The following is a 57,671-nucleotide window of genomic DNA, read 5'->3' as shown; positions in this document are numbered from 1 at the left end:
ACAAGAGAAATCCAGGATTGTAGTATGGTGAGTTTTAATGAACTACTTGAAACAGAGTTGGTTAGTTTCCCTTCAGTAAGTACACCTTACGATTTGGCATATGTTATTTTTACCTCTGGAACTACAGGTAATCCTAAAGGAATTATGGTTGAAAATCGTAGTGTTGTAAATTTAATATTTGGGTTAAAAAATGAAATATATGATAAATATAGTTCTTCTATGCGAATCGGGTTAGTTTCACCTTTTGAGTTTGACGCTTCAGTACAAAACATGTTTGGTGCGCTTCTATTAGGAAATAGTTTATTTATAGTACCTGAGGAAGCAAGAACTGATGGGCAGAAGCTAATTAATTTTTATCAAGAAAAGCAAATAAATATCGCGGATGGAACGCCGATGCATCTTCGATTATTAACTAATTTTATAGATGAAGAAATAGAATATTCATTTAAACATTTTATTATTGCTGGAGAGGAATTACCACCGAAATTAGCACGGAAATTCCTTGGTTTATTTAATGAAAACTGCCGACCAAATTTAACAAATGCTTATGGACCTACAGAGACAACTGTAGATTCTACATGTTATCATGTTCAGCACGCTGAGTTAGAATTTATGAATCAATTACCAATAGGAAGGCCTCTAGCTAATCAAAAAGTTTATATTATGGGTGATAATCAACAATTACAACCCGTTGGAATTCCTGGGGAATTGTGTATTTCAGGAGAAGGATTAGCAAGAGGTTATTTAAATCAACCTAAGTTAACTATGGAGAAATTTGTTCTTATACAAATCAACAAAGAGGGTTCTTCTATTATAGATGACAAGGTATATCGTACTGGAGATTTGGCTCGCTGGTTACCAGATGGAAATCTTGAATATTTAGGCCGTATGGATGATCAAGTCAAAATTCGTGGATTACGAATTGAATTGGGAGAAATAGAAAAGCAACTATTACGATATCCTGAAATTGGTGAAGCTATTGTAATTACACGTAAAAAAGAGGGAGAAGATGCTCCGGTTTTATGTGCATATGTTGTTATGAATTCTTCAGCTAAAGTAGAAGAGGTACGCCAATTCCTTAGAGAGTATTTACCTTTTTATATGATTCCTGCATACATCATCCCGATTGAGCAGTTTCCAATCTCATCAAACGGTAAAATAGATCGGAAAGCTCTTCCAGATCCAATTTGGGAGCAATCCACAGCTTTATTTATTGAACCACGTAATGAAATTGAACAAATGCTCTCTGAGATATGGAAAGTAGTACTTGGAATAGAGAAAATAGGTGTGAATGATAACTTTTTCGAATTAGGAGGTAATTCATTACAAATTACTTCTGTTGTTTCACACATATATAAACGTTTAGATGTAGATGTACCTATACGTGAAATGTTTCAAAGGCCTACAATTATGCTATTAGCGGAGTATATAGAGAAATATGAAGGGAAGAAAAATTATTCTCAAATTGAGATTGTACCTGATAGAGAATTTTATCAAGCTTCTTCTTCACAAAAAAGATTATATATATTAAACCGCTTTGCTGGAATAGGAACTGCCTACAATATACCAGGTGCAATGTTAATTGAAGGTGAGTTTGATTTTATAAAGGCAGAACAATGTGTCAAAGAATTAGTGGAACGTCATGAATCATTAAGAACTTCATTCCAATTTATTAAAGGTGAACCAGTTCAATTTATTCATGATAGTTTAGATATTAGAATTGAACATTTATATAAATCTGATAGATCAACAATTGAAGAGTTAATACAGGAATTTGTTCGTCCTTTTCAGCTAGATAGGGCTCCACTTATGCGCGTCGGTTTAATGAAATTAGAATTCAATCAATATCTGCTACTATTTGATCTTCATCACATAATAGCAGATGGAGTATCTTTAGCGAAGTTAGAAAAAGAGTTTATAGATTTATATTCAGGCAAAGCCTTAGAGCCTATTAAAATACAATACAAAGATTATGCCAATTGGCAAACCAATCGTTTACACGATGAAGGGCTGAAAGAAATTGAAGAGTATTGGGTAGATAAGTTTAAAGGTGAGTTACCAATTGTTATGTTCCCAACCGATAAGCCACGTGGGCTAAATCAAACTTTTGAAGGTGATAGATTAGTATTCCATCTAACACCTGAACTTTCTAATAAATTAAAATCCTTTGCGGATGAAAGAGAAGCTACTTTATATATGGTACTTCTTTCGTCACTAAATATAGTATTGCATGTGTATACACAACAGGAAGATATTATAGTAGGTTCTCCAATTGCAGGAAGAATTCATCATGATCTTGAGCCTATCATAGGTATGTTTGTAAATACACTACCTATGAGAAATCATCCTAAAGCCGAAAAGACAATAATTCAATTCTTAAATGAAGTAAAAGAAAATGCGCTAGAAGCATTTCAATATCAAGAATACCCATTTGATGAGTTAGTAAATAAGTTAGACATGGCTTATCATACTAACCGGAATCCTGTATTTGATGTCATGTTAGTGATGCAGAATATCGGAAGAACATCAGAAAAAATAAAAGATATTACATTTAAATCTTACGAAATTAAGCACCAAGCTTCAAAGGTAGATATGAGTATAGAAGTATTTCCGGAAGAAGAGGGTCTACGATTAGAATTGGAATACGCGACAGGACTATATTATCCGCAAACTATAGAGCGGTTTATGATGCATTTTATAAATACGCTAGAGTGGATGGTAGCTAATCCTGAAGCGAAAATTGAAGACGTTAATGTTTTAAGTAAAAGTGAATCCACAAGGATGTTAAATGAACTTAATAATACAAAAATAGATTTTACTCAGGGTAAATTAGTTCATCAATTTTTTGAGGATCAGGTTGAAAATAAACCAGAAGAAATCGCAGTTATTTCAAATGATGTATCGTACAGTTATTCATATATCAATAATCGAGCAAATCAGCTTGCTCGTTTTCTTAGACAAAAAGGGGTAGATCAGGAAACTAGAATTGGTATCGTTGTGGAAAGATCCGTAGAAATGATTATAGCTATATTTGCTGCGCTAAAATCTGGAGCTGCATATGTACCAATTGATCCTGAATATCCAAAGCGTCGAATGGAACATATTTTAGAGGATTGTAATCCTCAATTTGTACTTACAGAATCTAAATACGTAGGTGAAATTCCATTTGTAGGAGAGATTATTGATTTAAAGCAAGAAAATTTGTACGTTGGTGATACAAGCAACCTGGAGGTTACTGGAAAACCAAATAACTTAGCTTATATTTTATACACCTCCGGTTCTACAGGTAGACCAAAAGGAGTCATGATTGAACATTGTAGTATTGTGAATTTCTTATTTTCAATGTCTCATTTATATCCTATGGATGAATCAGATACGTATTTACTGAAGACACCTTATATATTTGATGTATCTGTTCTAGAGTTATTTGGGTGGACCATAGTAGGTAGTAAATTAGTAATAATGGAAAATGGGGAACATCGAAACCCAAGAGCAATTTTAAGAACTATAGATAAATATGATGTGAAATTATTAAATTTTGTACCGTCTATGTTTAGAGCTTTCGTAAATACACTTAATAATGAAAATAGCCAGGTTTTAAATAAAGTAAAGTATATATTACTTGCGGGTGAAGCTTTGACACATGAGGTGGTTAATAAGTTTAAAAAGCATCGACTATCGACTCAAATAGAAAATATGTATGGTCCTACTGAGGCGACAGTTATCGCAAGTACGTTTTCACTTCAAGAAAGTGAAAACTATAATACTATTCCTATTGGAAAGCCTATTCCGAATGTAAGGCTTTATATACTTAATCAAAAACAGAGACTTCAGCCTATTGGTGCGGTAGGAGAGCTGTATATTGCGGGAGAAGGGCTTGCAAGGGGATATGTAAATCAAATGAGATTAACTGAAGAGAAGTTTTTACCAGACCCATTTGTAAAAGGGGAGAAAATGTACAGGACAGGAGATCTTTCACGCTGGTTACCTGATGGGAATATAGAATTCCTCGGTAGAAATGATGAACAATTAAAAATTAGAGGATATCGAATTGAGCCAGGTGAAATTTTAGATGCTTTATCTTCACACCATGCAATTAAAGAAGCTGTGATAGTAGACATTCAAGATGAAGATGGGCAGAAAAAGCTTGTAGCTTATTTCGTAGCAAAATCACTTGTATCCATTTCTGATTTGAAATTGCATCTTGCGAAATTAGTTCCGAGTTATATGATGCCTACTTTCTTTGTTGAAGTTGAAAACATACCATTAACACCAAGTGGAAAGGTTGATCGACATTCCTTACCTTCACCTAGATCTTTACCTAAGAATGAGGAGGAGAGTAGGATGTCTCCTAGTAATGAGTTAGAATCTCGTTTGGTTGAAATATGGAAAAGTATATTGAAGATTGAAGCTGTCGGTGTAGAGGATGATTTCTTTGACTTAGGAGGAAATTCTCTACTAGCTATTGAGCTTGATCTTGCTTTAGAAAACGAGAATCTTAATACGGATGACTTAGTCGCATATACAAAGCGAAATATTAAACAACTAGCGGCTTATATAGCAGAAAAGAAAAATAATTAGTATTACTTTATATTGTAAAAGCGACTTTTAAGAGTTTAAATTTACACTTGCTATACTGTGGGATTACAGGAGATTTCCCTCTTAGCTTTCTGGAATGTTAGTGTTTATTCTGGTGATTATGAGCTAGGGAATTCTCCTCCCTATTTTAAAATGATTAAAATAAAAAGGTGATTCGAGAAATAAGATTCTTCATATTAAATGCGTTAATAATAATTGATAGCTTTTTAAAGAAGATATACATATCTCTGTCAACTTAGTATAGAGAAATAACCAAATTACAATAGTTTTTCCTGTTGGTAAAAATATAGAGGTGAGTAAATGGGAAATTATACTTCTTCAATCTTATATGATGTTGAGCCTTGTAAAAGTTCTGAACAGAATTGTATTGATGATGTAATTGCTACGTTAGCTAATTGGTTTAAGCGTAAACATTATTTAATGTACGCTAGATTATGGGATTTTGGTTTTTCTCCTGTCGATAATGGAAATTTAGGGGATGGTTTATATACAGAGTCTGGTTATTTTGTAAGTGATTTAGAAAAATATCATGGTATAAAAAGTACTATATTTGATACAGATTCATCCGATGAAGGATTTGAAATTATATTAGAACAATTATACTCGGGATTTCCTGTGGTGGTAACCATGAATGCATACTGGCTTCCTTGGGATGAGAATTATCTAAAAAATCATATTGTTCATTCATTTATTGTTGTAGGATATGAGCCCGAAGAAGATGCTTTAATTATTACCGATCCATATTTTATGGTTAAAAATGCAAAACTTTCAACAGAACTTTTTCATAAGGGTTATCAAAAAGTAAGTACTTTAAAAGTTACTGAAGATGAGATCACAGACATTCAATCGATTACAACTGATTTGTCAAATTGGATAAAACATATAAAAGATGAAAAACATATTTTTTTACAAATGCACCTTTTTGCTACGCAACTAATAAGTAGGTTTGATTTGAATAAAGAGACAGATGGATATTTAGACTTTAATGATGTTCCGTTATTCTCACATTTGGGTCAAGTTGTAGATGGCCGAGTAAAGTTTTCCAAAATGCTTTCGTTTCTTGGTGAGCATTATCACTCGGACTTCCAAACTATCGCTGAATCTATGAAGACAGCAGCTGCCAATTGGGGAGTAATTCGTGGATCATTGATAAAAATGCACTTAACAAAATCAGTAACTAAAGAAGGAATAGTAAATATTTCAGATAAAATTCACCATGCTGCAGAATACGAGCAAAATTTAGCTGAACAAATAATGACATTTCTTATTTCTGTTATAGAAGGTAATACAAAGAATGTAATTATAGATTCTTCTCCATCGATGGAGACTACTAATTATGTAAAACCACTCGATGATATGGAGAGAAAGCTAGTTGATATATGGAAAGAAGTTATAGGTAATCCTTGTATTGGTGTGGAAGATAATTTTTTCGCACTTGGTGGTCATTCCCTTCATGCTACTGTAATCAACGCTAAAATATGGAAAGAATTTAATGTGCAATTATCATTAGCAAATCTTTTTGAGTATCCAACAATAAGAACTTTAAGTCATTTTATTAAAAATTCAAAAGAAAATAGGTTGCAAGAGATAGAAATAGTACCGGAATCTGAGGTATACCCGGTTTCATCGACTCAAAAAAGAATGATGTTATTACAAGAGATGGATGGGGTACAGATGACATACAATGTACCAAGTTGTTTTATTCTTAAAGGAACGGTGGACCGGAAAAGGATAGAATTAGTCTTTGAAAAGCTTATTAAACGCCATGAAATACTCAGAACACAGTTTGAGTGGCAGGGGGATCAATTAGTACAGAGAGTATTAGAACAAGTAACATTCGAGCTAGAAATGATAAAGGGAGATTATAAAGAATGGTTACAACCATTCAATCTTTCTAAGATTCCGTTAATGCGGGCTGGACTAAAGGAGTTAAAAGATAATAGTTATTTACTTGTAATTGACCTTCATCACATCATAACAGATGGTGTGTCTTTAAGTATCTTTATGCATGATTTTAAGACCCTATATGCTGGGGAAACATTGCCGGAAAATCGTTTGCAATATAAAGATTATGCTGTGTGGGAACAAAAATTATTATCTTCTAAAGAATTTGATATCCATAAGAAATACTGGGAGGAATTATTCTCAGGGGAAATACCAGTTCTTGAATTACCATACGATCGAGGTCGACCACCAGTAAAGAGTTTTGAGGGCGAACAATACAATTTCCAAGTAAACAAGGAAATTACTCAAAAAATAAAAAAAATAGCACTAGAAATTGATACGACACCTTTTATGTTACTAATGGCTACTTTCACTATTTTTCTGTACAAGCATGGGGAACAAAAGGATGTCATTATAGGATCACCAGTTGCAGGTAGGCCGCATGCTGATTTATTACCTCTTATGGGGCTGTTTGTAAATACAATTGCATTACGTTATCAAATAAATCCCGATCAATCTTTTATTAATCACTTGAAAAAAGTGAAAAACGATACGTTAGAAGCTTTCGAACATCAGGTGTATCCATTTGATCAATTAGTGGAAAAATTAGATCTTTCTAGAGACTTAAGCCGAAGTGCTTTATTTGATGTCATGTTTGTATTACAAAATTCGGATGAAAAACAAACAGTTGTGGATGGATTAGAAATTAGCACGGAAACAAACACAGATACACTAACAAGTAAGTTTGATTTAACTCTTATTGCTGAAGAAAATAAAGATATATATGAATTCACTTTTGAATATGCTACATCTTTATTTGATAAATCAACAATAGTAGAATTTGGACGGCGATTTAACCTTCTATTAGAAGAAATAACAACTCACCCTAATGTTAGTCTAAAAGATATTCAAATGTTAACAAGTGAGGAAAAAGAACTTGTTTTATCTGCGACTCAGGAGAAAGAAAAAATAAAAATAGAGACCGATTTTAATTGGGATATTGGTTAATTGATTTCCCAGGTCTCAGAAGGAGTAATTACATGGATAATCATGAAAAAATACGTCAATACATTAAAAAAAATCTTATTATTTTTAATGCAGAGGAAACTATTGTTGCTAATGATGACAACATATTTGAAAAAGGTTATGTAAATTCGCTCTTTGCTATGCAAATGTTAAATTTCATAGAAACGGAGTTTGATATAGTAGTAGATAATGATGAACTTGATATTATTAACTTTTCTACTATTAATAATATGGTTGATCTAATTAACAAAAAGAAGAATGGAAATTTCACGGTATGAGTAATGCAGAAGGGATTCTGGGAGTAGTTGATGAGTTTGCGGAAAAGAGGCTTCGGCCTCGAGCAAGTGAGTTTGAAAGTAATGAAGAGCTTCCCTATGATGTGATACAAGAACTCTCAAGTTATGGTGTATTGGGTGCAACGATACCAAAAGAATATGGGGGACTTTCTCTTGATTCTTTAGATTATGGTCGTCTTACTGAAATCATTGGTAAAGCTTGTAATTCGGTTCGTGAATTACTTACAGTTCATGTATCTTTAGTAGGGGAATCAATTAAAAGGTGGGGGACTCAAGAGCAAAAGAGAAAGTGGTTACCTGAGATGGCAAAGGGGAACCTATTATTTTCATTTGCCCTAACTGAGCCAGAGGTTGGTTCTGATGCAAAAGCTGTTGGAACTTCCTATAAACAAGTTAATGATCATTTTATTCTTAATGGGCACAAAAAATGGATTTCTTTTGCTGACATTGCGGATTGTTTTTTAGTTTTTGCGTCTAGTGAGGGAAAAGTTAGCGCCTTTATTGTTGAACGGTCAATGACGGGTGTTTCTACAAATAAAATGAGTAAACTGTTAGCAAGTAATTCCTCGCATATAGCTGAGATTCATTTGCAAGATGTAAAGGTACCAGCTGAAAATTTGTTAGGACCAATTGGGGGTGGATGGAGTTATGTAGTTAACACAGCTCTTGATCATGGTAGATATAGTATTGCCTGGGCGGGAGTAGCTATTGCTCAAGAAGCACTAGAAGCAATGGTAGCTTATTCAAGAAGAAGAAAACAAGGAAATAAATATATATGTGAATATGAAGTAATTCAAACAATTTTAGCAGAAGCAAGTGTAAATATAAAAGCAGCTCGTTCGTTATGCCAAGAGGCTGGGAAAAAGCGTCAGGATAGACATACTGATGCTGTAATTGAAACAACCATTGCAAAATATTTTGCCTCAAAGATGGCTATGAAGGTAGCCACAGACGCTGTACAAGTGTTTGGTGGAAACGGATTTTCAAGAGAATATCCTGTTGAGCGTTTATTTAGGGAAGCAAAGGTTTTAGAAATTATTGAAGGTACTTCGCAGGTACTTCAGCCAATTATTGCGCAGCATGCACTTCACACTTGTTCTCAAAAGGGAGGACTTTTAAGAATATGATTTATGAATTGGTAAAAGAAAAGGATGAATTCAAACAAATATCTCCACTTCTCGTTGATTATAAGAACCATCCAATACTTAACGGTATAGCTCATGGTTACAATAAGGGACATATTTATGTGGATAATCCTAATAACCCTAGATGTGCACTTGTATGGGCAGAACAAGAAATTTTTTATTTATTAGGTGATCCTACAAGTAATTTTGTTTCAAGTCTACCAACTTTTATTAAAGAAGTAATTGCACCTGAGGCTGAGCAGATAGGGGATGACTTTTTTCAGGTTGAATTATTACCCGAATCAAAATGGAAACAGGTTGTCGAGGAACAATTGCAAATGTTTATTCCTAAACCTTACACTCGAGTAACATTTACTTTTGATCCGGAGTCTTATAATAAGTTATCTAAACCTAATATGCCTGATGAGGTAACGGTGGAACGTATTACAATCGACATGCTATCAGATAAAAAGTTCGCAATGGTACGGGATGATATTGTTGATTTTTGGGAGTCAACTCAGGATTTCATCCAAAATGGATTTGGTTATGTAGTAATGGTACATGAACAAGTTGTAACTAGTTGCTTATCGGTTTTTGCAACAGATACTGATGTGGAAATTGGAATTAATACTTATGATTTATTCCAGAGAGGTAAAGGGTATGCTTGGTTGGCTGCAAGAGCATTTTTGGATGACTGTTTAAAACAAGGAAGAACACCACATTGGAAGACGGAGGATTTTCGTATTCCATCTATTAAACTAGCGGGAAAAGTTGGATTCACAAATCTTCAAACCTATACAGCTTATGTGTTTCCTTATAACGAATTAGATAATTTCATTTTTACCGCGTACCATCAATTAAGATACTATTCAAATTTTAATAAAGCTAGTGAGTTTGTACAAAAAGCTCGTACTATAGGAGATTTAAATGCATGGCATCACTTTTTACTTTCATGTGGTTATTCATTAATTGATAGAATCGATCTTTCGTTAAAGCATATGAATCTTGCACTAGATCTAGGATGGAATGATGTATCAGATATTCGCTATGTAGTTGATTTAGTGAATTTAAGAAAAACTGAAGAGGGACGAGCTTTATTAGATAGAGTTGAAGATAGCTTAAGATGAAAATAAGGGAGATAAAAAGATGAATATTGTATTTATGTTTCCTGGCGTAGGATCCCATTATTCTGGAATGGGTAAGTACCTTTATGAAAACTTCCCTGTAGCACGTGAGATATTTGAAGAAGCAAGTGACACTCTAAAAATAGACATGGCTTCTCTTTGTATGGAGAAGATATACAAAGCTGACCTTGAAAAGTTACAAAATTCACAGACAGCTTTAGTAACAACTAGCATGGCAGCTTTTCGAGTTTTTGAACAAGAAATAGGCAATAAACCAGAGGCAATGATTGGATATTCTTTGGGAGAATATACAGCTCTATGTGCTTCTGGAGCAATTGCATTTTCAGATACCTTAAAATTAGTACAAGAACGTAGTACGATTTTGAGTAGCTATGCATTGACTATAGATGGAACTATGGCATGGGTTAACAATCTTGCTCCAGAAATTGTTGAAGGTATTTGTTCAGAATTGTTAACCAAGGGACAGGAAGTATATATATCGGCTTATGACACTCCAAATAAAACATCAATTTCTGGTACAAACTCTGCGGTTCAGTTAGCTTGTGAAATGGTAGTAGAGCATGGGGGAATTGCAATCCCCCTTAAATTAAGTGGGCCATTTCATTCTCCTATGATGCAACCTGCTGCTGAAAAATATAAGAGTGTACTAGAAAATATAGATATGAAACAGCCATTAGTACCTGTCATAGCGAATCATGATAGTTCAATGTATAAAGGTGTAGAAAATATTAGAGAAAACCTTTACTTACAATTAATAAAGCCTGTGAAATGGTTGGACATGATTCACTATCTAATGAATCAAGGGTCGATGAAAGCTATTGAAATGGGACCAAAGGAAGTCTTGAAGTATCTTCTGCAAGCTATTAACCCTGCTATATCGACATGTAATTATGAAAGGGAGAAAGATATCCTAAATACAAAAAATTCTTTTACATTACAAGAATCTGATTATGAAGAAGTAATATCAGGGTGTTTAACTGTAGTTGTAAGTACAAAAAATTATAATACAGATTTAAGTGAGTATCAGAAAAAGGTAGTACGCCCATTTCAAAAGGTCCAAAGTCAATTCGAAGAAAAAATTAATTCGGGGTATTCAGTGGAGAAAAGTGATGTAGAAGAAGCAATCCAAATGATGAAAACAGCACTTACTGAAAAACAGATTAAAGAGAGAGAACAAAAACGTTACCTGCAAAGAGTTCTTCAATGTAAAAGTTTTTAGATATAAATTATAAATATATTAAGGGAGCGATGATGGATAAATGTTCAAGAAAATTGGTATTGTAGGTGCTGGAACAATGGGGATCGGCATGGCAGTAGATTTAGTGCTGCATGGTCTAGAAACGGTATTAATTGATGTTACAGAAGAGCAGTTAGAAAAAGCGGAAGAGAAAATATTAGAGACAGTTCGCTTTGCTCCCCTGATTAATAAAGCATTTCCTAGAATGCATAAGGAAGAAGTACTTTCGTTAATAAGTAGCTCGACTAATCTTGATGAAGTGGCTGAATGTGATTATATAGTAGAGAATGTTCCAGAAAACTGGCAAATTAAAGAGCCGATCTATAGAAGATTAGATGAGATATGTAAAAAGGATACAATTTTCGGAGTCAATACGTCTTGTATCTCAATAACAAAAGTAGGAGGAGTAACAAAGCGTCCAGATAAAATAATAGGAATGCATTTTATGAATCCGGTATATATGAAACCATCTATAGAAGTTATTAGAGGGCATTTAACTTCAGATGAAACGGTCGAGAAAGCTCAATCTTTCCTCAAACAATTAGATAAAGATGCAATTGTTGTTAATGATCAGACTGGTTTTGTTTCTAACCGTATCTCCCACTTATTCATGAATGAATCAGCTTGGGTTGTAATGGATGGTGTAGCAACACCTAAACAGGTAGACGATATATTTAAAAAATGCTTCGGACACACAATGGGTCCATTAGAAACAGCAGATTTAATTGGGTTAGATACAGTATTACATTCATTAAATGTACTTTATGAGGAATATCAAGATCCAAAGTTTAGATGTTGCCCATTACTTAAAAAGATGGTAGATGCAGGTGAATGTGGTAGAAAGAGTGGTAAAGGTTTTTACGCTTATTAAAATTAAAAATTACAAATAGGGGTGTATAAAATGCAAGATAAAAATTTAGAACAAATTATTCATATGTATATTCAAGATCATGTAGGTATTGAATTTAATGATGATACTGAGATTTTTGAAGAAGGACTAGTTAATTCTTTATTTGCAATCCAATTGATGACTTTTCTTGAAAAAGAATTTGCCATAAAGGTAACTATGGATGACTTAGATATGGATAACTATAAGTCTGTAAATTCTATTGGTAATTTTATAAGAAATAAGCAAATGGTTCGGTAATGGACATGAAACAATACTTAGAGCCATCTCAATATAAAATGTATCAGAATTTTTTGGATTTTGTTTGTGAAAATATAGAACCTCACGCTAATAGTTGGGAGATTGAACAGGGCATTCCATCAGACATAATAAAGACTTGTGCTAAAAATGGTTATTTAGGTGGAACACTTCCAGCGGAGTATGGTGGATTAGAATGGGATTATGTAACGTATGGGTTATTTACTGAAGCAATAGCAAGAGGTAGTGTCTCTCTTTCGGGATTATTTAATGTCCATACGATGGTAACAGAAACGATTTTAAAATGGGGAACAGAAAATCAAAAAAATCAGTGGTTACCATTACTTGCATCTGGTAATCAAATAGCTGCATTAGCTCTTACTGAACCTGGAGCAGGATCAGATTTAAATATGATTAAAACGAACTTCGATCAACACGGGGATAAATTAATACTTAATGGAGTGAAGAAGTGGATCACTTTTGGTGCAGCTGCTGATGTGTTTTTGGTATTTGGAAAACTAAATGGTGAACAACCAATTGCCTGTTTAGTACCAAAAGATAGTGCGGGTGTAAATGTTACTCATATAAGAGACATGCTTGGATTTAAAGCTGCATATTTGGCAGAAATTGAATTCAATAATGTAGAAATACCTTTAGAAAATATCATTGGTAGACCAGGGTTTGCTTTTACTTACCTTGCACCGTATGCTTTAGAATTTGGGCGTATTTCAATTGCCTTTGCTGCTCTTGGTGTATTACGTACTTGTTTAGAAATCTGTGGGAATCATGTATTACATAGAAGCGCATTTGGTAACTCTCTAATTGATCATGGCATGATTTCACATATGGTTACGGATATGGGAGTAGATTTAGAAGCTTCTATACTCCTTAGTTTAGAAGCTTGTAAGGCCAAAAATGAACATCGAGCTGATGCTACTGAAAAGATTATGATTGCAAAATATTTTGCATCGCGCTCAGGTACAAGGCATTCAACGAATGCTGTACAGATTATGGGAGCACTTGGTTGTAATGATAATTATTCAATATCAAGGTGCTTTAGAGATTCTAAAACAATGGAGATCGTTGAGGGGAGTAATCAGATTCATCAGCTATTACTTGGTAAGGGATTTGCTAAAAAAGCGAAACGTGCCATTGAAAAAATACCTGTAACTAAAGGAGTGATACAACCCGGATGAGTACATGTATACAAAAGCTGTTTGAAGAACAAGTAGTCCGTACGCCAGATGAGGTTGCTGTTATCTTTAAAAAAGAAACATTAACCTATAAGGAATTAAATGAAAAAAGTAACCAATTAGCTCGTCTTTTACGTGAAGGTGGAGTTGGTCCAGATACAGTTGTAGGTATTATGGTAGAGCGATCTATCGAAATGGTTGTCGGAATTTTCGGGATATTGAAAGCAGGCGGAGCATATCTTCCGCTTTCCCCGAATCATCCATCATCACGATTACAATTCATTATAGAAGATAGCGGTGCTAAATTAATACTTACGCAAAAGCAAATCCTACATCGTTTTCAAGATAGTTTGAAAGCTGATATGTTGGCTTTAGATTCGATTTCCTATGAAGGAAAGGGTGAAAATCTAGAGTGTATTAACAAACCCTCTGATCTTGTGTACGTAATATACACTTCCGGTTCAACAGGGAAACCTAAGGGTGTTATGATTGAGCATTCGGCCTTAATAAATCGAATTGAGTGGATGCAAGAGGCTTATCCAATTAGTTCAAAGGATACTATATTACAAAAGACCCCTTATACATTTGATGTATCCGTATGGGAGATGTTCTGGTGGGCCATAGTTGGAGCCAAAGTATGTATTCTTGCGCCGGGAATGGAGAAGTTTCCACAGGCTATTATTGAGACAACTGAAAGTAATGACGTGACAATTATGCATTTTGTACCATCTATGTTAAGTGCATTTTTACACTATCTTGATGTGACATGTGAAACTAACCGAATAAAATCGTTGAAACAAGTATTTGTAAGTGGTGAGGCACTACTGTCTCAACATGTAAACCGTTTTAACAAGTTGCTAAATTTCTCTAATGGTACACTTCTTACTAATCTGTACGGACCTACTGAAGCAACCATTGATGTGACTGCTTATGATTGTCCGACACATGAGATTACAGAAGGGAGCGTTCCAATAGGGCGACCAATTAAGAATATTGATATGTTTGTTGTTGATAAATATGGTAATAAACTTCCGGAAGGTCATATAGGAGAATTATGTATCGCAGGTATAGGATTAGCACGTGGATATGTAAATAGGCCCCAATTAACGGCAGAAAAGTTTGTACAATATTCCCTTGATACCCGTATATATAAAACCGGTGACTTAGCTTTAATAAGATCGGATGGGAATATTGAGTTTCATGGAAGAATTGATTTTCAAGTTAAAGTTAATGGGCTTCGTATTGAGTTAGGGGAAATAGAATCGTGTTTAATGTCTTGTGAAGGAGTTTTACAATGTGCGGTAATTGTAAGACAAGAATCAGAGATGGTAGTTAAGTTAATAGCTTTCTATGAGTCAGAAAATGATATTGAGTTAGAGAGGGTAAAAAAATATCTTCGCTTATTTTTACCAGATTATATGATACCTAACAGTTTTGTACGTGTAAATGAAATGCCATTAACGGATAGCGGAAAGATAGATAGAAAAGCACTTGCCTTATTAGGTTCCGATAAATATTCACACCATACCACACTTGTAGGAGGTTCTGTTAATGAGGAAAGCAGTAAAGATTCATAAAGAAGATATTGAAGATGTAATCGCCCTTACACCAGTGCAGGAAGGTATTCTTTATCATTATTTGAAAGAACCCAAAGGAAAGCTATATCATGAAGAACTTCGACTTTGCTTAACTGGAAAAATTAATATTCCAAAATTTGAAGAGGCGTGGAATTATGTAACGCGGGAAAATGAAATGCTGCGTACAATTTTTCGATGGGAAAAAGTTAAACAACCTGTACAACTTATACTAAAAGAGCATACTCCGAACATTATATATAGTGATGGTAAAGTCTCTAATGATACAGAAAGCTTTGATTTACAAACAGTTCCCTTTTCTATTGAACTATGCCACTTGAACGAAGGCGAATATGAAATGGTTTTACGTCATCATCATATTTTGTTTGATGGTTGGAGTAATAGTATTATTTTACAAGAGTTTATTAAGGTATATCGAGAGTTAATAAAGGGAGATGTACCATCATCTATAAATAAAAAGAAATTTAAAGAATATATACTATGGCAACAAAAACAAGATAAATCAAAACAAAAGCTTTTTTGGGAACAATATTTAAATGAATTAACTGAACAAATAAATTTATCCAATAAAAATTCTAATCAACTAAAAAAAGCAAAAACATATGTAAAAGAGATAGATAAAGAGCTAAGTGATAGATTTCGAAGTTTTGCAAGTAATCAAGGTGTAACATTGGCTACATTATTCTATACAGCCTGGGGTCTATTATTACAAAGGTACAAAAATTCAGAGGACGTAATATTCGGTACAACAGTATCCGGGCGTTCAATTCCAATGCACGGTCTGAGTGAAATGGTAGGTTTATTTATAAATACACCACCACTTCGTGTAAGTGCTGATGGGAGAATGACTGTTTCAGATCTTTTACAAAGAATTCAAAGTGATGTCCAAAGAAGAACTGAATATGAAACGACTCCAATTGTTGATTTAAACGTGTCATTCGACACTATTATGGTAGTTGAGAATTATCCTCTTGATATAGAAAAGCTGAAAGAAATTGATGAAAGTGTAAGAATTTCAGGTTATGAAGTAAATGAAATGACCAACTATGATTTAACCGTCTCAATAGAGTGTTTCGATTCTATTAAACTTGCAATGATGTGGCCTGAAGATGTATTTGATGAATCTATTATTATCAGTATAACTAACCATTTTATACAGCTATTAGATTCAATGCTTTTAGATGAAGGACAACCAATACAAACTCTTAAAATGTTAGATGAGGCAGAAGAAAAGTTTTTGCTTCAAGGTGGTCAAAATCAAAGTGCTACATTCCCACACACAACACTTCATCAATTAATTGAGATGCAAGCTGAAAAGCATCCCGAGAGAGTAGCACTTACATTTGAGAATAGTGAGATGACTTATGGAGAGTTGAATGAGCGTGCGGATAAAGTGGCATTTGCTCTTTTAAAAGAAGGTGTAACTTTAGATTCTCCAGTAGTTGTAATGTTGGATTACTCATTTAATATGATTATCTCTCTACTTGGTATTTTAAAAGCAGGTGGGGCTTATGTTCCAATTGATCCTGATTATCCTCAGGAACGAATTGATTTTATTCTTCAAGATAGTGGTTCAAATGTAATAATAACCTCAAATTTATTTGAGGATAAAGTTAAATTTGATAGCACAATGCTTTTTATTGAAGAACTTAATGAGACACCGATGCAAGATTTCGAGAGAGTAGATGTTGCCCCAAATAATTTAGCATATGTCATTTATACTTCTGGAACAACAGGACGTCCTAAAGGGGTTATGATTGAACATAGTAATGTAATACAACTTGTCATGCATCAACCAAATAGTTTTAAATTCTCTAGTAATGATGTGTGGTTACTATTTCATTCTTTCTGTTTTGATATGTCAGTTTGGGAGATATTTGGATCACTTACTTATGGTGGACGTCTTGTCCTGGCAACAAAAGAAACAATCCGTGATACGTATAAACTTGCTCAGTTGATTGCAGATGAGGGAGTAACGGTATTGAATCAAACTCCATCTGCATTCTATGTTTTTCAACAAGTAGTTGAAGAGATGCCTAAACTCGCTTTTAAAATTAGGTTAATTACATTTGGAGGGGAAATGCTGAAGCCAGGTTTACTGCAAAGTTGGTTTAAGCGTTCACCTAATACGGTCATAGTAAATATGTATGGAATAACTGAGACGACAGTACATGTTACTTATAAGGAAATTGGAGAAAAAGAAATGCACAGTAATCTTAGTGCTATAGGCGTGCCTCTTCCTACGTATTCGTGCTATGTATTTGACAAACATATGAATCCTACACCTAAGGGAATGCAAGGGGAACTTTATGTTGGAGGATATGGAGTTGCGCGGGGATATCTAAATCGTCCTGAACTAAACAGTGAACGTTTTATACAGAATCCTTATAATCCAAGTGAAAGATTATATAGATCAGGAGATTTAGTTCGTATTCTTGAAAATGGCGAGATGGAGTATATAGGTCGTAGTGATCATCAAGTGAAGATACGTGGTTATCGAATCGAAACAGGAGAAATAGAACATCATTTACAACAGCATGCGGATGTGAAGGAAGCGGTAGTTTTATCTATTGCTTTTGGAGAGGAGCAAGAACTGTGTGCTTATATACTAACTGATCAAGATATATCTCAAAATGAATTACGTTATTATCTTACTGACAAAATACCTTCGTATATGATACCTATGTATTTTGTGCTTTTAAGTGAAATGCCATTAACTACGAATGGAAAAGTTAATCGTAGTGCTTTACCTAAGCCTACTAAGTTAGTACAACCAAATGATTTGCTAGATGAGCTTGAAACAACAGTAGCTGATGTTTGGAAGGAAGTTTTGGGGGTAGAAAAAGTAGGATTGTATGATAATTTCTTTGATGTTGGAGGGAACTCCTTAAAAATGGTTCGATTGTTCTCTCGTTTACGAAGCAAGTTTGAAAAAGAACTTACAATGCCTATGTTATTCCGATACCCAACGGTTCATGATCAAGCTTCCTACTTTAGAAGTGATAATGATATGGACTGCCAACCTGAAGAAGTTAAGAAAGAAAATCTTTTATCTATGAATAAAAATGATGTAGCAGTGGTTGGTATGGCGGTTCGTATGCCAGGCGCTTCTAATCTTAAACAATTCTGGTCAAATTTAGAACAAGGGATAGAATCCATTCGAACATTTACAGATGAAGAGCTTAGTGAGATGGGCATACCAAAAGAAGTGATTCAAAAGCCTAATTATATAAAATCTAAAGGGTATTTAGAAGATGTAGATGCATTTGATAATGAATTTTTTGATTACAGTCTAAAAGAAGCTGAAATGATGGATCCACAACTGCGTATACTTCATGAATGCGCATGGGAAGCACTAGAACAAGCAGGTGAGGTTAATTCTTCTCATATGAATACAGGAGTTTATGTTGGAGGATCACCAAATTTCCACTGGCTTCGTTCTATTGCTAGTGAATCTTCTAATACATTAGAAGATTTCCAAGCAATGTTGTTAAACGAAAAAGATTTCTTTGCTACTCGATTGGCTTATAAATTAAATCTAAAAGGACCAGCGATTACAGTACAAACTGCTTGTTCTACCTCCTTAGTTGCTATTCAAAATGCATGGGCAGATCTTATCGATGGACGATGCGATATAGCCTTGGCCGGGGGAGTAAGTATAACTTATCCAACAAAAACAGGATATTTATATGAAGATGGTATGATTTTCTCACCAGATGGTCATTGTCGTGCTTTTGATAAGGATGCGCAAGGAACAGTGGGTGGAAATGGTGCTGGTATTGTAGTACTGAAAAGGTTAGAGGACGCTCTTCGAGATGGAAATTTAATACATGGAGTTATTAAAGGAGCTGCAGTAAACAATGATGGGTCCAATAAGGCTGGATTTACAGCGCCAGGGGTTGATGGACAAGCTGCTGTTATAAAATCGGCTCATAAAATAGCTGGTGTTAAGCCTGAAGAAATCTCATATATAGAAACTCATGGTACTGGTACGCAACTAGGTGATCCTATAGAAGTAGAAGCATTGAAGTTAGCTTTTGGTAAGCAAGAACCAGGTAGAGTTTTAATTGGATCAGTGAAGACGAACATTGGACATTTAGATGCTGCAGCAGGAGTTGGAGGATTTATAAAGACGGTCTTAGCTTTGAAAAACAAGAAAATTCCGCCGAGCCTTCATTATAATAACCCAAACCCTAGCATTGATTTTGGGAAAAATCCGTTTCGTGTAAATACGGAACTTATCCCATGGAAAGAAGAGGTAAGAAGAGCGGGTGTTAGTTCGTTTGGGATGGGTGGAACTAATGCACATATAGTGTTAGAGTCTGTTCCTGACAATGCTAAGAATTTTGAAAAACAATCTTGGAACTTATTAACTGTTTCAGCAAAAAAAGAGGAATCTTTAGATAAAGCTACTAACGATCTATTATTGTATTTGAAGGAGAATCCAGAGATATCACTATCTGATACAGCTTATACATTACAAAAAGGTCGTCGTGAATTTCCATATAGAACTGCTGTAGTTGCTAATGGAATAGAGGATGCCATAGAAAAACTTGTTGATACAGGACTAGAGAAAACAAACGCAATGGAGAGTAGACCTTTAGCCTTTCTTTTTTCAGGGCAAGGATCACAGTATATCAATATGGGTAGAGATTTATATGAAAATGAACCTGTATTTCGTGAACACGTTGATCAAGGTTTAGCCTTACTCTCAAATTGGCTAGATATAGACATGAAAAATATTTTGTATCCTACAAAGGAGACAGAGGATAAAGCAACTGAACAGTTAAATAGAACTTCAATGACGCAACCTCTACTATTCACTATTGAATATGCATTAGCCAAGCTTCTAATGAATTGGGGAGTTTATCCAAGGGTAATGTTTGGCCATAGTATTGGTGAGTTTGTAGCAGCTTGTTTAGCAGAAGTGATGTCTTATGAAGATGCATTACATTTAGTAATGATTAGAGGGAAGTTAATGAATAGCGTACCAGAAGGCGCTATGCTAAGTGTAAATTTATCTGTTGAAGAATTACAAACCTATATAACAGATGATGTAGATATAGCAGCTGTAAATTCCTCTCAACATTCAGTAATTTCTGGTACTGTACTTTCAATCAATAAAATTGAGGAATTACTTTTAAATCATGGAGTAAAGACAACGCGTCTATTTACTTCGCATGCTTTCCATTCTCGAATGATGGATGAAGTTCTAGATTCATTTGAGCAAGCTGTAGGAAATATAAAATTATCAAGTCCTAAAATACCTTATATATCTAATGTTACAGGTGAAATGATTACAGCAAATCAAGCCACATCACCTTCTTATTGGGCACAGCATCTACGAAGTACTGTTCAATTTTCAAAGGGATTATCTGAAATTTTTCATTTAAAAAATGTAATTTGCCTTGAGATTGGCCCAGGTAATGCATTATCAACTTTTGTATTAAAACATTTAAATAGAAGTAAAGATCAATTGGCTTTAAACATGTTACGTCATCCTCTGGATAAATCAAATGACTTCGAGCTTTTATGCAAGCAAATGGGACGGTTATGGATGCAAGGTGGAACTATAAATTGGAATACTTTTAATAACAGTGAGAATAAAAGGTTATTAGATTTACCAACGTATCCTTTCATGAAAAAACGATTTAAAGCTGATCCATTTTTTAATACTCAATCTCAGAGTTTAACTCAGGAAACAAGAGGCCATAATAAACAGACTAATATTAAAGACTGGTTTTATTTGCCTTCTTGGGAACGCAAAACATTAAAATCTATACAAATAAAGAAAGAACAAAAATATAAATGGCTTATTTTCAATGATCATCTAAATCGATTCAATCGACTAATAGAAAAATTAAAAAGAGAAGGTCATGATGTAATTGAAGTTAAAACAGGTGGTATTTTCTCTGAAAAATCCGACGGTTTATATACGATATGTCCATCTCAAAAAATGCATTATGAAATGCTATTTTCAGAATTAGAACAAAAAGATTTATTACCAAATAAGATTATACATGCTTGGAGCTTTAATCCAGTTAATGAGGTTATTCTCGATCAAGAGAGAATTGAACGATCAATGGATGAAGGATATTATTCGTTACTTTATATTGCACAAGCAATTGGGAAAATTAATTATGAGGGAGCATTACAGTTAAATATCTTTACTGACCGTATGTTCGAAGTTACAGGTACAGAGCTGAATTTAAAACCAGAGCAAGCTACAATTCTAGGCTTTTCAAAAATATGCAATCTTGAGTTTCAAAATATAAAATGTCGTACCATTGATATGGATACAGATTCTCAACAAATGTTTGAAGAAGCGGGTTTAATGGAGAGTTTTGTGGATTCTACTGATATAGTTGTAGCTTATCGAGGACGTCATCGATGGGCGCAAACGATTATTCAAAGTCCTTTTGAGGAAGAAGATGTAGAAATTGATAGATTACGAGAGAGTGGCGTCTATCTAATTACTGGTGGACTTGGTGGAATTGGATTTGAAATTGCAAAAGATTTAGCTAATAGAGTACCAAATGTCAAACTTATATTGATTGGCCGCTCAGAGTTCCCACCTCGTAATCAATGGGAACAGTACCTAGAAAATAAAGACGAGCGTGTAAGCCGAGTTATTTCTGATTTGTTGACAATGGAGTCTCAAGGTGCAGAATACATGATCCTAAGTGCTGATGTTTCCAATCAAGATGATATGAAACAGGCAATTGAAAAGGCTAAATCTCGTTTTGGTTCTATTAATGGCGTAATTCATGCAGCAGGTGTTGCTGATTATCTAGGTATTATGATGAATCGGGAAAAAGAATCTAATAATAAAATTTTAGCTCCGAAAATTAAAGGTACACTAGTGCTCGATGCTTTATTAAAAGATGAACCAATTGATTTCTTCGTATTATGTTCATCAATTGGTAATGTGGCGTATCATATGAAATTTGGTCAGAGTGGTTATAATGCAGCGAATGAATTTTTAGATGCATTTGCGTTTTATAAGCGGGCTCATGATGGAGTGTTCACTGTAGCTATTAACTGGCCAGATTGGCAAGAGGTGGGTATGTCACTTAAGTCTGCTGAAATATGGGCAAAGCAATTTAATATGGATATGGAAAGTGTATTACATGATGGTGTAACTGTAGAAGAGGGCTTAAAGGTATTCCGTAGTATTATCAATAGAAATCAACAACAAGTTGTGGTTTCTCCAATAGATTTACATTGGAAACTTTTAAATGGTGCCAACTATTATAATGAACTATTGGAAAAAGGAAGTAAGAATAGATTAAAGCAGAATCGTTCAGATGTTTCCACAACGTATAGACCACCAACTAATGAAATTGAACAACAATTATACGAATTATTAAAAGATATGTTTGGAATTGAAGAAATAGGAATTTACGATAATTTCTTCGATCTAGGAATGAGTTCTTTAGATCTTGTTCGTATTAATGTGAAATTAAAAGAAGCTTTTAAACGAGACTTACCTATAGTTGTTCTTTATGAGCATACGTCAATTAAATCTCTTGCTAAATATTTAAGTAATCAAGAAGTAAATAACAATTTAACAAATAAAAAAGAGTTATTGAAAGCGAAATCGGTTATGAAAAATACATTATCTGCTTTAAAAAGTAGAAAGTAGTAAAGGGAGGGGAACAACATGATTAATAAAGAAGTAGTTCCGTCAAAAGTTGAGTTTTGCTGGGGATTACCTGTTATTCCAACGCCACAAACAAAAGAACTTCTAGAGGAATATGTTAATCAAGCTAAAAGAGCCGAGAAGAATAACTTTGACTCGGTATTGGTTTCGATTGCACCAACATCTGTTGATCCAATGATAGCAGCGTCTATGATTGGAATGAATACGGAGTTTGTAAAGATTTTGGTTGCGCAAAATACAAACCAGATGCTTCCTACTGTAACAGCAAAAGCATTGAATACTTTAAATAGTTTAATTGGCAATCGTGCAGATATTAACATTGTAACTGGTAGTGCCTCGCTTGTCCTTGCGCGTGATGGATTACCAGAACCGCACCATGTTCGATATGCTAGGACAAAAGAATATATTGAGCTGTTACAACAATTAAGACGAGGAGTAACTAGCTATAAAGGTGAGTTTTATCAAGTAGAAAATAGTGATATTTATCCAAAGGAAGATCTCTCTCGAAGTGCCCGCTACTTTGTAGCGGGGTCCTCCGAGGAGGCAATGAGAATAGCTGCAGAGTATGGTGATGCTTATATACTTTATGCAACAGACCGCAAAAGTCTTAGAGAACACTATCAAACAGTTAATAATTACGCTAAGCAATATGGGCGCGAGAAAATTCCAGGTGCTATTTTAGTAGACATCATTGCTCGTGAGACTTCAGAAGAAGCATATGAAGAGGCATATGAATTACTTGAGAGAACACCAGCAGCCTTAAAGAGGATGACTAAGCTATTTTTAGATAATGCAGATTCTGTTGGACTTCGCCGATACAAAGATTTAATTACAAAAGATAGCATGTGGATAGATGATCATCTTTGGGGAGGTCTAAGTTTAGTTAACCCATCTAATTCAATTTCTATAGTTGGTAGCTATGAGGAAGTCATCTCGACGTTAACTGATTTTTGGGAAATAGGGGCAAATTATTTTCTTATTACTTCTCAGATTAGTGAGCATGAAATTGAACGTATTGGTCAAAATGTTGTGCAACCATTTAAAAAGAAAATTGAAAAGTTAATCCAAGTTAACTAAAAGAGGGCTAAAAATATGAAGTTAAACATATGGTTGAAGTTTATCATTTTAACGACTTTAATAGTACTCCCTTATCGACAGGTGGAAGCACAGGAAACGGTACAGTTTAATGAGAAGAAAATACAGAAGCATATAGAAGAACAAATATCTCAAGCGGGTATTCCTGGACTTTCAGTAGTAATTGTAAAAGGAAACGAAACGATTTATAAGAAGAATTATGGCTATGCCGATACAGACAAAAAACGTCAAGTTACGAATGAGACGCTTTTCGAGCTAGGTTCTACTTCAAAAGCTTTTACGGCATTAGCTGTATTGCAGCTAGAAAAAGAAGGGAAAATTAAACTTAGTGATTCTTTAACTAAATATGTTTCATGGTTTGAAATGGAGTATAAAGGCAAACCTTATGAAATTACACTTTATGACTTATTACACCATACTAGTGGAATACCGGAAAAGGCCATTGGATATATTCCTATAACCAATGGCAAAGATTCTATTGAGAAAACGATTAGAAATGTTATGCCAATAGGACTAAACCGAGAGCCGGGTAGCAGTTTTGAATATTCTACGGTTAACTACGATCTATTAGGCTTAGTAATCGAGAAGGCAACTAATCAATCATTTGAAAGATATGTTCAAGATCATGTGCTATCAAAGTTGGATTTATTGAGTACATACGCTGGACGTGAGATGGCCCCATTAGATAACATGGCCCAAGGTTACAAGCGTAATTTCTTACAATCATTACCCTATGACGCTCCTAATTATAGGGGGAATACACCGGCTGGATATTTTATTTCAAATATAAATGATATGGAAAAATGGTTAAAATTACAGCTTGGGGTTGAAAAGCCTAGGATGTTTCCGGAGGAATTGATTAACGATTCTCATAAAGCGAATAGAAAGGTTGCCCCAGATAACAATGGAGCTTCATATGCAGCTGGATGGGAGGTCTATCAAAGTGGTGGAGGGGAAATTTCACATGGTGGAAGTAACCCAAATTATTCATCGTATATTGGTTTCCGTGATGAGGAACAGATAGGGGTCGTAGTATTAGCAAATCTGAATAGTAATTACACTTACTATATTGGTAGCAGTCTTTTAAATATGATGATAGATAAAGAAGTTAAACCGTTACTCTATGATGAATATAAGAAAACAGATCAAATAGGAACAGCCTTATTTGTGATCTCATCTTTGTGTTTACTAACGTTATTGGTCATGTTATTTCATTTAATCAGAGAGATTATTTTTAGAAAAAGAAAATTTATATTACCAACGGGAAAAACATGGTTACATATGGTATTAGTTGTTGCGATATATGGGCTAATGATTTATGCACTCTATCAACTACCAAATCTCTTGTTTGGAGGGCTTCCGTGGGCATTTATAAAAGTTTGGGCTCCTTCAACTGTTGTACTTGCAATATATGCAATTGCGGGGGTGGGTTTGGCCTATGTTATCCATACATTCTTAAATCTGTGTTTTCCAAGACAAAAGGGAAAGTCGCTTTTGACATTAATTGTTTTGGGGCTAATATCAGGATTTGGTAATGCCTTTCTCATTTTTGTGATTAATGAAACGTTTGTTAGATCGAATAATTTGGAAAATGGCTTGTTGTTTTACTTTGTACTTGGAATCGTTATGTATGTCTTTTCACAACGTATTATTAGAACTAGCATTGTATCGTATACAAACGAGCTAGTTTATGAAAAAAGGATGGAATTAACAGATAAGTTGTTACAGACTCCTTATTACAAATTGGAGTTGATTGAGAAGGGCCGAATAGAGGCGACATTAAATAACGATACGGAAGTTATCTCTCGTTCTCTCAATCTATTAGTTACTGCTGGAACAAGTTTATTAACGTTACTGTTTTGTTTTCTCTATCTTGGTGTAATGAATATGTATGCCTTTTTACTATCCTTGTGTATCATCTTTATTACTGCAGGGGTATATTCTCTGATCGGACGGCAAGCAGATAAAGTTTGGAATGAAACAAGAGATATTCAGAATGTATATTTTCGTTTGATTGGTGATCTAAGGCATGGTTTCAAAGAGCTTAGGCTTCATACTGGAAAACGAAACGATTTTCGAGAAGTTATGAATGAAAGCTGTAATAACTATCGTGTTAAACGAACGATAGGAGATATTAAATTTGCAAATGTGTTTGTTCTGGGAGAACTATTATTCATTTTTGTTATTGGTATTGTAGTTTTCGTATTTCCAGAAATTTTTGTTAATATGCCGAAAGAGACGATAAGTAACTATGTAATTGTTTTTCTGTATATGACAGGTCCAGTTAATGAAATACTGGGCGGTATCCCTCAGCTCGTAAATGTACGTATTTCTTGGCAACGTATTCAACAAATGGTGAAAAGTGTAGATCATATAAAGGCAAATGAGCAAATCGCGACAACAAAAGAGTACTTAGATGTGCCAATTTGTTTGCAGCTACAAAATGTAAGTTATAAGTATAAGAATAAAGATGGAGATTTTACTGGTTTTGGTATTGGTCCAATAGACATGGAGTTTAATTCTGGAGAACTAGTCTTTATTGCTGGTGGTAATGGGAGTGGAAAATCTACTTTATCAAAACTGATTACTGGGTTATATGAACCTAATGAAGGTAACGTTTTATTAAATGGAAAAGAAATAGCTCCAGAGGAATTGAATCAATACTATTCAGCTATCCTTAGTGATTTTCATGTTTTTGATAGGCTATATGGGATTAATACAGAAGGAATGAAAGCAGAAATCGATCATTATTTAGAACTTCTCCAACTGAGTGACAAGGTTGGCATTGAGAATGGGCGTTTTACTACTACGCAACTATCAACTGGACAAAAGAAAAGGTTGGCATTGCTGGTTACGTATTTGGAAGATCGACCTATACTTTTATTTGATGAATGGGCAGCGGATCAAGATCCTGGTTATAGACGCTTCTTTTATGAAGAATTGTTACCTCAAATGCGAGCGAAGGGTAAATGTATTATTGCTATTACTCACGACGATCAATATTTTCATTTAGCAGATAAGCTTATAGTGATGGAGATGGGAACTGTGAAAATGAATAAAACAAAGGAGGCATTATCATGAGTAAGGAAATTAAATGTGTTGTTTGGGACTTAGATTGTACAATTTGGGATGGTGTTTTATTAGAGAGTGGTACAGTTACTTTAAAACCTGGAATTTATGAAATTATATGTGAATTAGATCGACGTGGAATACTGCAATCAGTTGCTAGTAAAAATAACTACGAAGATGCAATAGCTAAATTACGGGAATTTGGAATAGAAGAGTATTTTTTATATCCAGAGATTCATTGGAACTCTAAATCTAGTTCCATTGAGAAAATTAGAAAAAATTTAAACATAGGTATTGATACTTTTGCGTTCATTGATGACCAACCTTTTGAATTAGAAGAAGTACAGAGTGTTCATAATGATATTCTGTGTATACATGTAAATGAATATAAGTCGTTATTAGACTTGCCACGACTACAACCAAAAAGAATTACAGAAGATTCACGCCGTCGAAGACTGATGTATTTAGAAAATCTTAAGAGAACGAAGGATGAAGAAGAATATGAAGGCCCAAAAGAAGAATTTTTAGCTTCACTTGGGATGAATTTTGTGATTAGTGAGGCTCGTGAGGAAGATTTGCAGCGTGCAGAGGAGTTAACAGTACGTACGAATCAATTAAATTCGACTGGTATTACCTATGATTATGATGAATTAAACTATTATCGTAATCATCCAGATTATTTATTATTAGTTTGTGAGTTATCAGATAAATATGGCTCCTATGGGAAGATTGGTTTAACACTTGTAAAAAGGACGGAGGAAGCCGACTGCCTAAAACTTCTTCTCATGTCTTGTCGTGTAATGTCCCGTGGCGTTGGTACTATACTCCTCACATATCTAATGGAAAGAACAAAACAGGCAGGTAAACGCTTTTTGGCTGAGTTTCGACAGACTGACCGTAACCGTATGATGTTTGTTACGTATCGATTAGCTGGATTTAAGGAAACTAGCAACGAAAATGGAATATTAATTTTAGAACATAATCTTGAGAATATAAATCCTTATCCTCACTATATTAATATACAATTTCCGGAAACACCAACGGATGTGGATAGAGGGGAAGTGGAAATATGCAACAAACAATTGTAAAGCATTCTCTTACGCATCCACAAAAAAGAGTTTGGTATAATGAACAAATTTATCCAAACACATCTATGTATAACATCGGAGGGATGGTTCTTATTAATGGGGAAATTAATTTTACAATTTTAGAAAAAGCAATTCAATTATTCATTAAGAAAAATGATGGTTTACGTCTACGGATTTTTCAACAACATAGAGAACCCCACCAATATATATCACCATTTGAACCTACACCAATACGTTTAATTGATTTTTCAAATCATCATAATCCAAGTTTAGAAGCTAGAAAATGGGCCCAGGATGAATTTCAAAAACAAATTCCACTTGAAGGAGGCCCTCTGTTTGAATTTGTGCTCTTGAAAATAAGTGATGTAGAAAGCTCCTATTTTGTTAAGTTTCATCATATTATAGCTGATGGTTGGACAATCCAACTTATGACGAGTCAAATTATCGATTTTTACTCTAAGTTAAAGAATGATGAGCATATAAATGATTCGGTTGAATCTACTTATCTGTCTTATTTACAAGCAGAGGAGAAATATCTGGAATCCCCTCGATACGTAAAAAATAAGAATTATTGGAATGAGAAATTTATGAATCTGCCAGATTTCTTTTTATCAAAAACATCTCATTCTCTAGAAGGGAAACGAAAGATATTTTTAATTGAAAAAGAAAAATCGGTTGCACTACAGTCTTTTATACAAAAACATAGAATATCTATGAATACATTATTTTCAACCTTTATGCTTATTTATATTCATAAAATGTATGATCAATCAGACATAATTATTGGATCTCCTGTACTAAATCGTTCCGGCGTACTAGAAAAGAAAATAGTGGGTATGTTTACTAGCACAATGCCGTTACGGTTAAATGTGGATGAAGATGAGAGTGTTCTATCTTTCATTAAAAGAGTAAATCATGAAATAAAACAATGTCTATTTCACCAGCGTTATCCTTATAACTTATTGGTAAAAGACTTGCAATTGACTAGTAAAGGATACGATGGTTTATTTCAATATAGTGTGAATTACTATAATACAAAACTTAAAAATACTATCGATGGATTTTCTTTAGAAAACGTGGAGTTTTATAGTGGCTACCAAGCCTATTCATTGCAGTTAGTTATTAAGGAATGGGCAGATGAAGGTTTAGAAATTCAATATGATTATAAAGTCGCGGATTTTGAAGAAGATCAAATCAATTGTATGCATGAGAGGTTTTTAGCTTTAATAGAACAAGTTTTACGTAATGAAGATCAATCAATAAAAGAATTATCTTTGTTATCGGATGATGAACAAAAGTTTATGTTAGAGAAATTTAACAATACAGCTGTTGTGTATCCGAAAGAAAAAACTATTCAAGAATTATTTGAAGAACAAGTAAAACAGACACCAGAAAAAATAGCAATCCAACATGCTGATAGATCAATGACTTATCTTGAATTAAATAAGAAATCTAATCAATTAGCAAGAAAGTTACGAGAAAAAGGAGTCGAAAATGGTCAAGTCGTGGGTATACTAGCTAAACATTCACTTGAGATAGTAATTGCAATTTGGGGAGTTATTAAGGCTGGAGGTGCATATTTGCCTATAGATCCTTCCTACCCAGAGGACCGAATTCGTTATATTTTAAATGATAGCGGCACAACATTACTTTTAACTGACTATACAAATGAGGGTAATTTAGAATATTTAGGTGAGAAAATTAATATATGTGATCAGAAACTTTATGAAGGAGATAATGCCAATCTAACCCTAGTAACTGCACCAAATGATCCAATATATATAATTTATACCTCTGGAACCACGGGGAATCCTAAAGGAACTGTAATTACTCAACGTGGATTGGTTAACTATATTTCCTGGGCTAAAAAGAACTATATTAGTAGTGAAAATGATGTTTTTGCATTATATTCATCCGTTTCTTTTGATTTAACAGTAACTTCAATATTCACTCCTTTAATAAGTGGTTTATTGTTAGTAATATATCATGATAATGAAGATGAGTTTATTTTGTCAAAAATCCTAAAGGAAAATGTAGTAACAGTGTTGAAAGTTACGCCTTCACATTTAGCATTGTTAAATAACTATTCACCCCCAAGAGTTTCATCTCTTCGCAGATTGATTGTGGGTGGAGAGGATTTGAAAACCTCAGTAGCCGAAAAGATATATGATCTTTTTAGCGGTAAAGTTGAAATAATTAATGAATATGGACCAACTGAAACTGTGGTTGGATGTATGATTCATCGTTATGATCCAGATCTAGATCGAAGAGCATCCGTACCAATTGGTACACCAGCTGATAATGTTCAAATATATTTATTGGATAAGAATCTTCAGCCGGTTCCTATTGGTGTAAAAGGAGAAATTTATATATCGGGTGATGGGGTAGCTAAAGGTTATTTAAATCGTTCGGATTTAACAGCGCAACGTTTTTTATCCAATCCATTTATTTCGAGTGAGAAGATGTATCGAAGTGGTGACTTAGCTGTTATGTTGCCAAATGGATTAATCGAGTATCAAGGGCGGATGGATTCTCAAGTGAAAGTTAAAGGATATCGTATTGAAATAGGGGAAGTTGAGAATGCACTTTTACAACACAAGTCGGTTAAAGATGTAGTAGTGGTGAATTGGCAAGGTGAGGATAATTCAAACCATCTAGTTGCTTACATTGTTTTGAAAGACAGTGTTCAAAATATAGAAATACGCAGCTTTATTTCGCATATGCTACCAAGTTATATGATTCCTTCATTTTTTATCTATATGGATCAGCTACCGCTTACTATTAATGGAAAGGTGGATCGTCAAGCGTTGCCAGATCCGATGTTAAATAACGGTTCTAACCATACTCTTTTAGAAGAAGTAGATGAAGATGTTACTGGAATGGTTAGTGAAGTTCTCAAGGAAATATTACAGACTGATAGAATCGAATTGCATAGTAATTTTTATCATTTAGGTGGAGATTCTATTAAAGCGATCCAAGTGAGCGCTAGATTACAAGAACTGGGATGGAAAGTTAGAGTTAAAGATGTACTAAATTATCCAGTTGTAAGTGAATTGGCAGCAATGTTAGTTAAACAAAAAGATGTTACAGTCTCACAAACATTGGTAACAGGAAAGGTAGAGCCTACTCCTATTATGCGTTGGTTCCTTGATCAACAGTTTAAAAACCCGCATCATTGGAATCAATCGGTATTACTGTCTTTGAAGAAGCCGGTTAAAGAAGAATATGTTAATGAGATGTTAAATACGATCATGCATCATCATGATTTGTTACGGCTAAGGTATGAGGATAAGCAGGATTACTTCTATTATGACGAAGATATGTCGATTGTTGATTCTAAGGTTACCATGTTTGATTTGTCTGGAATTCCAATTGAAATGGCTTTGAATCAGGTTCATATAAAAGGCGAAGAGTTAAAAGGAAGTTTAAATTTGAATGTAGGACCATTATTTAAAGGGGCCTTATTCCAGCTTTCAAATGATCAACAGTTGTTGTTATTAACTGCACACCATCTTATTGTTGATGCTGTGTCCTGGCGTATTTTAATTGAAGATGCAAACCGATGTTTGAATAGCTTGTATTTAGGAGAAGTTCCATCGCTACCATTAAAAACTAATTCTTTCCAAGATTGGTCTGAAGCTTTAAATAGTCGAGGAGTTAATTTAGTACGTGCTGAATTAGATTATTGGGAATCCATAGATAACACGCTAGATAATAATTTTCAAATTAATAGAGAAAAAGAAAATAGTACTGTTGAAAGTTGTACTACTCTTACCTTTACATTGAATGCAGATGATACAAGAAAACTATTAACTACTGCAAATGTACCTTACAATACACAGCCAATGGAGTTGTTACTTGCTGTGTTGACAGAAAATTTAGGTAAATATACAAACCAAGATCAAATTAAATTTGAGCTAGAAGGTCATGGTCGAGAGGAATTATTTGAGCATCTTGATATTTCACGTACAGTAGGGTGGTTTACGACGATGTATCCTATTGTATTACAAGTTTCGCATAATATTGCTAATCAAATAAAGAGTGTTAAAGAAGAAGTTCGTAAAAGACCTAATAAGGGAATTGGATATGGAATTCTTAAAGAGAGGTTTCCTTCTTGCAAAGATTTAACTCAAAATACAATTCGTTTTAACTATTTAGGAGAGATAGATAATTCTCTCGGGGATGGATGGTTTACTATTGTTGATTATCAAAGTGGCAGTGAACAATCAAAAGATAATCATATTACTGCATTATTAGATATTGTGGCCATGGTTAAGAATAAAAACTTAGAAATTCATGTGACATTTAGTACAAGTCATTTTCAAAAGAATTTTGTAGAAAATTTATTTTCAGATTATCTAGAACGACTACAGATATATATCCAATCCTGTTGTCAAATGCAAACAAAAGAATTTACTTCATCAGATTTTGAAACCTTAAACCTTAGTGATGAAGAAATTGATAATTTGTTTGACTAAACAACTATTTGATGAAAATTTTATTTAATAAAGGAGAAGTCACTTGAGAAAATTAATGAAAGATTTATCGCCAGGATTGAATAGTAACAAATATTTGGTTTGTGTTCCTTATGCTGGGGGCTATTCGAATTCTTTTTTACCTTTAAAGAATTATTTGCCGAAAGATATAAAACTTATTTCATTTGATCCCCCAGGCCATGGTCCCAATCTTTCTCCACTAGTTGATAACATAGATGATCTTGTTAATTTATATTTAATGGAGATGCAACCAATTTTAGAGGGAGAGGTTACATTATTTGGCCATAGCATGGGAGGAATTATAGTTCACCGTATGGCTCAAATTTTAGAAAGTAAGGGCATAAATCCTAAAAATGTTATTATCTCTGCTATGAATCCACCGGAAATAAGAAGAAAAACAAATCATCTAGACGATAAAGACTTTATAGATTATATAAAGTCTTTGGGAGGATTACCGGATGAAGTATTACAACATCAGGAGCTTTTAAATTATATCCTTCCAGTTATTCGATCAGACTTTCGTGCCATTGAGAATTATATAAATGATGACACAACATTGTTGAAAGCACCTCTATACATTATTAGTGGAACAACAGACTCTAATTATACAGTAAAAGGGGCTAAGAAGTGGGTAGAATGGGGCAATGAGGTTCATTTTCTAACAGTTAATGGTGGTCATATGTTTTTACTACATCAAGCTGACATCGTGGGCGAGTTAATTATGAAAATACTAGATAGGGTAAAATCTGTGAAGTAAAAAAATTAAGAGATGTATCTGAGTAAGAGAAAAGTGCATTTCTATGCTTTATGTTGAAACTTCTATCGTTAAGTAGCAATCCAATTGGTCGTCATTGGGAGAGTTTTATTACCGAGGAAGAAAACTCCCAATGACGAGTATGATTGTGCCCCTCATGATAAAACGGATCGGTCTATAAGGGACATAACCAATAAATATGTAGTATTTAGTATCAATATCATAGAGAATGGTGGGAAGAAAAAATGCTTGATAAATTTACCCAGCAAGTTTTATTATCTAGTGAAAAATTTAAAAAGGAAAAAGAATATTGGTTAGACAAGTTATCAGGTGATGTTGAGTTAAGTAGATTTCCTTGTGAGTGTTTGTCTTTAAATAATATTCTGGTTTCTAAAGAAAGTTATTATTGTCAATTCCCATCGGATATTGTGAAGAGAGCTGTAGCAATTAGCAATAATTCTGATATGTTACTGTACACTATTTTATTATCAGGTGTGAAATATCTCTTAAGTAGATATACCGATAAGGATGATGTAGTAATTGGAATGCCAGCTTTTAAGCAAGGTCAAGAAGAGACGGTTTTTCAAAACAACTTTTTATTATTACGTACTCAAATAAATCAAGAAGATACTTTCAAAGAAATAATATATAAAATTAAAGAAACAATTTTAGAGTCAAATGAATATTGTCATTTTCCTTTTAATAAACTTACTCAATTATTAAGTCTAGATGGAGAGAGTAATAATCATCCCTTATTAAATACAATAGTAATGTTAGATGATATTCATTGTTATGAGAGTACAGATAAAATAAACTCTGATATGGTTATTAGGTTTATGAAAAATGAAGAACAGTTAAAGGTTCAAGTGGATTACAATTCTACTTTATATAGTGAAGGATTAGTTGGTAGAATAGTTAATCATTTATATAATATTTTAGATATATTAATGAAAGATCCAAATAAATCTGCAATGGATCTAGATGTAATGTCTAAAACAGAAAAGAATCAAATATTATATGATTTCAATCATACGACTAGAGTTCATAAAACATTACTTTGTGAGACTGTAACAGCTCCTCAATTGTTTGAAGAGCAGGTAAAACAGAATCCTAATCAAATAGCGATTGTATGTAATGAAAAAGAAATTACATATAACCAATTAAATATAAAAGCTAATCAGTTGGCGAGAAGGTTATTAGACCAGGGAGTTAAAAGAGAATCCATTGTTGGTGTGATGATGGAACGCTCTATTGAGATGATTGTAGGCATATTAGGTATCTTAAAAGCGGGTGGGGCGTATTTACCGATTGATACCGATTTACCAAAACAAAGAGTGGAATACATGCTGACAGACAGTGGGTGTTCACATGTACTAACATATCAAAACTCTATTATAAAGGGAGTAGCATTCCAAGGTAGTGTAATAAATCTAATGGATATTCCTTTTGAAGAAGAACAAGTAGAAGATTTGCAGTTAACGATGGAACCTCACAACTTGGCATATGTTATTTATACATCAGGTTCTACAGGCCAGCCCAAAGGGGTAATGATTGAACATCGTTCCTTAACGAATTTTGTGTGCGCAATGTATGAGGGCTTCTCTCAAGATATAGGGATAACTGATAACGTTCTATTCTCTAGTAGCATCTCTTTTGATGTTACCATATTTGAAATATTTGTCCCATTGGTATATGGCGCAAGAATGACTATTTATCAAGGTGAGAAGTTTGATGTACCAAAACTTGTACAAGTCATTCTTGAGGAACAGGTCACGTTAGCATATATTCCACCTACTTTATTAAATGAAATATATGATTATTTTGTAAGGGCGAATCAGAAGATATTATTAAATAAACTTTTCGTGGGAGTAGAACCAATTAAAACAAAATTACTCGCAAAATACGATCATCTATTTGAGGGGAACCTCCAAATATTAAATTTATACGGACCTACTGAGGCTACAGTCTGTTGTACATCCTATCGATATGAGAGTGATAAAGAAATTACAACACAAAACGTACCGATAGGTTCGCCATTGTTAAATACTAAAATTTATATATTGGATTCATTTCACAGGATACAACCTATAGGTGTTCCAGGAGAAATATATATTTCTGGCATAGGGTTAGCTAGAGGATACATCAATCGAAAAGAATTAACAGCAGATAAATTTATTGATCATCCATTTGAACCTGGTGAGAAATTATATAAAACAGGAGATATAGCGAGATGGCTACCTGATGGTAACATTGAATACTTGGGACGAGTTGATCATCAAGTGAAAATAAGGGGATATCGAATAGAGCTAGGTGAGATAGAAGCAAGTTTGTTAAAATATGAGACAATCAAAACCGCCGTAGTAATACAGCGAGAAGATGAAAGTGGAGAAAAGTATTTATGTGCGTATGTAGTTACCGGAAAAGATATTCCTATTTCAGAGGTAAGAGCATATTTAGCAACAAAGTTACCATATTATATGATACCTCAACAGATCATACCCATTCAAAACATACCGTTAACACAAAACGGAAAAATAGATAGAAAAAAATTACCTCAACCTATTTATAATTTAAAATCTAGTCATATAGAGCCGACAAATTCTACAGAAAGAAAATTAGTTGAGATTTGGAAAGATGTTTTAGGAATTCAAAGGGTAGGAATACAGGATAACTTTTTTGAGATAGGTGGTCATTCATTAAAGGCTGCTAGGCTAATTTCTATCGTTAATAAAGAATTTAATGTGCAATTATCTATTAAATCCCTATTTAAGTTTCCTGTTTTGGTTGATTTTTCAAAATGTATATTGGAAATGGAAAAAAGTAATTATATTTCCATAGAACCTATAAAACAACAAGAGTATTATTTAGCTTCTACGTCACAAAAGAGAATGTTTATAGTAGATCAATTCGAAGATGGTACAAATACAACTTATAATATGCCCACAATACTTAAAGTAGAAGGGGATATTTGTAAAGATAAGTTTGAAAATATATTTCAATCTTTAATGCAAAGACATGAAATATTAAGAACTTCTTTTCAAATTTTAGATGGGGAATTAGTGCAGAAAATTGAGCCTAATGTAGAATTCAATATTGAATACGTTCATGTAAATGAAAAAGATGCGGATTATTTAATACATGAGTTTATAAGTCCATTTGATTTATCAAAACCTCCATTATTAAGGGTGTTGCTTTTAAGGATAGCAGAAGAAAGACATATCCTTGTAGTAGATATGCATCATATAATCTCTGATGGTTTATCAATGGGGATATTAATAAAAGAGTTTGTAGAATTGTATAAAGGAAATGAACTTCCAAAATTGAGAGTGCAGTACAAAGACTATGTGATGTGGCAAAATGGAACTTACTATAAGAATCTAATTAGTGAACAAAAGAATTATTGGTTAACAACTTTAAAAGGAGAACTCCCGGTTTTAAATTTTCCAACCGATTTTCAAAGACCGACTATACAAAGCTTTAAAGGTAAGGTTTGCTCCTTTAATTTGGGAACAGATTTAACTTTTAAAGTAAATAAGCTAGCAACTGAAACTGGTACCACGCCATATATGATTTTATTAGCCATTTATAACATACTTTTATCTAGATACACAGGTCAAGAAGATATTATTGTAGGTTCGCCAATTGCTGGAAGGTCTCATTCTGATACTAATCATATGATTGGTATGTTTATTAATACTTTGGTAATGAGAAATTATCTAGAAAATGACGATGAATTTATTGAGTTTTTGAGTAGATTAAAACTCAATACATTAGAAGCTTATGAAAATCAAGACTATCCTTTTGAAGAACTATTAGAAGGTTTAGACTTGCATAGGGATACAAGTAGAAATCCATTATTTGATACCATGTTTGTTTTTCAAAACATGGATATGAATCCAATATCTATTGGTGAATTAGAATTTACACCGTATCCGTTTAAGCAGTCAGTTTCAAAATTTGATTTGTCATTAGTAGCAACGGAAATAGATAATAACATTCATTTAAAAGTAGAATATAGTACTAAGTTATTTAAAGCGGAGACAATAGAAAGGTTAATGGTACATTTTACAAATATAGTTGAGGAAGTAACTATTAACCCTAGAGTACGATTGCGTAATATTAATATGTTATCTGTAGAAGAAGAACATTGTATTATGAATGAATTTAACAAAAAAGAGAATTCAAATTCTAATCATTTATTAGTGCATAAAATGTTTGAAGAACAAGTAAAACAGAACCCTAATCAAATAGCCGTTGTATGTAATGAAAAAGGAATTACATATAATGAATTAAATATAAAAGCTAATCAGTTGGCGAGAAGGTTATTAGACCAAGGAGTTAAAAGAGAATCCATTGTTGGAGTGATGATGGAACGCTCCATCGAGATGGTTATAGGTATATTAGGTGTCTTAAAAGCAGGTGGGGCGTATTTACCAATTGATACCGACTTACCAAAACGAAGAGTGGAATATATGCTGACAGACAGTGGGTGTTCATATGTATTAGTACATCAAAACTCTATTATAAAGGGGATAGAATTTCAAGGTAATGTAATAGATCTAATGGATATGTCTTTTGAAGAAGAACCAGGAGAAGACATGCAAATGATGATAGAACCTCACAACTTAGCGTATGTTATTTATACATCAGGTTCTACAGGACAACCTAAAGGAGTAATGATTGAACATCGATCCTTGACTAATTTTTTGTGTGCAATGTATGAAGATTTCTCTCAAGATATAGGGATAACTGATAATGTTCTATTCTCTAGTAGTATCTCTTTTGATGTTACCATATTTGAAATATTTGTCCCATTGGTATATGGCGCAAGAATGACTATTTATCAAGGTGAGAAGTTTGATGTATCAAAACTTGTACAAGTCATTCTTGAAGAACAGGTTACATTATCATATATTCCACCTACTTTATTAAATGAAATATATGATTATTTTGTTAGAGATAACCAGAAGATAGTGTTAAATAAGCTACTTGTGGGAGTAGAACCCATTAAAACAGAATTACTCGCAAAATACGATCATCTATTTAGGGGGAACCTCCAAATATTAAATGGATACGGACCTACAGAGGCTACAGTTTGTTGTACAACTTATCAATATGAGAGTGATAAAGAAATTACAACACAAAACGTACCGATAGGCTCGCCATTGTTAAATACTAAAATTTATATATTGGATTCATTTCACAGGATACAACCTATAGGTGTTCCAGGAGAAATATGTATTTCTGGCATAGGGTTAGCTAGAGGATACATCAATCGAAAAGAATTAACAGTAGATAAATTTATTGATCATCCATTTGAACCAGGTGAGAAACTATATAAAACAGGAGATATAGCGAGGTGGCTACCTGATGGTAACATTGAATACTTGGGCCGAGTGGATCATCAAGTAAAAATAAGGGGATATCGAATAGAACTAGGTGAGATAGAAGCGAGTTTGTTAAAATATGAGACAATCAAAACGGCCGTAGTAATAGATCAAGAAGATGAAGCTGGAGAAAAGTATTTATGTGCATACGTAGTTACCGAAAAAGATATTAGTATTCCAGAGGTAAGAGCATATTTGGCAACAAAGTTACCACATTATATGATACCTCAACAACTCATACCAATTCACAATATACCATTAACACAAAATGGGAAAATAGATAGAAGCAAGTTACCGAAGCTAAATCCACTGGACAATAGTAATTATGTACCACCAAGAAATGAAATAGATAGTAATTTAATTGATATTTGGAGTAGTATATTAGGCGTAAATAATATTGGTATAAATGATAATTTCTTTGAATTAGGTGGTCATTCTCTTAAGGGACTAAAGTTATTCGAAAATATCAAGAGAATGTTTAATGTGCAACTGCCATTAAGTTTATTATTTCAAAAGGCTACTATTGAACAATTAAGTGATGTAATAGGTAGGAATAAAGGAATAGACAGTGAGTGTTTAATTCCAATTCAAAGTGGAACAAACAAGGATAGTCAATGGTTCATTGTTCATGGGCAAGGCGGGGGTATATTAAACTATTATGATTTGGCTAGAGAATTAGGGGAGGATAAGACTGTATATGGGTTACAATCTATAGGATATGATGATAGTAGATTTCCAAACTTATCTGTAGAGGAAATGGCGGTAAGATATATAGAAGAGATTAAACAAGTAAAAAGGGAAGGGCCATATACCTTATTAGGATGGTCTTTTGGAGGAATAGTTGCATTTGAAATGGCTAGAAAATTAGAAGAACTAGGTGATAAAGTTAGTTTTCTAGGTTTACTTGATGTTCATCCTATTGAACAAGGTAAGGAGATTCTTAGTTTAAATATTAAGAATGCATTTGAAGAATTGGGAAAATTCAATGATCAGTTAGAGATTGAGAAAATTAGTTTTGAGCAAATGAGTGAAGAACAACTAATAGAATCTTTACTGAAAAAATTTACATTGAATGAAAATAGTTGTCAGCAAAAATTTGAAGATCCAATGATGAATAAGTTAAAAGTAATGATAGCTAATAGATATGCATACCTAAAATATAATTGTAAACAAAAAATAAAAGCAGATATCTTTCTATTTAATGCATCTATTAATGACATTCACCCACTAGTAGATTATAACAGATGGAATGAATATACATCAGGGGAAGTATACGCTTTGCAAGTGCCAGGTTCCCATCTGAGTATGTTAGAGAAACCGCATATTCATGAATTGGTAAAGAGTATAAAAAAGAGTTTTAAACAAATGCTCTTATTAGCACATGTAAATAAGTGAAATGTTTTTTTTAAAATTGTACACTATTAATTTTCTAAAAGTCTCATAAATTCGTGTATAACATATTATGAGGCTTTTTTCTTTGAGCCTATTCAATAATAAACATAAAGAGGTTAGAAAATGAATGGGAATTATTCATTGTGAGTTTTTTGTATCTATATAAGGGATTAGGTGGTAAGGATATAATGAATATATATAAGGTACGTGTGCCAGGAAATATAGAACATGATATTATGCAGAAGCTTATACGTTTGGTCTCGAAAGAAAAGCAGATGAAAATACAGAAATATAAAAGAAAGTCCGATCAATATAGCGCCTTAATTGGAGACATTTTAATAAGATATTTAATTACTACAAACTTCTCTAAAGAAAATAAAGATATTAAATATGAATACAATGAGTACGGAAAGCCTTATGTTGATGAGTTAAATAATTTTCATTTTAATATATCACATTCCGAAAGTTGGGTTGTTGGAGCTATTCATGAGGAAGAAGTAGGAATAGATGTAGAAAAAGTTCGGCCCATAGATACTGCAATGATTAAAAATATATTTACTGAGGAAGAATTTAATTATTTAAATTCATTAAATGTAGAACAACAATTAGATGTGTTTTATGAATTATGGACTATAAAAGAAAGCTTTGTTAAATGGATAGGGAAAGGACTAACTATACCTTTAAACTCTTTTGTTATTAATAAAAATACAATATTTTATGGTGACATGCTATCTAATGAGGTTTATTATAAAAAGTTTACTATTGGTAAAGATTATAAGCTTTCTTGTTGTGCTTCTTTAGATAGTTTTCCAGAATTAATAATTGAAATTGATTTTGTTGATTTGTGTTATTATTTTATCGAAAATAAAGACTTCTACTTAGTTTAAAATGGCTCGTGTTCCCATAGTTGAATGAACTTTTTAGAAAATAAAATCAGAAAATTATATAAAATGTTTGTGGGAATTTTGGGATATTATAGAAAAGCGTCATTTTAATTTTAAAATGACGCTTTTCATTTGCTTATGTCGATTCACGAATAATTAAGGTTGCTGGATATTCGATAATTTTACGCTTAATAGATTCCTTTTCATTTATATATAGTAGTATCTCACTAACAGTTCGTTTACTTAGCTCAACGATTGGAATATCAATTGTACTAATTGTTGGAGTTGTAACTGTGCAAATTAATTGATTATCATAACCGCAAACGGCAAGGTCAGTAGGGATAGTATATCCTTTTAAAGAAGCACCTTTAATTACTCCAGCAGCAACTTGATCATTTCCAGTAAAGAGCGCAGTGGGTCTATTTTTTAATTTATCTAACCTCTCAAAGATTCGAATTCCATCTTTAATAGTAATTGCATCTCCAAATAACCAACTTTTTTTGTATGATAATTGTTGTTCTTTTAATGCATGCAGATATCCTTGTTTGCGTTTTAATTGTGCTTGACTTTTAAGGGAATCAAAACAAAAGCCAATCTTTTTATGTCCTTTATTTATTAAATGTTTTACAGCTTTGTATCCGGCTTCGAATTCATCATAGCAAATTATCGGGATAGGTGCATTTTCCTCATATTCATTACAAAGTAATATTGGGCCATATGCTAAATAATGCTCTATATTTTCCCAATCATTTTCTAAGGATGCGAGAATAACACCATCTACCGCTTTATTCTTTAGTAATGAAAGCAATTCAAGCTCAATTTTTTTTTCATAAAAAGTCTGATAAATCAGTAATTTATAATTGTATTTTAGAAGTTCTTTAGAAATTTCTCTAGCTAATTTTCCGAAAAAAGGATGATCTATATTTGGGATCGATAGAGCGATGGTTTGTGTCTTGTTCACCCTAAGATTTCTGGCGATAGAACTGGGAGTATAGTTTAATTCTTTCATTATTTGTATTATTTTCTCACGTTTTTCTGGATTTACATAAGGATGATTATTTAAAACTCTTGAAACTGTAGCATTTGAAACATTGCATAATTTAGCTATTTCATTAATTGTTACCATAAAGAATCCCTCCGAAAAAAAGTGTTGACATGTAATCGATAACATAAAATATAGTCTACTCATGATTTTCAAAATAATTTCTTAGAGGTGATTTAACGTGAAAACCCTTACTACAATTTCTGGCCATAGCAAAGACAATTTAGCTTTATTAAAGTGCCTGCAGGGAGAAACGAAAGAGAAAGAATTTGAAATTAGTAATGTATTACCGAATCACAAAATGAAAGAGAAATTATTTAGAGAAAATAAATTGAAAATAGATATTGATATAGAAAAAGATATTTTCAATTATAGCAGAAAAAATATACAGAAAATAGAATTTATGCCAGTTAATCGGTTGATTTCTCAAAGTGAAATTGACGGAATAATAGGAACTTTAAAAGAGGTTTTACCGACAGGTCAATTCACAAGTGGACCATTTTCTAAAAAATTAGAAGAAGTAATTGGGGACTATTTAAACAAGAAGTATGTAATTGCAACAAGTAGTGGAACAGACGCACTTATGGTGTCTTTGTTATCTATTGGTATTCAGCCAGGCGATGAAGTAATTATGCCAGCTAATAGTTTTGCTGCTACTGAAAATGCAGTATTAGCAATTGGAGCAAAACCGGTATTTGTAGATATTGATCACAAGAGTTATTGTATTGATCCACTTAAAATAGAAGAAGCAATAACCCAAAAAACAAAATGCATTTTACCTGTTCATTTGTATGGTAAACAATGTGATATGAAAAGAATTCGTGAAATTGCAGATGTTTATCAGTTAAGAATTATTGAAGATGCATGTCAGGCTATTGGTTCCTCAAACCTTGGAGAATATGGAGATATTATTATTCTGAGTTTTAATCCATATAAAAACTTTGGTGTATGTGGTAAGGCGGGTGCAATAGTTACTAATAATGAAAATCTTGCAATTCGTTGCAATCAATATAGTTATCATGGATTTGAAGTTGATAAAAAAAATAAAAAAGTATTAGATTTTGGCTTTAATTCTAAAATTGATAACCTTCAAGCAGCTATTGGTTTAGAGAGAATTAAGTTCCTATCGTATAACAATTTAAAGAGAGTATTTTTGGCTAAACGATATATACGCAATTTAAAAGAATTAGAGGATAGGGAATTAATAAAGCTACCTAGGATGACAGAAGATAATGTTTGGCATCTTTTTCCGATTAGAATTATAAATGGAAGAAGAGATGAGGTGAAAAATAAATTGTACCAGTTGTATAACATTGAAACAGATATTTATTATCCAGTATTATCTCATAAACATAATACTAAGCTGGTAAAGAAAAATTATATGCAGGATACTTTATTAAACACAGAGCAAGTTCATAAGGAAATATTACATTTACCTTTACATCCAAATATGTTGTTAGAGGAACAAAATTTTGTTTTGGAGGGATTAATTAATGTCAATAAGTAATGAAGTTTTAAAGTCTTTAGTTTTTGAAAGGTTACCACAGGTTAAAAATCCTAAATATATAGTGTTCTGTGATTTTGACGAAACTTATTACCCTCATAATATGGATAATTCTAGAAGAAGCGATATGAAATTATTAGAAAAATACTTGTATGAACACGCAAGTAAAGGAGATTTGGTCATTGGTTGGGTAACTGGAAGTAGTTTAGAATCAATTGTTGAGAAAATGAAAAAAGGTGGTATTAAATATTTCCCTCATTTTGTGGCGAGTGGATTAGGTACGGAAATAACGTACTTTGATAGTAATGGGACTACTACGGATGATCAAGTTTGGGAAGAGAGAATAGTAGAGGGAGGTTTTGATTCTGCGAAAATTAAAAGAATTATCGAATTGCTTGAAACAAAATATGAAATTTTTTTAAGACCTCAGACACAATTAGGAAGTTCTAAGTACAAATTTAATTTTTATTATGAAGAGCAAAATGAAGCTATTGATTCAAACAATTTAGAACAGATAGAAGAAATCGGGAAGTTATACAAAGTGGGGGTAAATATTAACAAATGTAATCCATTAGCTGGTGATCCAGAAAATTGCTATGATGTAGATTTTATTCCACTTGGAACAGGTAAAGATGAAATTGTGAAATTTATGTTAGATAAGTACAAACTAGATAAAGCAAATGCAATTGCTTTTGGAGATAGTGGAAATGATTTAAGGATGTTACAAGCTGTAAGACATGGTTACTTAGTAGAAAATGCAACGGAAGAGGCTAAACACACACACGCAATGCTAGCTCAAGGTGAATACTCAATTGGAATTTTAAATACTCTAAAGCACATTATTAATTAAAGGGGATGTTCATATAATGAATATTGGAATTATAGGTGCAGGTAGTATTGCAAAAGCTCATTCTAGGGCATTATCAACAATTGATAATTGTAAATTAGTTGGAGTATATGATGTTAATTACGAGAATGCTCGAGAGTTAGTAGAAGATTATGATGGGGAAGTTTTTAATAGTTATGAAGAGTTACTTGAAGTTGTTGATGGGATAATAATATCTTCCCCTAATTTTTGTCATAAGTCTCAAGCTGTTCAAGCGTTATTAAAAAACAAACATGTTTTAGTTGAAAAACCAATGGCAATTTCTTGTGAAGAAGCAAAATATATGATGAAAATAGCAAAGGATACTAATGTAGTTGCTGCAATGGGGTTTAACTATCGTTACTTGTCCTATATTAAGGCTTTGAAGAGCTTAATTCAAAATGGGGAATTAGGAGAGGTAGTAGTAATAAGGCTACATTTTAAAAAGAATAGCGCTTTTCGAAGAACTTTGTTTACTTGGCGGGATGACAATCAAAGTAATAAAACTAGTGGGGCATTGGGGGATTTAGGCATTCATTTAATAGATTTACTTTGGTTTTTATTTGAAAGTGATTTTAGAGAGGATACTGTTCGAACTAAAATTAAAACAAATGTTAAAGAAAAAGAAAAACAAAAAGTATTTGTAGATGATTATGCAGAGGTTTATGGTCAATTAACCAATAAAGTATTTGTTAATATTACAACGTCTAAAAGTTCATTCCCTGAAGATTGTGGCTTTAGTATTGAGGTAATAGGTACTAAAAAAGAATACAAGTATTCTTCTAAAGAACCTAATAAATATATAACTTTTGATGGGTTGGAAAAACAAGAAATCTTTTTACCTTTACCGTTATTAGTTGATCCGGAAAACGAGATTTTTGAATGGGCGGATTCTTTTAGAAAGGAAATTATAAGCTGGGTTAATGCAGCAGCAGGTGGTTCTAAAAAATCGCTTGCAACATTTGAAGATGGATTACGTTCACAAATTATATTAGATTTATTCTTCAATAAAAACAAACGTAACAAAGAATTATCTGTAACAACTATTTAGTTTTATTGTGAAAAGAGGGATTTATAATTTGTAACATAAATCCCTTTTTCTTTTGAATTGGAGCTGATAAAAGGTGCGGTTAATATTTTATTTTGGGTGCTTGTTCTATTTTATTGTAGGAGTAATACATGTTTGTATGGGCAGTTTAATTCCTTCGTTACTACAATATTATGAAAGAACACCTGATCAACTAGGGATATTAATATTTTTTCAATTTACTGGATTTTTATTTGGTGTTCTTAGTTCGCCTGTTTTAGTAAAAAAGTATCATTATTTTAAAACTCTAACATTTGGGATATTAGCAATGTTAGTAGTTTTAGGAGGTTTTATATTTGTTAAAGAATGGGCATATTTAGCGGTAATTGCATTTGGATTGGGTTATGGAGCGGGTTTGTTAGAAACTACTATGGGTTCCTTTGTTATTTCAGCAGAAAAGAATAGTGCTGCTAAATTCAGCATTCTTGAAGTATGGTTTGGGGTTGGAGCACTGGGGTTTCCTTTATTAGTCAATTATTTTATAAAATTTTATACATGGTATTTCATTTTATATGGAATCTTGCTATTTCTTATTTTCACACTATTAGTTTGGTACTTGTTTGGAAGTGCTAAATTTAATAATCTTTCTCCTCGAAAGAATGAAAAGGAAGTATCACTATCCCCATTAACTGTTAGTTTTAAAAATGGAAAAGTAAAAATTATATTATTTATATCACTTTTTGCATTCTTATATGCAGGTATAGAAACCAATCTTGCAAATTTTTTATCTACAATTATGATTCTTACTAATAATGAATTAATTAGTTCAATAAGTATATCTTGTTTCTGGCTAGCAATAGTTATCGGAAGGATTTTTATAGGTAAGCTTGTTCATAAGTTTAATTATTGGATATATATTTCATCTAGTTGCTTCACATTAGTAATTCTCTTATTTCTATTCCCCTTTGTTCGTGGTACAGGTATGTATTTATCTGTAATCTTCATTATTGGTTTAGTCATAGCTGGCATTTTTCCGATAACACTTATTTTAGCTTCCCGTATTATGGAAAATAATATTGATGAAGTGACTAGTTTATTTATTGCATCGGCAAGTTTGGGAGGAGCTCTAGTTTCCTTTCTAATTAGTTGGAGCTTATCATTAAATACTATAAATATTACCTTTGGGATATTTTCATTTTTTGCTTTTATTCTTGGTTGCATTATTTTAAAGATGAGGAAAATCTCCAATTATAGTAATAAAGATGTTAAAAAAATAGAAAGCATGAAATCTTTATAGAAAATATTTTTATGTATAGAATGTGTAAAAAAGAAAATTATAGTATAAATTTACAGAAAATTGATAAAAGAATTGAGAAAGCTGAAAATTCAGTATTTTGAGTATATTTTTAGTGTTATAGTGTGTAATATATTCAGCAGAGCTATATCATAAAAAATAGGAATATAGACTAACAATAGAATTATATGTAAGTATTTATGAGTAAAAAAAGAATTCGAGTTCATATAGGCTATATATCAACTGCTATATATTAGTTTAAAAACAAATGTAGAAAAGTGTGGTAATGGATCCACATGAATTATTTTTGCAATCTATTATTTTTTACCTTAGCTGTTTAATATTTTTGATTTACACATATGTGTAAATACATTTTTGTTACATGCACTTATTCAAAAGGGAGGTAATATAATAATGGCTATTCGAAAACATTTAATTACTCTTGAGGATCTTACTGATAGTGATATTAACCAAATTGTAACTCGTGGGGTAGAGTTTGCCACAGGTAAATCGCAACCTAATCAAATATTAGCGGGAAATATAATTGGGGTTTACTTCCGTAAAACATCGACTAGAACTCGATCGGCATTTTCTATTGCAGCATTAAAGATGGGTGCACAAATTGTAACGTATGGTCCAAATGATTTGCAAGAAAATACAGGGGAGTCTATAGAAGACACTACTCAAGTACTTTCGCGAATGCTGGATGGACTAGTAGCAAGAACTGCAGATAGTCAAAAGGAAATGGAAAAACTGGCATCTCAAAGTCGTATGGCAGTCATTAATGCAATGAGTGCGGAAGAACATCCAACACAAGCGCTAACAGACCTAACAACAATGAAACAAAAATTTGGTGAAATAGCTGGATTACGGGTTTTATATATGGGAGAAGGTAATAACAGTGCAGCAGCTCTAGCTCTTTCTTTATCTCGTTTTCCAGGTACGGAGTTATATCTTTTTACACCTGCTGGTTATGGAGTGTCTCCAAGTGTGCTTGAAAAATCAAAAGAATATGCACGATTTTCTGGTGCTAAAGTTATAGAATGTCATGATATAAAAATGTTACCTAGTGAAGTGGATGTTGTATATACAACAAGGTGGCAAACAACAGGCACAAGCAAAATAGATCCTTTATGGAAAGATGCATTTAATCCATTTGCAGTGACAGAGAAAATTTTGACTTTATATCCGGAAGCTACTTTTATGCATGACCTTCCAGCACACCGAGGTGAAGAAGTAGCAGCAACAGTTATTGATGGACCGAAAAGTATTGTATTTACCCAGGCCGAAAATAAGTTAAATAGTGCTATGGCAGTACTTGAATGGTGCTTAGCTTATCGATACTAAAGAATCTAGCATTTATTGTCTTTCAGGTATAAGTTCTATTAGAGGTACATTCGAAAGAACATTTAAAGTAAATCTGAATATAAGTTATTTAAAGATGATTTATATTCGAATTTACAAATGTTTATCTTTAATTATTTTTTTTAGATTTTAACCAAGAAAGGAAGCAAATTATGCTCAAGAAATTAGAGAGTTTAGAAAGGGTAATTGGCAACACACCTATGATTAAATTAGAGCATGAAAAGATTAATCTGTATGCAAAACTAGAATATTACAATTTGATGAATAGTGTTAAAGTACGTACTGCTTACCACATTTTAAAATCAGCAATAAATCGCGGTGAAGTGACTGAAAATTCTACAATTATCGAATCTTCATCTGGTAACTTTGCGGTTGCTCTTTCTACTCTTTGTAGGTATATTGGTCTGAAATTCATACCAGTTATTGATCCAAATATTAATGATAGTTATGAGAATTTTTTGAGAGCAACTTCCTATCAAGTAGCTAATGTGGATGAACGAGATGAAACAGGTGGCTATTTATTAACGCGTTTAAATAAGGTGAAAGAACTTTTAAATACTATTCCTAATGCCTACTGGACAAATCAATATAATAATGCCGATAACTTTGAAGCTCATTATCAAGGAATTGGTGGAGAAATATCTAATGATTTTAAACAGTTAGATTATGCCTTCATTGGAGTGAGTACTGGAGGAACTATCGCTGGGGTATCTACACGATTAAAAGAAAAATTCCCTAATATTAAAATTATTGCGGTAGACAGTCAAGGATCCATTATTTTTGGTGATAAGCCTCGTAAACGGTACATACCAGGAATTGGTGCCAGTATGATACCTGGAATGGTTAAAAAAGCAGTGATTGATGAAGTAATGATTGTACCGGAGGTTCATACTGTTGCAGGTTGTTATGAGCTATTTAATAAACATGCAATATTTGCCGGTGGATCATCAGGGACTTCATATTATGCAATCCAAAAGTATTTTGAAAATAGAGATGTTCAAAATACCCCTAATGTTGTTTTCTTATGTCCTGATAATGGTCAAGCTTACACATCTACTATTTACAACGTAGAATGGGTAGAATGGCTTAATACACAAAAATCAGTAGAAGATCAATTAGTTTCTTTATAAAAACGATATAGAAATGAGGAAGCAATTATGATGTATTTAAATACTAAACATTTCAATGAAATGGGTGTTAATTGGGAAGAAACAATAAATGTCATTTCAAAGGCAGTAAAAAGTCTTGATTCAGAAGACTTTTCTCAGCCAATTAAGCCATACTTACGTTTCGATGATCCGGCTAATAGAATTATTGCTATGCCAGCTTATATTGGAGGAGAATTTAAGGTTTCAGGAATCAAATGGATAGCTAGTTTTCCGAAGAATATTGAGAAAGGTATTCAACGTGCTCATTCAGTTACTATATTAAATGATGCTATGACTGGAAAACCATTTGCGACACTTAATACAGCAATGGTTAGTGTAATACGAACAGCTTCTGTTACAGGGTTAATGATTCGAGAGTTTGCCAGATTAAGAGATTTAAATAATATTAAAGTTGGAATTATTGGATTTGGACCTATTGGTCAGATGCATTTAAAGATGGTAACTGCCCTATTAGGCGATAAAATCGAAAGTGTTTACTTATATGATATCAATGGAATTAAAGACGAATTAATTCCTGAGGAAATTTATTCTAAAACTCAAAAGGTTAATGTATATGAAGAAGCTTATAATGATGCTGATATTTTTATTACTTGTACTGTTTCTGCAGAAGGTTATATTGATAAGAAACCTAAAGATGGGGCGCTACTACTCAATGTTTCTCTTCGTGATTTTAAGCCTGATATCTTAGAATATACAAAATCCATAGTTGTTGATAATTGGGAAGAAGTCTGTCGTGAAAAAACTGATGTTGAAAGGATGCACCTTGAAAGAGGTTTACAAAAAGAAGATACAGTATCAATTGCTGACGTTGTAATCCGAGGAGCACTGCAAAACTTCCCTTATGACAAAGCAATATTATTTAATCCAATGGGTATGGCCATATTTGATGTAGCCATTGCTGCTTATTACTATCAAAGGGCTAGGGAAAATGAAATTGGTGTTTTATTAGAAGACTAGTAAAATTATTAAAACGCAGTTTGAAATAATTGTCTAATAGCTGCTAAATATCGGTAAACACGACTAATCATTATAGAAAATTAGTTATTTGATAAGCTTAGAATTTATGTAATTATTTGAGGAGCTGTTTTTATGAGTGAAATTATTTCGGCCTTAGATCTCTTACATCCCAAGCAAATTCGCTTTCATGAATCATATGAACACAAAAGATTGGAACAAATTTGTCGTGTAATGGAAAGCGAAGGTGTTTTACGGAATCCTCCCTTAGTATCTGAGCTTAGTGATGGTAATTATCTGTTACTTGATGGTGCCCATCGTATGAAGGCTATGATGGCATTAGGTTGTAAACGCGTTGCTGTACAGGTAGTACCTGATGAAAAAATAAAAATTCGTGCTTGGAATCATTTATTACCAATGGGGGAATGGGTAAATAATTTAAAGAAAGAACCTACAATAATTTGGTCAGGTAAGATTATTGCTAATAAACGTTTGCTTGCAAAAATTACAGAAGCAAATAAACAAGAACATTTTTTATATGCAAGGGATTTAAATAGCGATTTATTTAACCATTTAGAGATATGGCATCGTATTGTAGGCTTATATCAACATGAGTATACGGTACGCCGTCATTCAAATGATACTGAGGTCTGGCCTCATTCAAATGAAATATTGATGAGTTATCCAGAATACTCGTTGATGGAACTGAAAAAGGTAATTGAAGCAAAATTTTTAATGCCAGCGGGAGTTACTCGTACGACGCTTAGTGGTCGGTTATTGAATTTACGTATACCACTTCATATATTGCGTACGGAAGTATATCCTGCTGGTGAATGGGAAACGTTATGTGGAAATTGGTCAAAATGTTTACGCCTTTATGACGAGCCAATATATGTTTATGATGCATAATATGTTGTTTAGTGATTATAATGTATATTTTTTATTTATTTGTAAAAATTTCATTATATGATTTATATTAATTCCAAAATATTTTTATTATGTTATAAAAACTGTTTGAATTAGTATTTAAGACTAATCTAAGAGAGGTTTGTTATCGAATGGGGGTAAATATTACAAAAAAGGACAAAGTGGAGATTTCTAAAAAATTAAAAGTTTTTTTGGCTGATCAATATTCACTTGAATTAGGCGATTACATAAGCTTTGAGATACTTGAATTTATAATAAAGGAACTAAATCCACATTTTAATCAAGCTACAAAGAATAGATTGGAAATTCTGTTAAAGAATATAGAGAAAGAGATATATAGTGAATTAGTTTCACACGGAAATAACAAAGCATAGAGGTTATTGTATGTGTTTAAATGTAAAATAGTTTGAACTTATAACTAAATAATGTGTTGCTATTAATTTGGTAGAATAGTGAGGAACAAGAGAATTGGTAATATACAATTTTTAGAAGAGATGAAATTGAGAAGTGAACATACTTACAATTTCATCTTTTTATTTTTGACACGTTTTTTGCAATTAAAGTATGAAAAAGGTAGCTGTACAAAAGGTACATACAGCTACCTTTTAAAAAAAATTTCGTATACAAGAACAACCTTAGCGTAAACTTGCGCTTAATGGTACTTGAGAATAAACTGTGAAATTGTTACTATAAGTACCGTGTTTAGAAAATGAGGAAGAAATTGAACCGTTCCAACTTTTGTAGGTAGATCCAGATGTATCTGTTCTTAGAAGTACGTTTGAGAAGCTAGCCTGGGTAAAAGAATTACGTCCAGTATCTTCAACGCCCTGAACCATTTTCACTGGTTCGTATTGAGAAAATGAGCCATATACAGGCTGATTTGCATATCTAGGGCTTCCATTTACATACATAGTAACCGTACCATTTCCGTTATTAATTATTTTAAGGGTTACTCGATCACCATCTTTAATTGATGTATCATATTGTGTGTTCCAATACTTACTGTTTTGACCGGATTCATTATATCCTGAATTAAGAAATACTTTATATCCACTTGATGTTTTTGAAATACCGCCTTCAACTTTAGATGCTCCAATACCTAAATACCAATTCACATATCCATCTTTGACAACAACTGATTTTGGTAGATTTATATCAGCTGCAATACCGGTATAGCTACCATTTGTGACACTTTTTACAGCACCTTCTGTAGCTGCAAAACTTGTAGTTGAAAACATTGATAGAGAAATTAGAAGTGAACCGACTAGATATATCATTTTTTTCTTACTTTTCCTTAATACTTGATTCATTTTAAATCCCCCTTATTTTTAATTATTAAAGTGTATTGAAAGTTGGCCAACTAACTACGACTTACAAATCAAAGATACATTAGGTTTAATTTAATGTATATATTTTCCTGTCGTAAGTCATGGAAATGTCAAATATATTTGATATTTCATATTTATCAATATAGGGGGAGTTGACAGAATAAAGTGTTATATCTGCTTAAAATTAAGTAGGTTTTGTTAAAAATACGATTAAGCTTATAAATGTGTTAGGTATAATATGTATTACGATTCATCTAGGGGAGATAGATATGGAAGGGATACAGAGGATTTTTCAAAACATATATCTGAAATTTTGATAAATAAAATAAAAACAAATGAAATAAATGAATTGTTTGTGTTAAAGAATTTATCGGAATAGTTGGTAGATGAAGGGAAATATATGATTTAAAGGTCGTGGAATTCCTACATAAAAAGAAGAAAGGGGGTCCAGCTATGGAAAAAACAAGCTCAAAGTTAGATAATGCAGCTATTGAAGGGGTTATAGAGGCATTAAAAGATGAAAATGAATGTTTACGTATGGAAATCGATTATTTAAAAAAGTTAAAGGCCTTAGTTCAAAAAGAGAAGAAATTACAGTCCTTTCCGAACGAGAAAGCCCATCGCCTTTAGGTATTCAAAGGGTGGGTATCATTTTGCAATCTTGTAGTCTAACTAATACTTGTAGGCATGATAAATGATTATAGAATTATGATTTTTCTAAGAAATAGATTTAAATCTTATTAACTAAAAGTATATATACGAGCATCCTATATTTGGTGATAGGATGCTCGTTTTATATATATAGAAAATCTCGTCAATTTTTAGTATATCTTCCTACGTACAAGTATAGTAATGTGAATAGTCCGAAACAAAGCTGTTTCTCTCAGAGATGTCCCATTGTAATTCATATAATGAATTACATCTAGTTTATACTCGAGAGAGTAAGTTGTATAGCGTTTTTCAAACGCCTTTTCCCATGAAAATTCAAACCGTTTAATCCATTGATAAAGTTCTCTAGGATGAACCCCTATAGAATTAGCAATGGTTTTTCCGCCTTCCGTACCTTCTAGATATCGTTTTACTGCTTGTATTTTATCTTTTGAAGAAAATTTAGCCATAAAAAATGCACCTCCAATTGTTAATTATGTGTCTAACAATTGGGGTGCACTTCAGTAATAGGCGGTCTGTTGTTTGTTATGGTCGGCGACTGCTATTCTTTTACTCATCTCATATTATATTTAGTTTAAGAATTGAGAATAGAAGAATAGGATTAGAAAAATTAATGTTTTGCCAAATAATTTATTGAATAGACTTAAAGGGATAAACAGCTCTCCTATGGTAAGGCTTTTGAGTTTATTCCTGTTTGGGTTTTTTAACAATTCTTTAAATGTTCGAAAGTTTATTTTATTAACGAAAGACCAACTTGGCATAGCTTTTGTATCTGAATCTATTTTGAAAATGATATGAATACTATGTGTATGAAAGCCACCTATACTTAAAATAAGCATAAATCCTAAAATAATGAACCAAGTCATTTTCTAGCACCTCCTTCAGTATTTAATATTAAGATATTAATAACGTTGAGGAAGTGTGCTATTGTCCATGAAAAATATTGAGAAATTGTTGAGGGAACGTTGAGAATGGTGCAAGGCAATTGATCGTAGCATAGTTAACTATGCTTGTCCTTGTTATTTTTGTAAAAAAAGGAAAAGAGAACAGTTGCGTAGACTGTTCTCTTAAGGAGCGGAAGCGCTGAACATTTTGCAATGACAATGATTCAAGCCTTCCAATTATAGTGTGTGCAAATCGTTACAATTCATACATTAAAATTACTTTATTATCGAGTGAGTGTATTAGAAAGTACAAAGAGCACTTTTCAAAAGTGCTCTTTGTAAGGCGTACATTAGGACTTGAAAGAGGCATCATTGCATTTTGAAAGGAGATATCTATATACAACATATGAAGATGATTTGAAAAGGTGACGATAAAAACAAAAGAGCAGTAAGGGTGTACGAATTGCTCAGCTTCAGGGGAATTGGAGAAGGGGGGATTTATATTGTTAGGGAGATTCTCTAATGCTATTCTACTATAATATTAAATAAATTATGCAGATGAATAATAAGAATAAAATTGTTAATTAACGGAAAATTCTGTTAAAACTTTATAAAATTAAATAAGTTTACAAATATATCCATAAAAGGTATGGTTAATTTATGTTAAAATTTTACATAAGGGGTGGTTATGTGAAGAAAAAAAGAGATTTTCTTTTTAAGTTTGTGTCGTCGTTAGTATGTTTAATTTTTATTTTGCAGACATCCTCAGTAAGTTTTGCAGAAAGCTCTCCAGAGCCTTTAGCACCTACTCATGTTAATAGTTGTGATAAGCTATTGGACAGTGTTTCTGTTGAAGAGTTTGAGAGGACTGTATCGTTGGAGAATAATACTGAAACTATTAAAATTACAAACCAAGACATTGTTAAAAAATATATAGAAGAGAATGATTTTGAAAAACCATCTAATCTTATACCAGCTGAACTTACTTTTGTAAGGTCTCTATCAAACGAAAATAATCAAAATAATTATTCGCAAAGTTTAGCACCAGCTTCATATTATCTTAAAAATAAAACAGCTACTTCAGCTTGTGGAAGTTCTGTATTAAAAAAAGTAAGTGGTAATTCAGGTTCTTTAACATTAAGTTTTTCTTCAAAAATTGCTGCTTCATGGAATGCAAGTGTAGGTGTAAGTGCAAGTGTGGTTTCGGCAGGAGTAGGATTTAATGTATCAGCTGAGTATTCTGTAACACAAAGTAATACAATTGATACAAATGGAAGATATGCTGAGATTAGAGCTTATGCAGAATATACCGGTTATCGTTTTGATGTATGGGAGTCTGGATGGTTTGGTGATAAAAAAGTTGGAAACGGGACAGCATTAAGACCTGTTGGAATATGTTTTGTGACATATCGTTAATTTAATGTTAAGAAAAAGAATCCTTGAAATTAAGGATTCTTTTTTCATAGTTTGATAATATGGTAGGAAAGGGGGTAATTGTTTGAAAAATATAAAAATACGTAATGTGGTTTTAACATTTATCGTATTAATCGGCATTATACTTCTTGTGAAGAGCTTGGACTTTGCAAATAACCTTACTCATTCTTGGGTGCAAAGTTTAGGCGGTGATGTAGAGACATCGACATATAATATTATGTTAAACAATTATATGAATGTTTTCCAAATATCGGGAGGTATTTTATTTGGGATTGGATTTTTTCTATTATTATATTCGGTATTCTTTTGTAAGGAGTAGATCAATTATTAAATAAAGGTTGTGGGAGTTACTTACTGCAACCATTTTCTTATCTAACAATAGACAAAGTTATAAAAGGGGAAACGTTGGTAAAGTAAAGGGCATCATTCTAAGAATGATGCCCTGATCATGCTATACTTTACCTACTGAGTTACTTTTTCAATTGTAGGCATTACAGCAATTGGTGGTAATGATGCAGTCCAACCAACTGCATATACGTTTAATTTATCACCTATTGTGTAGTCTTCATCACTTGAAATAGGAACTCTTAAAATCTTATTCTGAGAAACTAACTCCCACCAATCATCTTGATAAGCAAGTGCTTCGTCCTTTGTAGAAGTAGCAGCAACTACTAAGTAATGATTATCTACTGAAATAATATATCCAGTAAAAGGTTCTTGTTTTTGGTTCTGAATAGAATGAATTGGTGTAGCGCTTACCGACGACTTATTGGAATCTGCAAAAGCTGGTGTTAACCCGAAAGTAAATCCACATCCTAATGTTAAGGTTGTTACGGCTGTTACTAATTTTTGTTTTTTCGTAAACATCATATATCCCCCTTATATTTTATCCCTACAATATCCGTTTTCTATTTATATACACATAAAGCCTTTTAATATTAAGATGTTTAACAATTCTGTCACAATCATTCCATAAATGTTAATATTATCTATTAATGGGAGTGTTTTTATGTTATAATTCACTAGGTGAACTATTATTGTTCCTTTCATCTTTTGATGGATGTATGCCCTTCCTTAATTGTAAATATGTTCGATTTTATTGGTGAAGAGGGAAGAAATCCCTCTTCTTTTTTTGTCTCTTGTAAAGTTCAAAGGTGGCTTAAGGAGTAAAAAAAGAGGGGGAGTGGAGTACTAACTATTACAGCCCTTCCCGAACGAGAAAGCCCCTCACCTTTAGGCATGGGATGAAAGTGAGGTTGGATAAGGAGTGCACTAAAAACCGCAAGGTTTGTGGCACTCTAAGTATCCAAAATGTTGGTATCTTTTATTTTTTCATCTTTCATGTTGCAGCTTTGTTATCCAACTGATACAATGCGAACATGATGAATGATTATAGAAGAACCAAAACAACCGTGTCATTAATTAACTATCATTTTGTGTTTTGCCCGCGATACAGAAGAAAGATTTTTCTTAATACAAAATTAGAAGAACGTTTCAAGGAGTTGGTTCAAGAAATATGCGGAGAATTGGATATTTCTATTGTTGCAATGGAATGCGACAAAGACCACGTTCACTTGTTCTTAAATACACCACCAACACTTAGTCCTGCTGATACAATGGCAAGAATTAAAGGAGTGACATCAAAACGTTTGAGAGAAGAGTTTCCACATCTTCAACACTTGCCGAGCCTATGGACGCGTTCTTATTTTGTTTCTACTGCTGGAAGTGTATCAAGTGAGACAATAAAATATTATGTTGAAAATCAAAAAACAAGGGGGTGAAACTTGTGCCACAAACCATCACGGTTAAAGTTAAATTGCTTCCAACAAAAGAACAAATCATGCTATTGGAACAAAGTAGCCACGAGTATATAAAAGTCATTAATGCTCTTGTATCTGAAATGGTTGAAGCAAAGAAAAGCACGAAGAAAAGTACAAAGGATATTGAGGCCAATATCCCAAGTGCGATGAAAAATCAAGCAATTAAAGATGCGAAAAGTGTGTTTTCTACAAAGGTGAAAAAGAGTAAATACAAAATCGTTCCGATTCTAAAAAGACCTGTTTGTGTATGGAATAACC

35 protein-coding genes and 2 pseudogenes (1 of these 37 running past the window's edge) are annotated in these 57,671 nt (G+C 32.9%); 32 read left to right on the top strand and 5 right to left on the bottom strand.

The features are described 5' to 3' along the window. The 18 genes from ACS2FK_RS24065 to ACS2FK_RS23980 form a co-directional block, all read left to right on the top strand. A protein-coding gene (locus ACS2FK_RS24065) for a non-ribosomal peptide synthetase (protein ID WP_063549843.1) crosses the window boundary here: on the top strand, window positions 1-4,581 show its 3' portion. 1,143 nt of this gene lie to the left of the window's left edge; the window shows 4,581 of its 5,724 coding nt (coding positions 1,144-5,724); its start codon lies off the left edge, out of view; the stop codon is at window positions 4,579-4,581. 318 nt (window positions 4,582-4,899) lie between these two features. After that, window positions 4,900-7,551: a condensation domain-containing protein gene (locus ACS2FK_RS24060; RefSeq protein WP_063549845.1), complete on the top strand. Its 2,652-nt coding sequence runs from the start codon at window positions 4,900-4,902 to the stop codon at window positions 7,549-7,551. A 32-nt stretch (window positions 7,552-7,583) separates the two neighbouring features. Continuing rightward, on the top strand, window positions 7,584-7,847 hold the full coding sequence (locus ACS2FK_RS24055; RefSeq protein ID WP_000368639.1) for an acyl carrier protein: 264 nt from the start codon (window positions 7,584-7,586) through the stop codon (window positions 7,845-7,847). After that, complete coding sequence (locus tag ACS2FK_RS24050; protein WP_063549847.1) at window positions 7,844-8,992, top strand: acyl-CoA dehydrogenase family protein; 1,149 nt, start codon at window positions 7,844-7,846, stop codon at window positions 8,990-8,992. The genes ACS2FK_RS24055 and ACS2FK_RS24050 overlap by 4 nt, the downstream gene beginning before the upstream one ends. After that, window positions 8,989-10,116: a GNAT family N-acetyltransferase gene (locus ACS2FK_RS24045; RefSeq protein ID WP_063549849.1), complete on the top strand. Its 1,128-nt coding sequence runs from the start codon at window positions 8,989-8,991 to the stop codon at window positions 10,114-10,116. Before ACS2FK_RS24050 ends, ACS2FK_RS24045 begins: the two co-directional genes overlap by 4 nt. A gap of 19 nt (window positions 10,117-10,135) precedes the next feature. Beyond that, window positions 10,136-11,353 (top strand): ACP S-malonyltransferase, encoded by a 1,218-nt coding sequence (locus tag ACS2FK_RS24040; protein ID WP_063549854.1) that lies wholly within the window; start codon window positions 10,136-10,138, stop codon window positions 11,351-11,353. A gap of 40 nt (window positions 11,354-11,393) precedes the next feature. Continuing rightward, on the top strand, window positions 11,394-12,242 hold the full coding sequence (locus ACS2FK_RS24035; protein ID WP_000473350.1) for a 3-hydroxyacyl-CoA dehydrogenase family protein: 849 nt from the start codon (window positions 11,394-11,396) through the stop codon (window positions 12,240-12,242). Between the two features lie 30 nt (window positions 12,243-12,272). Then, on the top strand, window positions 12,273-12,518 hold the full coding sequence (locus ACS2FK_RS24030; protein ID WP_001152970.1) for an acyl carrier protein: 246 nt from the start codon (window positions 12,273-12,275) through the stop codon (window positions 12,516-12,518). Beyond that, window positions 12,518-13,711 (top strand): acyl-CoA dehydrogenase family protein, encoded by a 1,194-nt coding sequence (locus ACS2FK_RS24025; RefSeq protein WP_000367329.1) that lies wholly within the window; start codon window positions 12,518-12,520, stop codon window positions 13,709-13,711. The genes ACS2FK_RS24030 and ACS2FK_RS24025 overlap by 1 nt, the downstream gene beginning before the upstream one ends. Beyond that, the gene (gene zmaJ / locus ACS2FK_RS24020; protein ID WP_015413273.1) at window positions 13,708-15,285 is read left to right on the top strand and encodes a zwittermicin A synthase ZmaJ; all 1,578 of its coding nucleotides are present in this window, start codon (window positions 13,708-13,710) and stop codon (window positions 15,283-15,285) included. Before ACS2FK_RS24025 ends, zmaJ begins: the two co-directional genes overlap by 4 nt. After that, window positions 15,260-22,948 carry a hybrid non-ribosomal peptide synthetase/type I polyketide synthase gene (locus tag ACS2FK_RS24015; protein WP_063549856.1) on the top strand — a complete coding sequence of 2,563 codons (7,689 nt, stop codon included), beginning with the start codon at window positions 15,260-15,262 and terminating at the stop codon, window positions 22,946-22,948. Before zmaJ ends, ACS2FK_RS24015 begins: the two co-directional genes overlap by 26 nt. An 18-nt stretch (window positions 22,949-22,966) precedes the next feature. Continuing rightward, entirely contained in the window at window positions 22,967-24,043 is a 1,077-nt protein-coding gene (locus ACS2FK_RS24010) for an LLM class flavin-dependent oxidoreductase (protein ID WP_000608545.1), read from the top strand. Window positions 24,044-24,058: 15 nt separating this feature from the next. Next, window positions 24,059-27,142 (top strand): cyclic peptide export ABC transporter, encoded by a 3,084-nt coding sequence (locus ACS2FK_RS24005; protein ID WP_063549858.1) that lies wholly within the window; start codon window positions 24,059-24,061, stop codon window positions 27,140-27,142. Beyond that, entirely contained in the window at window positions 27,139-28,218 is a 1,080-nt protein-coding gene (locus ACS2FK_RS24000) for an HAD-IIIC family phosphatase (RefSeq protein ID WP_000031545.1), read from the top strand. Before ACS2FK_RS24005 ends, ACS2FK_RS24000 begins: the two co-directional genes overlap by 4 nt. Further along, window positions 28,200-32,696 (top strand): non-ribosomal peptide synthetase, encoded by a 4,497-nt coding sequence (locus ACS2FK_RS23995; RefSeq protein ID WP_063549860.1) that lies wholly within the window; start codon window positions 28,200-28,202, stop codon window positions 32,694-32,696. Before ACS2FK_RS24000 ends, ACS2FK_RS23995 begins: the two co-directional genes overlap by 19 nt. A 43-nt stretch (window positions 32,697-32,739) precedes the next feature. After that, window positions 32,740-33,471 carry a thioesterase II family protein gene (locus ACS2FK_RS23990; protein ID WP_001228849.1) on the top strand — a complete coding sequence of 244 codons (732 nt, stop codon included), beginning with the start codon at window positions 32,740-32,742 and terminating at the stop codon, window positions 33,469-33,471. A 242-nt stretch (window positions 33,472-33,713) separates the two neighbouring features. Continuing rightward, the gene (locus ACS2FK_RS23985) at window positions 33,714-40,250 is read left to right on the top strand and encodes an amino acid adenylation domain-containing protein (RefSeq protein WP_063549862.1); all 6,537 of its coding nucleotides are present in this window, start codon (window positions 33,714-33,716) and stop codon (window positions 40,248-40,250) included. 185 nt (window positions 40,251-40,435) lie between these two features. Continuing rightward, a complete protein-coding gene (locus ACS2FK_RS23980; protein ID WP_063549864.1) occupies window positions 40,436-41,134 on the top strand; it encodes a 4'-phosphopantetheinyl transferase family protein in 699 nt (232 codons plus the stop codon). Window positions 41,135-41,267: 133 nt separating this feature from the next. On the opposite strand, the gene ACS2FK_RS23975 is transcribed toward ACS2FK_RS23980, so the two are convergent. After that, window positions 41,268-42,257: a LacI family DNA-binding transcriptional regulator gene (locus ACS2FK_RS23975; protein ID WP_063549866.1), complete on the bottom strand. Its 990-nt coding sequence runs from the start codon at window positions 42,255-42,257 to the stop codon at window positions 41,268-41,270. A gap of 97 nt (window positions 42,258-42,354) precedes the next feature. On the opposite strand from ACS2FK_RS23975, the gene ACS2FK_RS23970 reads away from it, so the two are divergent. The 9 genes from ACS2FK_RS23970 to ACS2FK_RS23930 all read left to right on the top strand — a co-directional run bounded on the left by ACS2FK_RS23970 (window position 42,355) and on the right by ACS2FK_RS23930 (window position 51,652). Next, window positions 42,355-43,680, top strand: coding sequence for a DegT/DnrJ/EryC1/StrS aminotransferase family protein (locus ACS2FK_RS23970; protein WP_063549868.1), 1,326 nt, complete (start codon window positions 42,355-42,357; stop codon window positions 43,678-43,680). Further along, window positions 43,667-44,527: an HAD-IIB family hydrolase gene (locus tag ACS2FK_RS23965; protein WP_063549873.1), complete on the top strand. Its 861-nt coding sequence runs from the start codon at window positions 43,667-43,669 to the stop codon at window positions 44,525-44,527. Before ACS2FK_RS23970 ends, ACS2FK_RS23965 begins: the two co-directional genes overlap by 14 nt. A gap of 16 nt (window positions 44,528-44,543) precedes the next feature. Then, entirely contained in the window at window positions 44,544-45,593 is a 1,050-nt protein-coding gene (locus ACS2FK_RS23960; protein WP_001020521.1) for a Gfo/Idh/MocA family protein, read from the top strand. Between the two features lie 73 nt (window positions 45,594-45,666). After that, the gene (locus ACS2FK_RS23955) at window positions 45,667-46,866 is read left to right on the top strand and encodes an MFS transporter (RefSeq protein ID WP_063549875.1); all 1,200 of its coding nucleotides are present in this window, start codon (window positions 45,667-45,669) and stop codon (window positions 46,864-46,866) included. Between the two features lie 411 nt (window positions 46,867-47,277). After that, a complete protein-coding gene (locus ACS2FK_RS23950) occupies window positions 47,278-48,210 on the top strand; it encodes an ornithine carbamoyltransferase (protein ID WP_063549877.1) in 933 nt (310 codons plus the stop codon). 170 nt (window positions 48,211-48,380) lie between these two features. Further along, window positions 48,381-49,358, top strand: a complete 978-nt coding sequence (gene sbnA / locus ACS2FK_RS23945; RefSeq protein WP_063549879.1) for a 2,3-diaminopropionate biosynthesis protein SbnA — start codon at window positions 48,381-48,383, stop codon at window positions 49,356-49,358. A gap of 27 nt (window positions 49,359-49,385) precedes the next feature. Then, window positions 49,386-50,354 carry a 2,3-diaminopropionate biosynthesis protein SbnB gene (gene sbnB / locus ACS2FK_RS23940; protein ID WP_063549881.1) on the top strand — a complete coding sequence of 323 codons (969 nt, stop codon included), beginning with the start codon at window positions 49,386-49,388 and terminating at the stop codon, window positions 50,352-50,354. Between the two features lie 132 nt (window positions 50,355-50,486). Next, on the top strand, window positions 50,487-51,260 hold the full coding sequence (locus tag ACS2FK_RS23935; RefSeq protein ID WP_001289605.1) for a ParB N-terminal domain-containing protein: 774 nt from the start codon (window positions 50,487-50,489) through the stop codon (window positions 51,258-51,260). Window positions 51,261-51,409: 149 nt separating this feature from the next. Next, window positions 51,410-51,652 carry a DUF2164 family protein gene (locus ACS2FK_RS23930; protein ID WP_000538717.1) on the top strand — a complete coding sequence of 81 codons (243 nt, stop codon included), beginning with the start codon at window positions 51,410-51,412 and terminating at the stop codon, window positions 51,650-51,652. Window positions 51,653-51,913: 261 nt separating this feature from the next. Here ACS2FK_RS23930 and ACS2FK_RS23925 read toward each other — a convergent pair whose 3' ends face one another. Further along, entirely contained in the window at window positions 51,914-52,588 is a 675-nt protein-coding gene (locus ACS2FK_RS23925) for a hypothetical protein (RefSeq protein WP_063549883.1), read from the bottom strand. 471 nt (window positions 52,589-53,059) lie between these two features. On the opposite strand from ACS2FK_RS23925, the gene ACS2FK_RS23920 reads away from it, so the two are divergent. Continuing rightward, the gene (locus ACS2FK_RS23920) at window positions 53,060-53,236 is read left to right on the top strand and encodes a hypothetical protein (protein WP_173927927.1); all 177 of its coding nucleotides are present in this window, start codon (window positions 53,060-53,062) and stop codon (window positions 53,234-53,236) included. A 227-nt stretch (window positions 53,237-53,463) separates the two neighbouring features. Here the strand turns inward: ACS2FK_RS23920 and ACS2FK_RS23915 are convergent. Both ACS2FK_RS23915 and ACS2FK_RS23910 read right to left on the bottom strand, forming a co-directional pair. After that, window positions 53,464-53,724: pseudogene (locus ACS2FK_RS23915) on the bottom strand (transposase); the annotation flags it as partial. Between the two features lie 120 nt (window positions 53,725-53,844). Next, on the bottom strand, window positions 53,845-54,141 hold the full coding sequence (locus ACS2FK_RS23910; protein ID WP_063549885.1) for a hypothetical protein: 297 nt from the start codon (window positions 54,139-54,141) through the stop codon (window positions 53,845-53,847). A 708-nt stretch (window positions 54,142-54,849) separates the two neighbouring features. Between ACS2FK_RS23910 and ACS2FK_RS23905 the strand changes: the two genes are divergently transcribed. Beyond that, window positions 54,850-55,575, top strand: a complete 726-nt coding sequence (locus tag ACS2FK_RS23905) for a hypothetical protein (RefSeq protein ID WP_230387370.1) — start codon at window positions 54,850-54,852, stop codon at window positions 55,573-55,575. Window positions 55,576-55,657: 82 nt separating this feature from the next. Next, on the top strand, window positions 55,658-55,912 hold the full coding sequence (locus ACS2FK_RS23900) for a hypothetical protein (RefSeq protein WP_063549887.1): 255 nt from the start codon (window positions 55,658-55,660) through the stop codon (window positions 55,910-55,912). A 143-nt stretch (window positions 55,913-56,055) separates the two neighbouring features. Here ACS2FK_RS23900 and ACS2FK_RS23895 read toward each other — a convergent pair whose 3' ends face one another. Further along, window positions 56,056-56,460, bottom strand: coding sequence for a DUF3221 domain-containing protein (locus ACS2FK_RS23895; protein WP_063549889.1), 405 nt, complete (start codon window positions 56,458-56,460; stop codon window positions 56,056-56,058). Between the two features lie 512 nt (window positions 56,461-56,972). Here ACS2FK_RS23895 and tnpA point away from each other — a divergent pair. Next, window positions 56,973-57,374: an IS200/IS605 family transposase gene (gene tnpA / locus ACS2FK_RS23890; protein WP_063549891.1), complete on the top strand. Its 402-nt coding sequence runs from the start codon at window positions 56,973-56,975 to the stop codon at window positions 57,372-57,374. A gap of 5 nt (window positions 57,375-57,379) precedes the next feature. Next, window positions 57,380-57,671, top strand: a pseudogene (locus tag ACS2FK_RS23885) (RNA-guided endonuclease TnpB family protein); the annotation flags it as partial.

Origin of the sequence: Bacillus cereus group sp. BceL220, assembly GCF_051776965.1 — a bacterium.
GTDB lineage: Bacteria > Bacillota > Bacilli > Bacillales > Bacillaceae_G > Bacillus_A > Bacillus_A cereus.
This window is presented reverse-complemented; position numbering and strand designations above follow the sequence as displayed.

Coding starts and splice junctions, on each gene's coding strand:
- ACS2FK_RS24060 (WP_063549845.1), top strand. CDS start 4,900: ATGGGAAATTATACTTCTTCAATCTTATATGATGTTGAGCCTTGTAAA.
- ACS2FK_RS24030 (WP_001152970.1), top strand. CDS start 12,273: ATGCAAGATAAAAATTTAGAACAAATTATTCATATGTATATTCAAGAT.
- ACS2FK_RS24050 (WP_063549847.1), top strand. CDS start 7,844: ATGAGTAATGCAGAAGGGATTCTGGGAGTAGTTGATGAGTTTGCGGAA.
- ACS2FK_RS24045 (WP_063549849.1), top strand. CDS start 8,989: ATGATTTATGAATTGGTAAAAGAAAAGGATGAATTCAAACAAATATCT.
- ACS2FK_RS24000 (WP_000031545.1), top strand. CDS start 27,139: ATGAGTAAGGAAATTAAATGTGTTGTTTGGGACTTAGATTGTACAATT.
- sbnB (WP_063549881.1), top strand. CDS start 49,386: ATGATGTATTTAAATACTAAACATTTCAATGAAATGGGTGTTAATTGG.
- ACS2FK_RS23930 (WP_000538717.1), top strand. CDS start 51,410: ATGGGGGTAAATATTACAAAAAAGGACAAAGTGGAGATTTCTAAAAAA.
- ACS2FK_RS23950 (WP_063549877.1), top strand. CDS start 47,278: ATGGCTATTCGAAAACATTTAATTACTCTTGAGGATCTTACTGATAGT.
- zmaJ (WP_015413273.1), top strand. CDS start 13,708: ATGAGTACATGTATACAAAAGCTGTTTGAAGAACAAGTAGTCCGTACG.
- ACS2FK_RS23980 (WP_063549864.1), top strand. CDS start 40,436: ATGAATATATATAAGGTACGTGTGCCAGGAAATATAGAACATGATATT.
- ACS2FK_RS23975 (WP_063549866.1), bottom strand. CDS start 42,257: ATGGTAACAATTAATGAAATAGCTAAATTATGCAATGTTTCAAATGCT.
- tnpA (WP_063549891.1), top strand. CDS start 56,973: ATGATGAATGATTATAGAAGAACCAAAACAACCGTGTCATTAATTAAC.
- ACS2FK_RS23925 (WP_063549883.1), bottom strand. CDS start 52,588: ATGAATCAAGTATTAAGGAAAAGTAAGAAAAAAATGATATATCTAGTC.
- ACS2FK_RS23965 (WP_063549873.1), top strand. CDS start 43,667: ATGTCAATAAGTAATGAAGTTTTAAAGTCTTTAGTTTTTGAAAGGTTA.
- ACS2FK_RS23920 (WP_173927927.1), top strand. CDS start 53,060: ATGGAAAAAACAAGCTCAAAGTTAGATAATGCAGCTATTGAAGGGGTT.
- ACS2FK_RS23895 (WP_063549889.1), bottom strand. CDS start 56,460: ATGTTTACGAAAAAACAAAAATTAGTAACAGCCGTAACAACCTTAACA.
- ACS2FK_RS24055 (WP_000368639.1), top strand. CDS start 7,584: ATGGATAATCATGAAAAAATACGTCAATACATTAAAAAAAATCTTATT.
- ACS2FK_RS24015 (WP_063549856.1), top strand. CDS start 15,260: ATGAGGAAAGCAGTAAAGATTCATAAAGAAGATATTGAAGATGTAATC.
- ACS2FK_RS24005 (WP_063549858.1), top strand. CDS start 24,059: ATGAAGTTAAACATATGGTTGAAGTTTATCATTTTAACGACTTTAATA.
- sbnA (WP_063549879.1), top strand. CDS start 48,381: ATGCTCAAGAAATTAGAGAGTTTAGAAAGGGTAATTGGCAACACACCT.
- ACS2FK_RS23960 (WP_001020521.1), top strand. CDS start 44,544: ATGAATATTGGAATTATAGGTGCAGGTAGTATTGCAAAAGCTCATTCT.
- ACS2FK_RS24035 (WP_000473350.1), top strand. CDS start 11,394: ATGTTCAAGAAAATTGGTATTGTAGGTGCTGGAACAATGGGGATCGGC.
- ACS2FK_RS24010 (WP_000608545.1), top strand. CDS start 22,967: ATGATTAATAAAGAAGTAGTTCCGTCAAAAGTTGAGTTTTGCTGGGGA.
- ACS2FK_RS23935 (WP_001289605.1), top strand. CDS start 50,487: ATGAGTGAAATTATTTCGGCCTTAGATCTCTTACATCCCAAGCAAATT.
- ACS2FK_RS23995 (WP_063549860.1), top strand. CDS start 28,200: ATGCAACAAACAATTGTAAAGCATTCTCTTACGCATCCACAAAAAAGA.
- ACS2FK_RS23910 (WP_063549885.1), bottom strand. CDS start 54,141: ATGACTTGGTTCATTATTTTAGGATTTATGCTTATTTTAAGTATAGGT.
- ACS2FK_RS24040 (WP_063549854.1), top strand. CDS start 10,136: ATGAATATTGTATTTATGTTTCCTGGCGTAGGATCCCATTATTCTGGA.
- ACS2FK_RS23985 (WP_063549862.1), top strand. CDS start 33,714: ATGCTTGATAAATTTACCCAGCAAGTTTTATTATCTAGTGAAAAATTT.
- ACS2FK_RS24025 (WP_000367329.1), top strand. CDS start 12,518: ATGGACATGAAACAATACTTAGAGCCATCTCAATATAAAATGTATCAG.